A 57,055-nucleotide genomic window follows, 5' to 3' on the forward strand; every position below is an offset into this window, starting at 1 on the left:
GACGCGCGAATGTAATGAACCCGTCACAAGATGCCAGTCAAGCAGGAAAAGGCCCATCGGTTGAGACCCTGCCATGACCGGGCTATGCTGCCTTCGGGTTTGTCCAGAACATCGCCCGCAAGGGCCGGAGGACGGAAATTCATGGATTACAAGGACTACTACCGCATCCTGGCCGTGGACAGGCAGGCCAGTGCCGATGACATCAAGAAGGCCTACCGCAAGCTGGCGCGCAAGTACCACCCCGATGTCAGCAAGGAGGCGGACGCCTCCGAGCGCATGGCCGAAGTCAACGAAGCCAATGCCGTGCTGTCGGACCCCGAAAAGCGCGCAGCCTATGACGCCCTGGCCGATGCGCCGCGCCGCAGCGGGCCCAGCGCCGGCGGCTTCCAGCCACCGCCCGGCTGGGAAGGGCAGGACTTTCACTTTCGCAGCAGCGACGGCGCCATGCCGGAGGGCGACGCGGACTTCAGCGAGTTCTTCTCACAGATGTTCGGCCAGGGCGCGCGTGCCCGCCATGCGGGCGGAGGCGGCCAGCATCGCTCCCCGCCTGACCTGCGCGGGCAGGACCAGCACGCCAGCATCGAGCTGGACCTGCTGGACAGCTACCAGGGCGCGCAGCGCAGCCTGCACCTGCGCACCACGGTGCTGGATGAGGACGGACACCCCGTGGCGCGCGACAAGGAATTGCAGGTCAGCATTCCCAAGGGCGTGCGCGAAGGCCAGATGATCCGCCTGGCCGGCCAGGGCGGCCCGGGCCTGGGCAACGGCCCGGCAGGCGATCTGCTGCTGGAAGTGCACCTGCGCCACGACCCGCGCTGGTGGGCAGAGGGCAAGGATGTCTACCAGCCCGTGTCCCTGGCCCCGTGGGAAGCCGCACTGGGCGGCCCGGTCCGCGTGGCCACCATTGCCGGTGAATTCGAGGTCAGCGTGCCCGCAGGCAGCCGCGCTGGCCGCAAGCTGCGCATCAAGGGCAAGGGCTTGCCCGCCGCCACGCCGGGCGACCTGTACCTGGTGCTGGGCATCGCCCTGCCCGAGCCCCAGACCGACGCCCAGCGCCAGGCCTATGCGGCACTGGCCCAGGCCTTTCCCTCGTTCGATGCCCGCCAGCACGCAGCGGGCCAAGGAGCCACGCGATGAGCACGCCGCTGTACCCCTTCTACGAGCCCGCAGAACTGCTGGACGAAGACGCTCTGGACCTGCAGGATCTGGCCCGCCACTGCCAGCGCAACACCGCCTGGGTGGTGGAGCGTGTGCAGACCGGCGTGCTGTACTGCGAAAACGAGCCGTCCGGCGAAGCGGCCGCGCCGCAGGCACAGTGGCGCTTCAGCAGCCAGACCCTGGTGCGCGCGCGCCGCATAGCCCATCTGGAGCACAGCTTCGATGCCGACCCTCAGCTGGCCGCGCTGACGGCGGACCTGATCGAGGAAGTGCAGATACTGCGCCGCAAGCTCCAGGCACTGCAGCATTGAGAACGCCGCCTTAAAAGCAAAAGCCCTCGTAAGAGGGCTTTTGCTTTCAGAACGTGGCCGCAGCAGGCATGCATGCGGCCCGCCGTGCTCAGCGGTGACGCTTGCCGGGGTTCTTCTTGGTATGGGTGTGGGCGCCACGGGCGCGGCTCACGCGCTGGCCACGGCCGGGCGTCGGCAGGGTGACGCCGTTGGGCAGGGGAGGCTGGGGAGTGAACTTGCGGTCGGCTTCGGTAACGATCTTGTTGCCCATGGCATTTCCTTCTTCAAAAAAATGAGAACGCGCAATTAGGCCATAGACCTGCATGACCGCGCACAAAAAAACACATGGCCTGCTCTGGCATAGGGAAAGTTCCAGCGTTGCGCGGCCCGCACAGCACCGGCGCAGGCAGCGCCGACCTACACTGCGGCCCGGTTTTCTGTCCTAAAGTAGGAGCACGCTGCCAAGCGCGCAAGACCCTGGCATGCACGTCTGCCTGAACACGGAGTTCCGCACCATGTCACCCCGCCACCCCAATACAGAGTCAACTACCCCATCCACTTCCCGCCCCGCCTGGGTGCTGCCCACGGCCGGCCTGGCGGGGCTTGCCGTAGGCGCCGCCGCAGCAGCGTTGCTGTGGAAGGGCCTGCGCAACCCGCCCATCCCCCCTACCGTGGAGCCGGTGCGCGGCTGGGACATCCAGCGCTACATGGGCCGCTGGTATGAAGTGGCCCGCATTGACCACAGTTTCGAAAAAGGCCTGGAGCGCACCCAGGCCGAGTACACACAGCTTCCCGACGGCACGGTGCACGTGCTGAACCGGGGCTACGACGCCCGCCACCGGCGCTGGAAATCCTCCGAGGGCAAGGCCCGCACGGTGCACGGCCCGGACGTTGCGGCGCTCAAGGTCTCGTTCTTCGGCCCGTTCTACGGCGGCTACAACGTGGTGGCTCTTGATGCCGAGTACCGCTGGGCCATGGTGGTGGGATCGGACCTGCGCTATTTCTGGATTCTTTCGCGCACGCCCGAACTGGCCGACGGCGTGGCGGCACGCCTGCTGGCACAGGCCCGGCTGCTGGGCGTGCCCGTGGACAAGGTCCAGTGGATCCTGCAGGACGGAGTCAATCCCACGGGCAGCTGGTAGCGCGGACCGGCAACTGCCTCAGAACCCCTCGGGCATGCCGTCGCCCGAGAAGCCGGCGGCCTCCACCAGCCGCTGCGTGTACGCCTGGCGCGGCGCGCCCAGCACCTGGGCGACGGGGCCGGATTCGACGATGGCGCCATCCTTCATGACCACCACGTCATGGGCCATGGCGCGGATCACGTCCACGTCATGCGTGATCAGCAGATAGGCCAGGCCCCGCTCGCGCTGCAGCCGCTGCAGCAGGCCCAGCACCTGCTGCTGAATGGTCACATCCAGCGCGCTGGTGGGCTCGTCGAGCACCAGCACCTCGGGCTCCAGCACCAGGGCGCGTGCAATGGCGATGCGCTGGCGCTGGCCTCCCGAGAATTCGTGGGGATAGCGGTCAAGCAGGCCGGGAAACTGTTCCTGCGTCAGGCCCACGGCCGACAGCATCTCCACGATGCGGTCGCGTTGCTGCGGCGCCGCCAGCGACGGCGCATGCACGCGCAGGCCCTCGCCAACGATCTGCTCCAGCGTCAGCCGGGGCGACAGCGATGAGTACGGGTCCTGGAACACCACCTGCACCTTGCGCCGCAGCGCACGGTTGGCGGGCGAGTTGCGCGTGGCTGGCTGCTGCCAGGCATGGCCGGCAATGCGCAGCCGGCCTTCATGGGGCAGCAGCCCCAGCACGGCCTGCGCCAGCGTGGATTTGCCAGATCCCGATTCACCGACCACACCCACGGTGCGCCCGGGCAACAGCGCCAGGTCTGCGGACTGCACGGCGACGAAGCGCCCCTGGCCGAACCATCCGCGCATGCCTGCCAGCGGCACCGGATAGCTGACCTTGAGACCCTGTGCCTGCACCAGCGGCTCGCAAGCCGTGGCGTCGGCGCCTGCCTCCACCTCGATCAGATCGCGGCGCGGCACGCTGGCCAGCAGCTTGCGCGTATAGGCATGGCGCGGAGCCGCCATGACCGCCGACACCCCGCCCTGCTCCACCAGTTGCCCGCGCTCCATCACCGCCACGCGGTCGGCAAAGCGCCGCACCAGGTGCAGGTCGTGCGTGATCATCAGCACGGCCATGCCGGTCTGGCGCTGCAGGTCATCGAGCAACTGCAGGATCTGGCCGCGCAGCGTGACATCGAGTGCCGTCGTCGGCTCATCGGCCAGGAGCAGGCGCGGGCTGCTGGCCAGCGCCATGGCGATCATGGCGCGCTGGCGCTGCCCGCCACTGAGCTGGTGGGGAAAGGCCCGGGCGCGGCGCACAGGCTCGGCAATGCCGGTGGTCGCCAGCAATTCGGTGGCCTGGACCAGGGATTGCGCTCGCGTCAGCCCCTGCTTGAGGCGAAGCACCTCGCCCACCTGCTCGCCCACGGTCATCAGCGGGTTGAGCGCCGTCATGGGCTCCTGGAAAATCATGGCCACGTCGCCGCCGCGCACGGCGCGCATCTCGCGCTCGGGCAGGCGCAGCAGGTCGCGGCCGTCGAACAGGGCCTGGCCGCCCAGCTGAGCGTCTCCAGCCAGCCGCAGCAGCGACAGCGCGGTGATGGTCTTGCCCGAGCCGGACTCGCCCACCAGCGCCAGCTTCTCGCCTGCCGCCAGGTCGAAGCTCACGCCGTGCACCACATCCTTGCTGCCGAAGCGCACGCGCAGGTTGCGCACGGACAGCAATGTCCGGCCACGGCCGGGGGGCGAAGGCAGCTCCATTGCCGGCTGCTCTGCGTTCATGCGGCGTCCTTTGCATCGACACCGGGGGCGGCATCGCTGGCAGCGGCCTTGCGCGGGTCCAGCGCATCGCGCAGCGCATCACCCATGAAGGTCAGCAGCAGCAGCGTCACCACCAGCACGGCAAAGGTGGACAGCGAGATCCACCAGGCATCGATGCTGTTCTTGCCCTGGTTCAGCAGCTCACCCAGGCTGGGGGTGTCAGGCGGCACACCCAGCCCCAGGAAGTCCAGCGAGGTCAGGGCCAGGATGGCCGCACTCATGCGAAACGGCAAAAAGGTCACCACGGGCGTCATGCTGTTGGGCAGCAGATGGCGCCAGATCAGCGCGCCATTGCCCACGCCCAGCGCCCGCGCCGACTTCACATAGTCCAGCTGGCGGTTGCGCAGGAACTCGGCACGCACGTAGTCCGACAGGCCCATCCAGCCGAACAGCGACAGCAGCACCAGCAGCAGCGAGACGCTGGGCGCCAGCACCGCGCTGAAGATGATCAGCAGATACAGCTCGGGCATGGAGCCCCAGATCTCGATGAAGCGCTGGAATGCCAGATCGGTCCTGCCGCCGAAAAAACCCTGGACGGCCCCCGTCACCACGCCCAGCACCACGCCTGACGCCGTCAGCGCCAGCGCAAACAGCACGCTGACGCGAAACCCGTAGATCAGCTGGGCCAGCAGATCGCGCCCCCGGTCATCGGTACCCAGCAGGTTGTCGCGCGAGGGCGGCGCCGGATTGGGCGAGGTCGCGAAGTAGTTCAGCGCCTGTGGCCCATAGGGATTGAGTGTATACAGCGCCCAGTTGTCGCCCTGGCTCAGGCGGTCGCGGATAAAGGGGTCCAGGTAGTCGGTGGCCGTCTCGAAGTCGCCGCCGAAAGTCTTCTCGGAATAATCGTTCCACAGCGGCCAGTAGGTCTGGCCCTCATAGCGCACCACCAGGGGCCGGTCGTTGCTGATCAGCTCGGCGCCCAGGCTCAGCACCACCATCACGCAAAAAGCGACCAGGCTCCAATACCCCAGCCGATTGCGCCTGAACCGCATCCATGCCCGCCGAGCCGGCGACACTGCCACCACAGCCAGCGGTACAGGCGCTGCCCCGGGCAGCCCTGCGCCTGGAGCGGCAAGGGAGTGCATCTCAGTTTCCATGTTGCTGCATCACAGTGGCGCGACCGCCCAAAGTCAGGGATACCAGGCAAGGGCCTGCGCCAGCCGCCAATGGCCCGAACGCTCCCCCCGCAAAGCAGGAGGGGGAAGCGGCGCAGCCGTTCAGGGGGCGCTCAATCAAACCGTACACGCGGATCCACCCACACATAACAAAGGTCACTGACCAGCTTGGTCACCAGGCCGATCAGCGTGAACAGATACAGCGTGCCCAGCACCACGGGATAGTCGCGCCGAATCACGCTGTCATAGCTGAGCAGGCCCAGGCCGTCCAGCGAGAACAGTGTCTCTATCAGCAGCGAGCCCGTGAAGAAGGCCCCGATGAAGGCGGCCGGAAATCCGGTGACGATGGGGATCAGCGCGTTGCGCAGCACATGGCGGTAGAGCACCTGCCGCTCGGACAGGCCCTTGGCACGCGCAGTCAGCACGTACTGCTTGCGGATCTCTTCCAGGAAGGCATTCTTGGTCAGCATGGCCGTGATGGCGAAGCTGCCCGCCACCATGGCCGTCACCGGCAGCGCGATATGCCAGAGATAGTCCACGATGCGCGCGCCCCAGGACAGCTCGTCCCAGTTGGAGGAAGTCAGCCCGCGCAGCGGAAACCACTGCAACTGGCCGCCAAAGATCACCAACAGCGCCACGCCCAGCACGAAACCCGGAATCGCATAGCCGACCAGGATCAGCAGCGTGGTGGCGAAGTCGAACCGCGAGCCGGCCCGCACGGCCTTGGCAATGCCCAGCGGCACGGCAACGAGGTAGCTGATGAAAAAGGTCCACAGTCCCAGGCTGGCCGAGACCGGCAGCTTCTCCTTGATCAGTTGCCAGACATCCTTGTTCTGAAAGAAACTGCGCCCCAGGTCGAACCGCGCGAACTGCCCGAGCATCTGGAAGAAGCGCTCATGGGCCGGCTTGTCAAAGCCGTAGAGGGCCTTGATCTGCTCTATGCGCTGCGGGTCCACCCCCTGGTTGCCACGGTAGGCCAGGCCACCGCCTTCGCCGCCACGGCCCACGCTGGCCTTGGCCTCGGCCAGATACTGCTCGACCGGACCACCGGGCACGAACTGCACGACCACGAAGGTCAGCAGCAGTACGCCCAGCAGGGTCGGCACCATCAGCAGCAAGCGTTTGAATATGTAGGCCCACATAAGAAGTCTTGCATTATGTCCATTGCGGGGAGGGGCCCCGGCAAGGGCACGCCCTCATCATGCAACGGATCGCAACGACACAGCCGCAACGCCGGCTCATGGAGGCGGCGCGGTCAGCACCGGCATGCGGGCCCACCAGGTGTCCATGGCCCAGCTCTCGCCCTTCGCATAGGCCGGAACCACGGCCGGTCGCACCAGGCGCCAGGAGTCGTAGACCATGCGGTGCGTGCCCGCGCTCCACTGCGGAATCAGGTAGTGGCCGTGCGTGATGATGCGTTCGAGTGCGTGGCAGGCAGGCAACAGTTGCGCCTCTGTCTTGGCCTCGGTCATGCGGCGGATCATGGCGTCGACCGCCGGGTTCTTCACGCCGGGGAAATTACCGGAACCCTCGGTTGCCGCCGCCTGGCTGCCGAACAGGTCGGCGAATTCCTGGCCCGGATTGTTCGTGCCCTGGTAGGCGATGGAGATGATGTCGTAGTCGAACTTCTCCACGCGCTGCTGGTACAGCGCAAAGTCCGCCGAGCGAAAGCGCAGCCGGATGCCCAGCTTTTCCAGATTGCGTATCCAGGGCGAGACTTGGCGAATGCCCGACTCGCTGCTGTCCAGGTACTCCAGCTCCATGGCCTGGCCCCGCGCGTTGCGCAGCACGCCATCCTGAATGGTCCAGCCGGCATCGGCCAGCAATTGCCGCGCCTGGCGCAGATTTCCGCGCAACGAGCTGTCGCCATCGGTGCGCGGCGGCTCGGCCATGGGGCCGAAGGCCTCCGGCGGAATGCTCTTGCGCAAGGGCTCCATCAGCGCCAGCTCCTCTGGCGAGGGCTCGCCATGGGTCTCGCAGGCCGTGTTGCCGAACAGCCCGCGCACGCGCTGGTAGGAACCGTAGAACATCTGCCGGTTCATCCACTCGTAGTCCATGGCCAGGCCCAGGGCGCGGCGCACCCGGACGTCCTGCAGCACAGGCCGGCGCACGTTGAGCACGTAGCTCTGGAATCCCGATGGCAGCTTGTTGCTGAACTCGCCCTTGACCAGCTCGCCCCGGTCGAAGCGCTTGCCGTACAGGCGCCGCGCCCAGTCACCGGCGCTGTAAAAGCGCATGAGGTCGAACTCCCCGGCCTTCAGCGCCTCCAGCCTCGCCGTGTTGTCGCGGTAGATCTTGACGGAGATGCGATCGAAATTGGCCGTGCCAACGCGCACAGGCAGATCGCGGCCCCAGTAGTCCGGGTCACGCACATAGGTGATGTCCTTGCCGAATCGCACGGGACCTATCTTGTAGGGCCCGCTGCCGATGGGCGTGTCCGTCACCACCTGGTCGAAGGGCTTGGCCTTGCCGTTTTCCACGCCCCAGTCACGGCTGAACACTGGAATGGCCCCCACGGTCAGCGGCAATTCCCGGTTCGGCTGCTTGAAGCGAAAGCGCACGGTGCGCTCGTCCAGCACATCGACGCCCGCCACATCGAAGAACAGCGTTCTGTAGCCGGGCAGTGCATGCGGGCCCACCAGCGTGTCATAGCTGAACTTGACATCGGCGGCCAGCACGGGCTTTCCGTTGTGAAAGCGGGCCTGGGGCCGCAACCGGAATGTGGCGGACAGGCCGTCGGCCGCGGCCTGCACGTCCTCGGCCAGCAATCCGTAGCCGGTGGCGGTCTCGTCCAGCGAGGGCCACAGCAAGGTGTCGAACATCAGCTCCGCCAGATAGGCGGGCGACGACCCCTTGATGGTGAACGGGTTGTATTTGTCAAAGGTGGAGATGCGCAGATTGCTCACCAGGCGCAGCTCGCCGCCCTTGGGGGCCTTGGCGTTGACATAGTCGAAATGGCTGAAGCCCTCGGCATAGCGGGGCTCGCCCCACAGGGCATAGGCATGCGAGCCCCAGGCCGGCACACACGCCGAGGCCAGCAGCAGCGAAGAAATCATCCAATGGCGCATGCGACAATTCTGCACCACGCAGCCAGCCCTTCCGCTGGCAAACGCTGACGCGGGCCCCGGCCGTCGCCGCCAGCTGGTGCGCACTTCCACTCACTTTCTCTGGAGAACAACAATGGGCTTTCTCGCCGGTAAAAAACTGCTGATCACGGGCGTTCTGTCCAACCGCTCCATCGCCTACGGCATCGCCAAGGCCTGCCATGCACAGGGCGCGGAGCTGGCCTTCAGCTATGTGGGCGAGCGCTTCAAGGACCGCATCACCGAGTTCGCCGCCGAATTCGACTCCAAGCTGATCTTTGACTGCGACGTGGCAGACGATGCCCAGATCGACAAGCTGTTCGCCGACCTGGGCGCGACCTGGGGCAAGTTCGACGGCTTCGTGCACAGCATCGGCTTTGCGCCGCGCGAGGCCATCGCCGGCAACTTCCTGGACGGCCTGTCGCGCGAAGGCTTCAAGATCGCGCACGACATCAGCGCCTACAGCTTCCCCGCGATGGCCAAGGCGGCCCTGCCCTACCTCAACGACAAGTCCTCGCTGCTGACCCTGTCGTACCTGGGCGCCCTGCGCTCCATCCCCAACTACAACACCATGGGCCTGGCCAAGGCATCGCTGGAAGCCTCGGTGCGCTACCTGGCCGAGGCCGTGGGCCGCACGGCAGACGGCCGCGCCATCCGCGCCAACGGCATCTCGGCCGGTCCCATCAAGACCCTGGCCGCCTCGGGCATCAAGGACTTCGGCAAGCTGCTGGGCCGCGTGGCCGATGCATCGCCGCTGCGCCGCAACGTGACCATCGAGGACGTGGGCAATGTGGCCGCCTTCCTGCTGTCGGACCTCGCCTCGGGCGTGACGGCCGAGATCACCTACGTGGACGGCGGCTTCAGCCAGACCGCAGGCCTGTCGGCCGACCAGGTCTAAGTCACCGCCAGACTGCGACCCGCCCCGCAGGCATTGCCGCCTGCGGGGCTTTTTTTCGCCTGGAAGCCAGGCATCCGCATCCTGCCGATGCACGAAAGGAAATACACATCGGATTGCATACGGTCATTTTTGCTTTGAATGAGAATGATTCTCATGAATAATACAATTCTCAGATCAATATCAAAGAACCTCTGAAAACCTCGGAGCCAGCAGATATGCAAGCAACCTCTGACCTCAGTCTGCCCTCTCCCGTCCCGGCACCCTCCGAAGCATCCTTGAATCAATGGGAACAGCTGGCGCGCCGCGCCCATGGGCATTTCCATGCAGGCCAGATCGAAAGCGCGCTCGCCATGCAGATGAAGGCCCTGCATGTGGCGCAGCGCCTCATCGCCGGCCCGCTGCTGGCGGAACACGCCGATCACTGCATGGCCGCCTGGGTGGTCTCCCACCACAACCTGGCCGAGTTGCTGGCATTGCGCCAGCAGCCCGCACTGGCCATCGAATACCTGTGCGAGGCGCACCAGGGCCTGCTGGCCCTGGGTGATGCGCGCCACCATGCGGCCGCCGTGTGCAGCGCCGCCTGGCGCCATATGCGCGAAACCCATTCAGCCCTGCTGCAGTGGCAGCGCCAGCACGGCAGCCAGCCCCGCATCGATGCGGCGCTTCAGGCCTCGGCCCGCGTCTTCGACTGCACAGCCACCGCCCTGCCACCCCGGCTGGCGCATTGATTGCCGCCGCACAGACATCGCAACGCACCGATTTTTTCCCCGTAGTCCCTGAAAGAAACCACATGAGCAACTACACCCTGCCTCCCCTGAACTACGCCTACGACGCGCTGGAGCCCCATATCGATGCGCAGACCATGGAGATCCACTACACCAAGCACCATCAGGCCTACGTGAACAACCTGAATGCCGCGCTCGAGGACACGCCGCACGGCAGCCAGCCCGTGGAGCAGTTGATCGCCGACCTGTCCCTGCTGCCCGAAGGCGTTCGCGGTGCCGTGCGCAACAACGGCGGCGGGCACGCCAACCACAGCCTGTTCTGGACCGTGATGGCCCCGGTGGACCAGGGCGGCGGCGGTGCTCCCTCGGGCGAACTGGCACAGGCCATTGACCGTGAACTGGGCGGCTTCGATGCCTTCAAGGCCGCCTTCACCCAGGCCGCGCTCACGCGCTTTGGCAGCGGCTGGGCCTGGCTGGTGGTGGGCAAGGACGGCAAGCTGGCCGTGGAAAGCAGCGGCAACCAGGACAGCCCGCTGATGGCCGGCATCGGCTCCGGCGCCACCCCCATCCTGGGCCTGGACGTGTGGGAACACGCCTACTACCTCAAGTACCAGAACCGCCGCCCTGAATACATCGCGGCGTTCTACAACGTAGTCAACTGGGCCGAAGTGGCCCGCCGCTACGCCGCCGCACGCGGCTGAACGGTCCGCAACGCCAACCTCTGACCTCGACCAGCATGGATCTGCCACAACGCTTCCGCTCCAAGACCAGCGTACGGTCCAACATCCGCCTGTGGATAGGCCTGGCCATCATGATGGCCGGCGCCTGGGCGCTCACCAGCCAGTTCTGGGCCTACGCCCAGAACCATCCGGTGGTCTTCCAGGCCCTGGCCGGAGGCTCGGCCGCCGCGCTGGCGACCGCACTGGGCACCGTGCCCGTGATGCTGTCCCAGCGCCTGTCCGAGCGCACGCAGGACACCCTGTTCGGCTTTGGCGCCGGGGTCATGCTGGCCGCCTGCGCCTTCTCGCTGATCCTGCCGGGACTGGAGGCCGTGCGCACCCAGGAACTGTTCGGTGGCGGCAGCTGGGCGGCTGGCGGGGTCATAGGTTCGGCCATCCTGATGGGCGGTGCCGCCCTCATGCTCATGGACAGGCTCCTGCCCCATGAGCACTTCATCAAGGGCCGCGAAGGCCTGGACCCGCAAGGCGCGCGCAAGCTGCAGCGCACCTGGCTGTTCGTCTTCGCCATCACCCTGCACAACCTGCCCGAAGGCCTGGCCATCGGCGTGGGCTATGCGGGCAACGACGGATTGCGCGCCAATGCGCTGGCCACGGGCATTGCCATACAGGATGTGCCCGAAGGCCTGGTGGTGGCCGTGGCCCTGCTGGCAGCAGGCTACAAGCGCAGCTTTGCCGTGTTGCTGGGCATGGCTTCCGGCCTGGTGGAGCCCGTGGGCGCCGTGCTGGGGGCAGCCATCGTGAGCGGCTCGGCAGCCATGCTGCCCTGGGGACTGGGCTTTGCAGCGGGCGCCATGCTGTTCGTGATCAGCCACGAAATCATTCCCGAGTCGCACCGCAAGGGCCATGAAGCCTTTGCCACGGGCGGCCTCATGCTGGGCTTTGTGCTGATGATGGTGCTGGACACGGCCCTGGGCTGAGCCAGCGCACCGCGCACGCCTGGCTCAGGGCAGCAAAAGCCCCAGTTCCCGCGCCGCCGCCAGCACATGGCGGGCGTGGCGCTCTTCATAGCGGTGGGCTGGCATGGTCAGTGTCAGCGCCGCTGCCAATTCCCCATCGCGCTTGAACACGGGGGCCGAAATCCCGGCGATCTCGCGATGCCTGTCTCCCACCATGGCGCAGTAGCCATCGGCGCGCACACGGGCCAGCTGCGTGCGGCTGCCGCCGCGCGATGCGGCGTACAGCTCGGCATCGAAAGCCGACAGCACGCGCCCGCCTGCACCCTGGCCCAGCGGCAGCAGATCGCCCGTCCGTGCATGGTCGCGCACGGGGTGCGGTGAATCCACGCGGTACAGGCACAGCCGGTCCTGGCCCTGGCGCACGTGGTAGGCCGCACTTTCGCCCGTGGCCTGCACCAGGGTGCGCAGCACGGGCATGACCACGCTGTCCAGCGAGAAATGCCGGGCATAGACGGTGTTCAGCCGCGCCACGGCCGGGCCCACGGCGTAGCGGCCGTCATCCATGCGCAGCACCCAGCCGCCATGCTCCAGCGAGGCCAGCAGCCGCAGCACGGTGCTCTTGTACAGGCGCGTGCGCTCCGACAACTGGGCCAGCGTCAGCCCGTCGTCGCCGTCGCGAAACGCTGCCAGCAGGCTCAAGGCCCTGTCCACGGCCGCCACGCCGCCCGGCGCGGCGTTCTCGTCGGCCACCGATTCCGTCACTGATTTGCGAGGCATAAAAAGGCACCCAAGGGAAAACCCCAGGCACGCAGGCTTGACGATGGCGCGTGCAGCAGGGAATATTTCAATAGAGAGAATATAGTTCTATCTATTAGAACCACACAGAACCCCGATGTCAACAGGTGAATCCGCCACCATCGACACCCACCACCGGATGCAACTGCCCATGTCCTCCCACCGTTTTGACGTACTCATCAGCGAAGTCGGCCCGCGCGATGGCCTGCAGTCCGTGGCCTCCACCATGTCCACGGCGCACAAGCTGGCCTGGATCGCCGCGCTGGCCCATGCAGGCCTGCAGGAGATCGAGGTCGGCTCCTTCGTCTCGCCCAAGCTGCTGCCGCAGATGGCCGACGCGGCCGAGGTGGTCGCCCAGGCCATCACCCTGCCGGGCGTCACCGTAATGGCCCTGGCCCCCAATCTGCGCGGCGCCGAGGCCGCGCTGCGCGCCGGCGCCCACAAGGTCACGCTGCCCGTCTCGGCCAGCCCCGCGCACTCCATGGCCAATGTGCGCAAGACGCCCATGCAGATGGTGGACGAGGTGCGGGCGATTGCCGCGCTGCGCGACGAGATCGCGCCGCAGGCCCTGATCGAGGCGGGCATCTCCACGGCCTTCGGCTGCACGCTGCAGGGGCTGGTGCCCGAGGACGAAGTGATTGCACTGGCCCTGGCCTGCGTGGCGGCGGGCGCCGATGAATCGGGCCTGTCCGACACCACGGGCATGGCCAACCCGGCCCAGGTGCGGCGCCTGTTCACACGGCTGCGCGCCGAGCTGGGCGAACATGCAGGCGCGGCCCACATGCACAATACGCGCGGCCTGGGCCTGGCCAACTGCCTGGCCGCCTACGAGGCAGGCGTGCGCACCTTCGATGCCTCGCTGGCCGGCCTGGGCGGCTGCCCGTATGCGCCCGGCGCCTCGGGCAACGTGGTCACCGAAGACCTGGTCTTCATGTTCGAGGCCATGGGCATCCGCACCGGCGTGGACATCGATCGCCTGATCGCCGCCCGCCAGCCGCTGGCCGCAGGCCTGCCCGGCGAGGAACTGCACGGCATGACGCCGCTGGCCGGACTGCCCAAGGGCTTTGTGCCCCGCATCTACGCACCGGCCTGAGCCGCAGCGACAACCCCCACATTCATTCACCGTTTTTCCATGAGCCAACCCAACTCCCCCGACACGGCCGCAGGCCAGACCGCGCCCCTGCCCTACGCAGGCATACGCGTGGTCGAGTTCACCCACATGGTCATGGGCCCGTCCTGCGGCATGATGCTGGCCGACCTGGGCGCCGAAGTCATCAAGATCGAGCCGGTGGGCCACGGCCGCGACGGCGATGCCACGCGCAAGCTGCTGGGCTCGGGCTCGGGCTTTTTCCCGCTGTTCAACCGCAACAAGAAAAGCCTGACGCTGGACCTGCAGACCGAGGAAGGCAAGCAGGCCGCGCTGCGCCTGATCGCCACGGCCGACGTGGTCTGCGAGAACTTCAAGCCCGGCACCATGCGCAAGCTGGGCCTGGACTACGACAGCCTCAAGGACCGCTTCGAGCGCCTCATCTACGTGAGCCACAAGGGCTTTCTGCCCGGCCCCTACGAGCACCGCACGGCGCTGGACGAAGTGGTGCAGATGATGGGAGGCCTGGCCTACATGACGGGCCGCCCCGGCGACCCGCTGCGCGCAGGCGCCAGCGTCAACGACATCATGGGCGGCATGTTCGGCGCCATGGGCGCGATGGCCGCCCTGGCCCAGCGCGAGAAGACCGGGCGCGGCCAGGAAGTGCAAAGCGCGCTGTTCGAGAACAACATCTTCCTGGTCGCCCAGCACATGATGCAGTTCGCCGTCACCGGCAAGCCGGCCGCGCCCATGCCGGCACGCATCTCGGCCTGGGCCATCTACGACGTGTTCGAAGTCCGGGACGGCGAGCAGATCTTCCTGGCCGTGGTCAGCGATGGCGCCTGGCGCCTGTTCTGCGACGCCTTCGGCCTGGGCGAGCTGCGCGACGATCCGCGCCTTGGCAGCAACAACGACCGCGTGCTGGCGCGCAGCTGGCTGATGCCGCTGCTGCGCGAGAAGATGGCCCCGCACAGCGCCGCCCACATTGCGGAGATCTTCGAGAAGAACGGCCTGCCCTTCGCGCCCATCGCACGCCCGCAGGACCTGCTGGAAGACCCGCACCTGAACGCCACGGGCGCGCTGGCCCCCATCACCCTGCCCGATGGCCGCGAGACCAAGACCGTGCTGCTGCCCTTCACGCTGGACGGCAAGCGCCTGGATGTGCGCCTGTCGCCGCCGCGCCTGGGCGAGCACAGCCTGGAGATCCTCACCGCCCTGGGCTACAGCAGCGAGCAGGCCCTGGCCCTGGCCCGGGGCGACGCCACCGACAGCCACGCCAAGGCTTCCCACTGAAGCCAGGCTGAGCCACTGAAGACGCCGCCGTCCACCCGGCGCGCGGCGCCCCTGCAACCTTGCACCCCATCCACCCCACACCGGACGACGCTTGCCGCGCGCCCGGCGGGGAGGCCTTTTCCCAAAAATTCCCGGAGACAACACCATGCCCGCCATCCACCGCAACCCGGCCGCCCAAAAACAGATACAGACACTGACCCAGACCCGCCCTTGTTCCGCCCCGCGCCGCCAGTTGCTGCTGTGCGCCCTGCCCGCATTGGCTGCCGCCCTGCTCCCGCTGGCGGCCCAGGCCCAGCCCGACCACTGGCCCTCACGCGCCGTGCGCATGGTCGTGCCCTACACGCCGGGCGGCGGCACGGACGCGGTCGCGCGCCAGATCAGCGAGCGCGTGGGCACGCTGAACAAATGGACCGTGGTCGTGGACAACAAGCCCGGCGCGGGCGGCAACATCGGCCTGGATGCAGTGGCCAAGTCCGCGCCGGATGGCTATACCTTCGGCATGGGCCAGACCGCCAACCTCGCCATCAACCCCGCCCTGCTGCCCAGCATGCCCTTCAACCCGCGCACCGACCTGATCCCCGTGGCCCTGGTCGCTGCCCAGCCCACGGTGCTGGTCGTGCCGCAGGACTCGCCATGGAAGACGGTGCAGGACCTGGTCAAGGCCGCCAAGGCCGACCCGGGCGGCATCCGCCAGGGCCTGGCATCGACGGGCACGGTAGGCCACCTGGCCGGCGAGATGCTGGCCTTCAAGGCCGGCATCCAGGTGCTCAACGTGCCCTACAAGGGCGCAGCGCCGGCCGTGACCGACCTGCTGGGCAAGCAGACGCACTACATGTTCGGCACGCCCCAGGCCGTCTATCCGCTGCTCAAGGGCGGCAAGCTGCGCGCCCTGGCCGTGACCTCGGCCAAGCGCCTGCCCATCCTGCCCGAGGTGCCCACCGTGGCCGAATCGGGCTATGCAGGCTTCGAGGCCGTGGACTGGAAGCTCATCGTCGCGCCCAAGGGCACGCCGGCTGCCATCGTGCAGAAGATGAACACCGCCGTGAACGCGGCCCTGCAGCAGCCCGCCGTGCAGCAGCAACTGCAGGCCGAGGGCAGCACGGCCCTGGGCGGCAGCATCCAGGACGCGGCCCAATACCTGCTCAAGGAACAGACGGACTGGGCCGCGCTGATCCGCGACGCAAAGATACGCCTGGAGTGACCACGGAATAACAACGCCGCAGCGGCGCAATGAAAAAGGCGCGGAGCCCCTTTCGGGACCCGCGCCTTTTTGATGGGCCGTCAGCCGGACCGGCGATCAGATCGTGCGGCCGAAGGGACCATCGTCCCCCACCTGCACCATCTTGCGGCCGCGCGCAGGCTTGGCTGCGGTGCCGACTTCAGGCGCGGCGGGCTGCGCCTTGCGCGCTGCGGGGCGCTTGGCAGGCGCCTTGACCCCGGTGACCGCGGCGGCCTTGGCAACCTTGGCGGCCGGCTTGGCTGCCGGTTTCGCGGCTGCCTTGGCAACTGTCTTGGCGGCTGCCTTGGCCGCAGGCTTGGCTGCAGTCTTCACGGCCTTCTTCGCAGCAGGCTTGCCACCTGCCGGCGTCTTGCGGGCCGGCGCGGTCCCGGCCACGCAGTCGGCGTAGTAGCGCACTTCGCCATCTTCGCTTTGCAGTTCCACCAGGCCGTGGATGTCGGTCTCGAAGCCCGGGCACTCCTTGGCGAACTCGCGCGCAAACAGCAGGTAGTCCACGATCTTGCGGTTGAACACTTCGCCGGGAATCAGCAGCGGAATGCCGGGCGGGTACGGCGTGACCAGGCCCACGGTGATGCGGCCTTCCAGGTGGTCGATCTCCACGCGCTCGGTCTTGCGCTGCGCGATGTGGGCGTAGGCATCGGTGGGCTTCATGGCGGGCTGCAGGTCCGACAGGTACATCTCGGTCGTCAGGCGGGCGATGTCGTACTTGGCGTACAGCTGGTGCACGTGCTGGCACAGGTCGCGCAGGCCCATGCGCTCGTAGCGGCGGTGCTGCTGGCAGAACTCGGGCAGGATGCGCGCCAGCGGCTGGTTGCGGTCGTAGTCGTCCTTGAACTGCTGCAGCGCCGTCAGCATGGTGTTCCAGCGGCCCTTGGTGATGCCGATGGTGAACATGATGAAGAACGAGTACAGGCCCGTCTTCTCCACCACCACGCCATGCTCGGCCAGGTACTTGGTCACGATGGAGGCGGGGATGCCCGTGTCCGAGAAATCGCCGTCCAGGTCCAGGCCCGGCGTCACGATGGTGGACTTGATCGGGTCCAGCATGTTGAAGCCGTCGGCCAGCTCGCCGAAGCCGTGCCAGTTGTCGAACTCCTTGCCGTTCTTGGCCTTGGAGCGCTTGGGCGCCGCGTCATGGCCGCGGATGATCCAGTCCTGGGCCGAGCCCACGCCTTCATCGGCCAGCTTCTCGGGACCCCAGACCTCGAACCACCAGTCGTCGTCGCCGAACTCGTCTTCCACCTTGCGCATGGCGCGGCGGAAGTCCAGCGCTTCCAGAATGGACTCTTCCACCAGGGCCGTGCCGCCGGGCGGCTCCATCATCGCGGCGGCCACGTCGCAGCTGGCGATGATGCTGTACTGCGGGCTGGTCGAGGTGTGCATCAGGTACGCCTCGTTGAACAGGTGGTGGTCCAGCTTTTCGGTCTGGCTGTCCTGCACCAGCACATGCGAGGCCTGGCTGATGCCGGCCAGCAGCTTGTGGATGGACTGCGTGGCATACACCACCGAGTGCTTGGGGCGCGCGCGCTTCTTGCCCATGGCGTGGTAGCTGCCATAGAACGGGTGGAAGGCCGCGTGCGGCAGCCAGGCCTCGTCGAAGTGCAGGTTGGCCACATAGCCGTCCAGCATGCTCTTGATGGTCTCGGTGTTGTAGAGCACGCCGTCGTAGGTGGACTGCGTCAGCGTCAGCACGCGCGGCTTGACCGTCTTGGCATCCACGCCCTTGAGCAGCGGATTGGCCGCGATCTTGGCCTGGATGGACTCCACCGAGAACTCGCTTTGCGGGATCGGGCCGATGATGCCGAAGTGGTTGCGCGTGGGCTTGAGGAACACCGGAATCGCACCCGTCATGATGATGGAGTGCAGGATGGACTTGTGGCAGTTGCGGTCCACCACCACCACGTCGCCGGGCGCCACGGCGTGGTGCCACACGATCTTGTTCGACGTGGACGTGCCGTTGGTCACGAAGTAGCAATGGTCGGCATTGAAGATGCGGGCGGCATTGCGCTCGCTCTCGCCGATGGCGCCGTTGTGGTCCAGCAGCTGGCCCAGCTCCTCCACTGCGTTGCACACGTCGGCGCGCAGCATGTTCTCGCCGTAGAACTGGTGGTACATCTGGCCCACGGGGCTTTTCAGGAAGGCCACGCCGCCCGAGTGTCCGGGGCAGTGCCAGCTGTAGGAGCCGTCTTCCGCATAGTCCAGCAGCGCCTTGAAGAACGGCGGCTGCACGCCTTCCAGGTAGCTCTTGGCTTCGCGGATGATGTGCTTGGCCACGAACTCCGGCGTGTCCTCGAACATGTGGATGAAGCCGTGCAGCTCGCGCAGGATGTCGTTGGGCAGGTGGCGGCTGGTCTTGGTCTCGCCGTAGATGTAGATCGGCACATCGGCGTTCTTGCGGCGCACTTCGCCGATGAAGCTGCGCAGGCTGTGGATCACGGGATCGGTTCCGCCATCGCCCAGCGAGAACTCCTCGTCATCGATGGACAGAATGAAGGCACTGGCCCGGCTTTGCTGCTGCGCGAATTGCGACAGGTCGCCGTAGCTGGTCACGCCCAGCACCTCGAAACCTTCCTCCTCGATGGCCTGGGCCAGGGCGCGGATGCCCAGGCCCGAGGTGTTCTCGGAGCGGTAGTCCTCGTCGATGATGACGATGGGAAAGCGAAACTTCATGGGGGCAGCCTCCGTAACCTGAGCGGGCCAAAAAACGAAACAGGCGCGAAGTGTAAGGAATATCCTTATTGCGCCTTTGAAGCGTGCGGATTTTCACCCAGAATGTGCTGCACTAAACACAAGCAACTGTCACAAAGGGAGTCTCACGCATGGAATATTCCACCATCTGGTGGCTAGTCGCCGGCGCCTTGGTCATCGCCGAGCTGCTGACCGGCAGCTTCTATCTGCTGATGCTGGCGCTGGGCGCCATCGTCGGCGCGCTGTGCGCGCATGCGGGCCTGGCGCCCATTGCACAGATCATCATCGCCGCCGCGCTGGGCAGCGCCTTCGTGCTGGCCTGCTACCTGGTGCGCCGCCGCCAGCCCAGCCGCCAGCCGGCATCGAGCAACCGCGATGTCAACCTCGACATAGGCGAGTCCGTCATGGTCGAGCAATGGAATTCCGACGGCACGGCCCAGGTCCGCTACCGTGGCGCCCAATGGACCGTGATCGGCCGCCCGGGCAACCTGCCCTCGGCCGGCATGCACCGCGTGGCCGAGGTGGTCGGCAACCGGCTGCTCGTGGACAAGCTCTGAGCCACCGCTGCACCTCTTGCGCACACCTGGGGATGCAGTCCTCGCGCCCCTTCGCCTCACCCTCTTGTTTCACTGAATGCCCTCCGGGCTTGGAGACACCATGGAAATCGCCATCGTCATCGCCGTCATCGCGGCCATCTTCATCGCACGCTCCGTCAAGGTCGTGCCCCAGCAGCACGCCTGGGTCAAGGAACGCCTTGGCAAGTACGCCGGCACGCTCACGCCGGGCCTGAACTTCCTCGTGCCCTTCGTGGACCGCGTGGCCTACAAGCACAGCCTCAAGGAAATCCCGCTGGATGTGCCCAGCCAGGTCTGCATCACGCGCGACAACACCCAGCTGCAGGTGGACGGCATCCTCTACTTCCAGGTCACCGATCCCATGCGCGCCAGCTACGGCTCGTCCAACTACATCATGGCCGTCACCCAGCTGGCCCAGACCTCGCTGCGCAGCGTGATCGGCAAGCTCGAACTGGACAAGACCTTCGAGGAGCGCGACATGATCAATGCCCAGGTGGTCTCCGCCATCGACGAGGCCGCGCTCAACTGGGGCGTGAAGGTGCTGCGCTATGAAATCAAGGACCTGACGCCGCCCGCCGAAATCCTGCGCTCCATGCAGGCCCAGATCACGGCCGAACGCGAAAAGCGCGCCCTGATCGCCGCCTCCGAAGGCCGCCGCCAGGAACAGATCAACATCGCCACCGGCGAGCGCGAAGCCTTCATCGCACGCTCCGAAGGCGAGAAGCAGGCCGTCATCAACAAGGCCCAGGGCGAGGCCGAATCCATCAAGGCCGTGGCCGACGCCACGGCCCAGGCCATCGAACGCGTGGCCAACGCCATCCGCCAGCCCGGCGGCGAACAGGCCGTGCAGCTCAAGGTGGCCGAAAAGGCCGTCGAGGCCTACAGCCAGGTGGCATCGGACGCCACCACCACCTTGATCGTTCCCAGCAACATGACCGAGGTATCGAGCCTGATCACCTCGGCCATGAAGATGATCCAGACCGGACAGCGCACCAGCTGAGATCCGCCGGAACCCCACGAGGAACGGGCCATCGCGGCCCGTTTTTCATTGCGCGCCGGTCTGCTGCACCAGTGCCATGGCGAAGCGCCCATGGCCCACGGACCAGTCCGAGTAGTCGTTCTCATGCATGAAGATGAACACATCGGCCGGCGCAACCCCGGCCCCCTCGTGCAGGTTGCGCGCAATGGCCGCATACAAGGCCTTCTTCATCGCGTCGCTGCGTCCGCGCCGCATGGTGATCTCGACCACCACCACCGCATCCGAACGCGCCACCCCGTTGAAACTGCGGCTGAACGCGAACTGCCCGGGAGCGTACGGGTGCACCATGTTGAACAGCTCGTCCTCGGGCATGCCGATGCCTTGCACCAGCGCCTGGTGGATGCCTTGCACGACGGCATCGCGCTGGGAAGTGGAGGTGGACTGGGGCAGATAGGTGTGGACGAAGGGCATGGTGCTATGTGCTTTGGGATCGAATGGAGAGGGAGAGTCCGGCCAGAATCCACGCAGGATTGCCGGCCGAAGCGGCAAATCTATCCACCGGCCCATTGCCTGAAAAGCGATGATTTGGCCGGTTCTATGTACCTGGAACTCACATAGCCTCCACCCGCCTGTGACCCGCCTGTGACCCGACTCATGACCCGACTCATGACCCCACCCATGACCCGCCGCCTGCCCCCGCTGGCCGCCCTGCGCGCCTTTGAAGCTGCCGCACGCCTGGGCCGCATGACGGCGGCGGCAGACGAGCTGTGCGTCTCGCCCGGCGCCGTCAGCCGCCAGGTACGGCAGCTGGAGCAGCACCTGGGCCTGGCGCTGTTCGCGGGCACCAAGGCCCGCCCCACGCTCACCGCAGCGGCGCGCACCCTGCAGCCCGCGCTCACCCAGGCCTTCGAGCAGATCCATGAGGCGGTGCGCAGCCTGGGCGACGCCCACGAAGGCCCGCTGGACGTGGCCTGCTTCAGCACCTTCACCGTCAAATGGCTGATCCCCCGGCTGTTCGACTTCCACGCGCACCACCCCGGCATCGAGGTGCGCCTGCGCACCACGGACACCGGCACCGACGCTGCACGCGAAGGCTGCGACCTGCTCATCACGGCCATCCCCACCGACAGCAGCGGCAACAGCGGCCAGGCCATTGCAGACGACGAGATGGCCCTGCCGCTTTTCGACGAATACCTGGGCCCCGTGATGTCCCCCGCAATGGCCGGGCCTGTCGTGCGGCCCCAGGACCTGGCCAGCCTCCCCTTGCTGCACACGCGCGGCCGGCGCGATGCCTGGGACCTGTGGGCCGCCTCCATGGGCATGGCCCCACCCGCAGCGGCCGGCCCCGTCTACGAGCACTACTACTTCACGCTGGAAGCGGCGCTGCGCGGCCTGGGTGCAGCCGTTGCTCCCTGGCACCTGGTGATGGACGACGTGCAGGCCGGCCGCCTGCTGGCACCCTTCGGCTTCACGGCCTCCGGCTACCGCTACCTGGCACTGCGCCGCAGCACCGCCGCGCCTGCCCGGCTCGACACCCTGTGCACGTGGCTGCAGGCGCAGGTGCGGGCCATGCCGCAAGTGCCAGCCGTCCAAGGCATGCCGATCACGCAGGCAGGCAACTTCGCCGTCGCCCCCAAAAATCGATGCTAGAATCGCGGTCTTCGGAGAGGTGGATGAGCGGTTTAAGTCGCACGCCTGGAAAGCGTGTGTGGGCTAATCCCCACCGCGGGTTCGAATCCCGCCCTCTCCGCCAAAATGATCTAAGCCCTTGATTGATTCAATCAAGGGCTTTTTTCTTTGTGCAGCGTGTGACCGCACGACAGGAATCGGGCGAACCCGTTCCTGATCGCAGCGGGTTCGATTCAGGCCTGCCGCCCGGGCTACCTGAGCCGTGGCTGCACGATGATCTTCACCGCCGATTCGTTGTTGTGAATCAGCGTGTCAAAGCCCTGCGCCACCAGGTCATCGAGCTGGATGCGCTGGGTGATGAAGGGCTCGAGGTTGATCTTGCCCTCCTCGACCAGCTTGATGGTTTCCTGGTGGTCGTTGCAGTAGGCAATGGTGCCGCGCACGTCCAGCTCCTTCATGACCACGCTGTGCACGTTGATGGTGGCCGGATGGCTCCAGATGGACACGATCACCACCACGCCCGTGGCCTTCGTCACGGCCACCAGCGTGTCCAGCACCTTGTTCACGCTGGAGCATTCGAACGACACATCCACGCCCTTGCCGCCGGTGAGCTTCATCACCTCGGCCACCACATCCACTTCGGAGGGGTCGAGGATGTGATCGGCCACGCCCGATTCACGCGCCTTCTGCTTGCGCTTGGCGCTCAGTTCGGTGATGACCACCGTCAGGCCCTTGGCCTTCAGGATGGCGGACAGCAGCAGGCCGATGGGGCCTGCGCCGCCGACCAGCGCCACATCACCCGCTTTCGCTCCGCTGCGGGTATAGGCATGGTGGCCCACGGACAGCGGCTCGATCAGCGCGGCCTGGTCCAGTGGAATGGCATTGGAGATCGGGTGCACCCAGCGGCGCTTGACCGCAATCCGCTCGGACAGCCCGCCGCCGCGCCCGCCCAGGCCGATGAAATTCATGTCCTTGGACAGGTGGTAGTGGTCGCCCGGCCCCGTGGGCACGTCGTCGGCCACGATGTAGGGCTCCACCACGACGTGCTGACCGACCTTGATATCGTCGACGCCCGCGCCCACGGCGTACACCACGCCGGAGAACTCGTGCCCCATGGTGATGGGTGCGGACTCGCCCGAGATGGGGTGCGGATGGCCGCAGGGCGGAATGAAGATCGGCCCTTCCATGAACTCATGCAAATCCGTGCCGCAGATGCCGCACCAGGCCACCTCGATGCCCACGGTGCCGGGCTCCACCACGGGTTCGGGGATGTCTTCGATGCGGATGTCGCCCCGGTCGTAGAAACGTGCTGCTTTCATGATTGAACTTTCTGTTTTGCAAGGCTGGGTTGGCGGGCGGCACAGCCGCCCCATGGCGATTATTCGGCCTTACCGCAGGTGATGAACTTGCTGCAGGTCATAGACACGCACTGGCAGGCCTTCCTGCCGCGCCTTGAGCTGCAGCGCCAGGTACAGCGAGTAGTGGCGCGACTGGTGCAGGTTGCCGCCGTGGAACCACAGCGCCTCTTGCTGCGTGGGCTTCCACATGTTGCGCTGCTCGCCCTCCCACGGTCCCGGATCCTTGGTGGTGTCCGAGCCCAGGCCCCAGACCTTGCCCACCTTGTCTGCCACCTCCTGGCTGATCAGGTCGGCGACCCAGCCGTTCATGGAGCCATAGCCGGTCGCGTAGACCACCAGGTCCGCCGGCAGCTCGGTGCCATCGGCCAGCACCACCGCGTTTTCCGACAGGTGGCTGATCTGCTTGCCCGCCTGCAGCTTGATGCTGCCGTCGATCACCAGATCGCAGGCCCCCACGTCGATGTAGTAGCCCGAGGCGCGGCGCAGGTACTTCATGAAAAGGCCGGAGTCGTCATCACCGAAGTCCAGCATGAAGCCGGTCGCCTCCAGCTGGCGGTAGAACTGAGCGTCGCGCTCGCGGATGCGGTCGTACACCGGCACCTGGAAGTCGGCCATGATGCGGTAGGGCAGCGAGGCGAAGATCAGGTCCGCCTTCCTGGTCGTCACGCCGCTGGCCACGGCGCGCTCCGAATACAGGTCGCCCAGGCCGATGTCCATCAGCGAATCGGAGCGCACGATGTGCGTGGACGAGCGCTGCACCATGGTCACATCGGCGCCGTGCTCCCACAGGGCCGCGCAGATGTCATGCGCCGAATTGTTGGCACCGATCACCACCACCTTCTTGCCCGCGTAGGCGTCCGGGCCATGGTGCTGGGACGAGTGCTGCTGCTCGCCCTTGAAGACGTCCTGGCCCTTGATCTTGGGCACATTCGCCTTGCCCGACATGCCGGTGGCGAACACCACATGCCTGGGGCGCAGCACCTGCGTCTCGCCGTTGCGCTCCACGGTGACTTCCCATTCCTGCCTGTCCTCATCGAAGCGGGCGTTCAGGCAATCGGTGGAGGGCCAGTAGTTGACCTCCATCACCTTGGTGTACATCTCCAGCCAGTCGCCGATCTTGTCCTTGGGCGCGAACACGGGCCAGTTGTCCGGGAACGGCATGTACGGCAGGTGGTCGTACCAGACCGGGTCGTGCAGGCACAGCGATTTATAGCGGTTGCGCCACTGGTCGCCGGGGCGCGCCTGGCGGTCGATGACGATGTGCGATACCCCCAGCTGGCGCAGCCGTGCGCCCAGCGCAATGCCGCCCTGGCCGCCGCCGATGACGAGCACGAAAGGCTGCTTGTCACGGCCCAGCTCCTGGGCCTCCTGCTGGCGGCGCTCCAGCCAGGTCTGGCGGCCACGCCGGATGCCGTGCTCGGCTCCCATCGGGCGGCGCGTGCCCATGGGTTCCTCATGGCCCTTGAGCTCCTGGGCGGCCGTCAGCAGCGTCCAGATGCGCCCGTCCCTGATGCGGACATGGCCGCCGCCGCGCGCATGGAGCGTGTCGATCACGATCCAGGCGGACACCACGCCATCGGCCTCCTCCACCGCCTCGCGCTCGTCCAGCGAAAAGCGCACGGGCGCCGCGGCGTCCAGCTGCGCAGCCAGCATGTCGGCGATCTGGCTGCGCCCTTCCATGGTCTTGATGTTCCAGGTCAGCAGCACCAGGTCGCGCCAGTAGCATTCATCGGCGAACAGGCGGCTGGCGGCCGCGAAGTCGCGGTCTCCCAGGGCATGGTTGAGTTGGTCAAGCAGCGCCTTGGCGCGGGCGTTGGGCGTCGTATCGGTCATGGTTGTCTCCTTGATGCGGTCATGCCCGCTGGTTTTTCTTCGGGCATGCACTCTTACGCAATCACCATGCCAGACAGGCCCGGCGGCAGGATGCGCCAGGCAAATCAAGGGGTTGCCTGCGCGCCTCCGGTACAAACCCTGCGCCTTGCACCCCGCTGCCCGGCGTTGCCGCCCGCGACAGGTGGGGCAGCCCTGCGACACCTGTCGCACCAGGCGTGCTGCAGCGCAGCAGGGGCAGTGGGTAAGTCTTGATTGGCGCTGCACCGTGCAGGGCACAGAATCGTCTGCGGCACGTTCAAAGCCCGCATCGACTCCACGCCATGCCCCTGCAGTCCTACGCCTCGCACATCCAGGAAATCGAAGCCTTCGGCCTGGGCTACTCCAACCGCGGCCAAGAGCGCGACCGCGCCGTGCTGCGCAGCTGGCGCCGCTGCATCGACTCCCACCGGCTCGACCCGGCGCATACCAGCGAAGCCCACATCGTGACCGACGGCCAGCTGCGCGCGCACCGCGAGGAATCCGAGCCGCTGATCCACATCGCCCGCCATGCGCTGGAGCGGCTGTACCAGCAGCTCAAGGGCCTGGACTACGTGCTGCTGCTGGCGGACCGGCACGGCGTGGCCGTGGACTTCCTCGGGCACGAGGCCGACGCTGGCGACCTGCGCCGCGCGGGCCTGTACCTGGGCGCGCAGTGGCGCGAGGACCACTCGGGCACCTCGGCCGTGGGCGCCTGCCTGGAAACGGGCGAGGCGCTGACCGTGCACCAGAGCGACCATTTCGACTTCACCCACACCGGCCTGTCCTGCACGGCCGCACCCATCTACGACATGCACGGCGAACTCGCAGCGGTGCTGGACCTGTCGCTGCTGCGCTCGCCTGCCGAGCGGGCCAGCCAGAACCTGGCGCTCAACCTCGTCGTGGCCGCCGCGCGTCGCGTGGAGCAGGCCAACCTGATGGCGCAGTCCGGCCAGGACTGGGTGGTGCGCCTGGCGCAATCGCCCGATTTCCTCGACGTCGATCCCGACGCCTCCATCAGCGTGGACGCACGGGGCCGCATCCGCGCCATGACCCACGCAGGCGCCCGCCTGCTGGTGGCCGCAGCGCAGCTGGACTGGCGCCAGCGCCACAAGCTCATCGGCCAGCCGCTGGAGCGCTTCTTCGACGTGGACCTGCGCCACCTGCCCGAGCTGCGCCGTCATCGCCCGGCGCAGGAGCGCATCATCCGCGCCCGCGACGGCAGCATCCTCTTCGCCCATGCCATGGAGCCGCAGCGCCCGACACGCCGCCTGCGCGCGCAGGCCATGCCGGCGCAGCCCCCGCTGCCGGCAGCGCTGCAGGCGCTGGACACGGGCGATGCCAAGCTGCAGACGCTGCTGCGCAAGGCCGCACGGCTCGCGCCGCAAACGCTGCCCATCCTGGTGCAGGGGGAGACCGGCGCAGGCAAGGAATACCTGGCCCGCGCGCTGCATGCCAGCAGCGGCCGCAGCGGCGCCTTCGTCGCCATCAACTGCGCGGCCATTCCCGAGGCGCTGCTGGAAAGCGAGCTGTTCGGCTACCTGCCCGGCACCTGGACCGGCGGCGCCAGCAAGGGCCGCGAGGGCCTGATCGCCGCGGCGCACGAAGGCACGCTGTTCCTCGACGAGATCGGCGATATGCCACTGGCCCTGCAAGCCAAGCTGCTGCGTGTCCTGTCCGAATCCGAAATCACCCCGCTGGGCGCCCGCGCGCCACGGGCCGTGTCCGTTCGCGTCATCTCGGCCTCACACCGCCCGCTGGCCGAACTGGTGCGGCGCGGCAGCTTCCGCGAAGACCTGCTTTACCGCCTCAATGCCGCCGAGTTGCAACTGCCCGCGCTGCGCCAGCGCAGCGACCTGCAGGCCATTGCCGACCAGATGCTGGCCACGCTGGGCAGCCATCTGCACCTGGGCGACGCGGCCCGCGCGCTGCTGGCCGCGCACGCCTGGCCCGGCAACCTGCGCGAACTGCACAACGCGCTGCGCTACGCCGCAGCCCTGTGCGGGAACGATGGCGACGGCAGCATCGAGCCCGACCACCTGCCCGACGCACTGCACGGCACCCCACCCTGCACCGTCGCCCTGGCCAGCAACACCAGCGAGCCCGCCGCACAGGCGCTGGAGCAACTGCTTGCCCAATGCCAGGGCAACGTCTCCGAGGCGGCGCGCCAGCTCGGCGTCAGCCGCTCCACCATCCACCGCCGCATCCAGCAGCTGCAGCTTGGCGTGCGGCATGCCCAATGGCGCGGGCCATAGGGCCGAGCGGCAACCGATAACCGGCAACCGGCAACCGGCAATCCCGAAGCGTCGCTGACACGGTGTTACAGGAGCTGCGGCGTTCACCAGTAGATTGGCGCGTTTCGTCCATTGCAGCCCCAAAAAAAGATGAAACCCAAGATCAACTTCATTGAACGCGAGCGCCTGTTCCGGCGGGAACTGAAACGGCGAAAGGTCAGGTTCCTGCCCATGCAGGTATTGCGCCGGCTGTTCGAGAAGGCAGGTGTCTGAGCCCTCCCCCACGGCTGCAAACAACTGGAGCAGGTCCGGCTGCGCATGCAGCCTGGCCAAACCCGCCGCATTCAGCGCTACACTGCCCGGCTCGCTGCCCATGGGCGAAGCAATGAATACGGCCGGGTGACTTGGCATGCATGGGCAGCTTTGGCTTTGGATTGCCCGAGAAAACCAGATCAAGATGACTGCCATCAACACTGCGCTCACGTTGGCGTGGATGCTTTCCTTGATCGTCATACCCGTTCTTGTTTTTCTAAAAACAAGGATGCCGCGGAGTACCTCCGCACAGCAAGTCATCAGTGACTACGACGCGCAATTGGCGTCGATTGAAGCCCACCTGCAGGCCAATCGCGCCATTGTTTCCACCCTGCCATCTTGATGTGATGGCTTGCGAAAACGCTTCGCAGGCCATCTCCATGGGTGCTCACGCCCTCATCAACTGATGCAGCAACTGGCTCAGATCCTCCTGCGAATACGGCTTGGCCAGCCGCGTCATTCCAGGCGGCAGCGCCGGGATGTCTGCAAAGCCGCTGGCCAGGATGAAATTCAAGCCTGGATACCGCTGCGCAATGTGTTCGGCCAGCTCGACGCCGTTCATGCCGGGCATGGCGTAGTCGGAGATGACCACGTCAAAGCGTGCCTGGCGCGCCAGCAGGTCGATGGCCTCCTGCCCGGCGCCGAGGGCCGTGACACGGTGGCCCAGGTCCTCCAGCAGGGCCGAGGCGTTGGCCAGCACCAGCGGGTCGTCGTCCACCAGCAGCACGTCCATGGGTCCCACGTCCTGCGTGCGCTGGGCACCCAGGTGGCAGGCCGTGCTCTCGTCATTGGAGATGGGCATCCACATCTCCACCGTGGTGCCGTTGCCCGGTGTGCTGTGCAGCACGAGCTTGCCGCCGGATTGGGCCACCAGCCCGTCCACCATGGCCAGGCCCAGGCCGGTGCCCTTGCCCACGCCCTTGGTGGTGAAGAAGGGCTCGACCACGCGGGACAGCGTCTGCTCGTCCATGCCCTCGCCGGTGTCCTCCACGCGCACGCAGACATAAGAGCCTGCCGCAAGGCCTGCAAGCTGGCGCGGCAGCATCGTTTCCACGGCCGCCGCGATCTTGATGACGCCGCCGCCCGGCATGGCGTCGCGCGAGTTGGCAACGAGGTTGAGCATGCTGCTCTCGAACTGACTGGGGTCGGTGAGGATGCGCGGCAGATTGGCGGCCAGGGCCATCTTGAGAAAGATATGCGGGCCGGCCGCCTGCTGCAGCAGGCCTTGCAGGCCCGACAGCAGCACCGCAACGTCCACGGCCTCCGTCTTCAATTCCTGCTGCCGCGCAAAGGCCATCATGCGCTGGGTCAGCGAGGCGCCACGCTGGGCGCCGCGCGTGGCGGTCTCCACCAGCGCGCGCAGCCGCTCGTCGGGCGGCATGCGCTTGCGCAGCAGCTCCAGGCTGCTGAGCACGGCCATCAGCAGGTTGTTGAAGTCATGGGCCACGCCGCCCGTGAAGCGGCCGATGGCCTCCATCTTCAAGGCCTGGCGCAGCTGGGATTCGGCGGCCTTGCGCTCGGTCACATCGCGGGTGACCTTGGCAAAGCCGATCAGCCGGCCGTCATCGTAGATGGCATCGATGACCACCGAGGCCCAAAAGCGCGAGCCATCCTTGCGCACACGCAGGCCTTCGGCCTCCATGCGGCCCGTGCTGACCGCCGTGCGCAGCCCCGCCTGCGGCAGCCCGGCCTGCTGGTCTTCGGGCGTGTAAAAGCGCGAGAAATGGGTGTTGAGGACCTCCTCCTCCTCATAGCCCTTGATGCGCTTGGCGCCCAGGTTCCAGCTCACGATGCGGCCTTCGGGGTCGAGCATGTAGATCGCATAGTCGGTCACGCTTTGCACCAGCAAGGCAAAGCTGCGCTCGGCGCTGGAAAGTGGGCTGGACAGAGGCGGCGGCGCTGCAGGCGGGTGCGCATCGGCCTCGCGCACGCACAGCAGCAACGCCGGGCTGCCGTCCGGCAGCCGTATGCGCGATGTGCTCGATGCCACGGGCCGCTCGCGCCCTGAACAGGTCAGCAGCGGCCAGCAGCTGGACTGCCGGGGCTGTGCGGCCTGGGCAGGAGGCTCCCATTGGCGGCTTGCCCAGCCTGAACGCGCAGCCTGGGCGACGAAACGCTCTTCGAAAACGCTGCCCTCCAGCGCATCTCCGGAGTGGTCCAGCAGGCTGCGGGCCTGGCGGTTGCAGTGGGCCAGACGGCCGTCGAGCCCGACGACAAAGACGGCGTCGGGAAACGCATCCAGAACGGCGTGGCCCGGGTCAAGGGGCAAGAGAGCGTCGGAGCCTGGAGAGGCCGACGCCAGACCATTCGAGGTCAGCATGTGAGCGACTCCGTAGGCAAATGGGTTGAATGCGCCGCGAAAATTGTAAGCAGCACGGATTCATCGCAAGCGGTTGCATCACAGGATCAGGGACGCGCTTCCGGTTCGTGCTCGGAAGCCGCCGGGGCAGGCACGGCATCCAGGTCGGGCTCGGAATGCAAGGCCTCGCTGAGCTGGTCCACCACCAGCGCCCAGGTCGCATCGGCATGCCACTGCTGCGAGAACAGGGCGCGTTGCGCATCGGTCCAGAACGGCGCGTCCACCAGCAGCGTGTTTTTCTCGAGGCGGTGCGAAAGAATGAACTGACGGATGCCCTCCGGGCTGGAGTCCAGTCCCAGCTGATCGAAGAGGTTGGTCATGGTGGGTTCGGCTGTGATCATGGTGTGTCCTTCTTGGGTGTTGGCGGGGGTTGGTCCAAGGCTAGAAGCTCGGCCGGCTGCCCCATGTCGGACACCGAAGCAAGCTACCGTCGGAAGCCCTTCTGCGCTTGGGCCGCAGTGCCCGCGCACAGCACAGCCCTGCTCCTACAAGGCGGCACCAGCGCACTGGCGCACCATGCAGCCACCTCATCACCGGACACCTGTTCCATGAAAAAACTGCTGCTTGCCACCGCCATTTCCCTTGCGTTCGCCGCAGGCCTGTCGCCCGCCCACGCCCAGGTGGGCAAGGCCGCCTCCGAGGCCGCCGACGCCGCAGACCACAAGGTGAAGGAAAAGCAGGCCGACGCCAAGGCCAAGGACAGCGGGCCGGTAGGCAAGGCAGTGAACAACGTCAAGTCGGACTACCACAAGAAGCGCTCCAAGCAGTCGGCAGACAACGCCAAGGACTCGCTGAAGAAGGCGACCGAGTAAACGGCACTGCCCAAATGGACAAAGGCCCACTTGCGTGGGCCTTTGTCTTTTGCAGAGGCCGGCGCTGCCGGCGCGGCCTCAGAAGCTGTGCCGCAGCGTCACCATCACATTGCGCGGCGCACCGGGCAGGTTCAGGTTGGGGCTGGTGCCGTGGGCCGAGACGATGTAGCGGCGGTCGAACAGGTTGCGCAGGTTCAGCTGCACCGTGGTGGCACGGCCGATGCGGTACTGGGCCATGGCATCCACCACCGTGTAGGCGGGCAGCGTGACGGTGTTGCCGGGGTTGGCAAAGCGGTCGCCCACGTAGTTGAGGCCGCCGCCCACGGTCCAGGCATCGCCCAGGCGCTGGGTGAGCCAGACAGACAGGGAGTTCCTGGGCGTGATGGTGGCGCGCTTGCCCTGCACGGGCTGGCCAGCGTCCACGGTGGTGGATTCGGTGACCACGGCATCCAGGTAGGCGTAGCTGAAGGTGGCCTGGGTGCCGGGGCGCAGTTCGCCGGACAGCGACAGCTCCAGGCCGCGCGTGCGCTGCGTGCCGATGGGGATCAGCTGGGTGGGCTGGGCCGGGTTGGTGGTCTTGATGTCGGTGCGTTCCAGCTGGAACAGCGATGCCGTCGCCATGGCCTTGCCGTCCATCAGGTCCCATTTGCCGCCCACTTCATAGTTGGTGGTGCTTTCCGGCTTGATGGCGGCATTGGTGGCCGACAGCGCAAACATCTCGGCCGAAGGCTGGTAGGAGCGGCTGACCGACAGGTAATAGGACTGCACGGCATCGGGCTGCCACACCAGGCCGGCGCGCGGGCTCCAGGTGGAGTCCGTGCGGCTGAAGTCGCTCTGGCCGGCCAGGCGGTTGTCGGTTTCCTGGCCGAAGCGGTCATAGCGCAGGCCCACCAGCAGCTTCCACTGCGGCGACAGCGTGACCTGGTCCTGCAGGTACAGGGCCCGCGTGAGGTAGCGGTTGAGCGTGCTGCCGCTCAGGGTGCCGCCGCCGTTGAGCGGGGCCACGGGCAGCACGGGGTTCCAGAGGTTCACGTTGGCCAGGGTGCCGCCGCTGTAGGACAGTGCATCCTTGTTCTGCTGGCCCAACTCCAGGCCGTAGAGCACTTCATGCTGCACGCTGCCGGTGCTGAAATTCTGGATCAGCTCGGTCTGGTTGAAGATGCCGTGCTCGTTGCGGTCCACGCCCGAGCGGGTCAGCGCCACGGTGCCGGCCGGCTCGTTGGTGGTGCCGGCCGGCAAGGTGTTCTGGCGGTCCAGCTCGTAGTGGTAGTAGCGCAGCGCGTTGCGCACGCGCAGCGTGTCCGAGAAGCGGTGGTTGAAGGTGGCGGTGAAGGAGCCCACGGTGGATTCGGAGGTGTCCGCATCGCGCGCATTGGCCGAGCCGTAGTAGGTGCCGGGCGCCACATCCACGGGGCGGCCGCGGTAGGCGGGAATGCCGAAGTCGGTGACGCGCTTGTCGCGCAGCAGCTCGGCCTGCAGCGTCAGCGAGGTATTGCCGTCCGGCTTCCACATGACGGAGGGGGCGATGGTCTCGCGCTTGAGGAACTGCTGGCTGCGGTAGCTGTTGGCGTCTTCGGCGGCGCCGGTGACGCGCCAGGACCAGTCGCTGCCCTCGGGCGCGCGGCCCACATCGAATTCGGCACGCTTGTCGGCCCAGCTTCCCACGCTGATGGCCACGTCGGAGACATTGACGCCCGGCTTCTTGGTCACGCGGTTGACCAGGCCGCCCGAGGAGCCGCGGCCATAGAGCACGGCGGCCGGGCCCTTGACGACTTCCACGCGCTCGATGTTGGAGAGGTCGCGGAAATACAGCGCATCGTCGCGGAAGCCATCCACGAACTGGTCGCCGATGCTGGTGAAGCCGCGGATGCTGACCTGGTCGCGCTGGCCGTCGCCGTGCGACAGGCCGATGCCGGCCACGTTGCGCAGCGTGTCCTGCAGCGAGGTGGCGGCCTGGTCGCGCATGACCTGCTGGGGGATCACATTGATGGTCTGGGGCACGTCGCGCAGCGGCGCCTCGGTCTTGGTGCCGCTGGCGGCCGAGGGGGCGTAGTAGGCCGTGTCCTCCGCGCGCGAGGCCAGCACGCGCACTTCTGCCATGACGGCGCCTGCCGCGCCGGAGCTGGCAGCCGGGCCGCCGCTGCGCTCCACGGTGAAGGTGCGCTCATCCTGCGCACGCACCTGCAGGCCGCTGCCGGCCAGCAGGCGCTGCAGGGCCTCGCGCACTTCCAGCGTGCCGCGCAGCGCGGGCGCCTGCAGGCCCTGGGCCACATCGGTGAGGAAGATGATCTGGGCGCCGCTTTGGCGCGCCAGCGCGTTCAGCGACTGGGCCAGCGGCTGCGCAGGCAGGTCCACGGCCAGGGGCTGGGCATGGGCCAGGCCGGCAATGCACAGTGCGGCGGCCAGGGCCGCGATGCGAAGGCGCGGCAGGCCGGTGACGGTAGGGGAAGGGTTCATGGCGACATCTCTCCTGAGGCGTTGGGTACGGAATACGGGGTACGGCGGTGGCGGCAGGCCCCTCCAGGGCCTTATCGGGCCCGGGCGCGATGCCGGTCTGCCTGTAAGCCGCTGCAGCGCGCAGGTTTGTACACATGGCCACGGAAAATTTCTGGATCAGGGCAGCGGCTGCAGGGACAACTGCCGGGCGGCCTACCTGCGCCTACCTGCGCCTACCTGCGCCTACCTGTGGCGCGTGGAGATCAGCACGCGGCCGTCGTCCTCATGCCGCACCTGCACGGGGGCAAGGCGGGGCAGCAGGTCCAGCAGCTGGTCGATGCGGTCCAGGTCGAACTGCCCCGAGATGCGCAACTGCGCCGCATGCCGGTCGGCCAGCAAGATGGGTGCGCTGCGGTAGCGCTGCATCTGCGCCACGGCCTCGGACAGCGGCGTGCCGTCCAGCACCAGGCGGCCCTCCCGCCAGGCCAGGGCGGCCAGGGCAGCGGCGCCGTCGCCCGCCTCTGCAGGCACGAGCTGCGGCAGCGGCCGGCCGGCGCGCGTGCGCAGTTGCTGGCCGGTGGACAGCTCCACGGGTGCGCCGCCACCCTCCATGGAATGCACGCGCACCCTGCCCTGCAGCACGGTGATGTCGGCGCCATCCTCATGGCGGTGCACGCCGAACACGGTGCCGATGTCCTGCACCACCACGCCGCCGGCCTGCACGGTGAAGGGCCGCTGCAGCCAGGGCACCCAGCCGTGCCAGAAGGCATGGGATACCTCGAAGGACGCCTCCCCCTGGTCCAGCACCAGGCGGCGCGAGCGCAGGTGCTGCGCCACTTGCACGCGCGAGCCAGTGTTCAGCCGCACCTCGCTGCCATCGGCCAGTTGCCAGCTCTGGCGCTGGCCCACGGCCGTCGCCAGGGTCTGGCGCTGCAGCGCGGGGTCGGCCCAGAGCAGCAGCGCCAGCGCCGCCAGGGCCGCAGCCGTGCCTGCGCGCAGCGCCCTGCGCTGGCGCAGCTTCTGGCGCTGGGCGGCGGCCTGCTCGATTTCCTCGGGCGTGGGCAGGTGCCGGCGCAGCATGTCGGCAAAGGGGGCCAGGGCGTCATCGACGGGCAGATGGGCGCTGCGCCCCGAAGACTGCGCAGAAGCACCCTGGCGCGCGCTGCGCGTGCCGCCTGTGCTGCGCGTGATCTCAGGCGGCATGGTCGGCCGTGAGCACGGGCTGCACATCGCGCAGTGCACGCGCCAGATGGCGGGCCACCATGCCGCGCGAGATGCCCATGCGCTGTGCGGCCTCTTCCTGCGGCATGCCGTAGAGCTTGGTGAGGATGAAGGCCTCGCGGCTGGCCTGGGGCAGCTGCTCTATCGCCACCAGCAGCGCGCGCTGGCGCTGGGCGGCGGCCACGGCCAGCTCGGGCGGGGACAGCGGCATGACTGCGGCGGGGGCAAGGCGCTCTTCCAGCTCGGCGCCATCGAAGGGCGTTTCGGGCCGGCGCGCCTGGGCCCGGTGGCGGTCTATGGCCAGGTCGCGCGCCAGATGCCGCAGAAAGGCCAGCGGGTTGGCAATGCCCTGGGGAACGGGCCGCTCCATCAACCGCAGGCACAGCTCGTTGACGATTTCGCGGGGCTGGCATTCGTCGCCGAAGCGGTGGCGCAGGAAACCGACCAGTTCGTCATAGTGCTGCACCAGCTGGGCCAGCAGGGGCTCGGCGGGCGGTTGTAGCGTGGAGGGGGACGGCATGGAGGAAAAGCCAATCGCGAAGAAGATCGCAAATGATTCTTATTATCCTATGCAGTTGCCATGCTTACCGTTGGCAAACCGGGCGGTGACGCGCCGCCGCAACAGCGGCGGGCGAACGGCTCAGGGCAGCGGCGCGCGCATTCCCGTGAGTCCCGGCATGACCTCCCGCATGGCCGCGATGAAGGCACGCAGGCGCGCCGGCTGGTGGCGTGCCGGCGGATACACCAGGTGCACGGGTAGCGGCGCGGCCTGCCAGTCCGGGGCCAGGTGCACCAGGCGGCCCGCCTCCAGATCGTCGCGCACGATCCAGGCCGAGGCCAGGGCTGCACCCAGCCCGCCCAGGGCGGCGTTGCGCAGCGCATAAAGGCTGTCGGTGCTGAGCCGGGGCTCGAACTGCAGGCGCCAGGATTTGCACACCCGCTCATCGCCCACGCGGTGCAGTTCCAGCTCGCGCTGGTAGAAAGTGCGCAGCGCAATCCAGGGCAGCCCCTGCAGCTCGCGCGGGTGCTGGGGCACGCTGCCCTGCCCCAGCAAGGCAGGCGCGGCCACGGCAATGCGCGGCACCTCGGCCACGCGCAGCGCGACCACCGATGGATCGACCACGGCGCCCACCTGCACGGCGCAGTCGATGCCCTCGGCAATGAAGTCCGGCTGGCGGTCATGCAGCAGCCACTCGACCTTGACGGCCGGATGGCGGCCCAGGAACTGCAGCAGCGGTGCCATGAGCTGATCCTGGCCGAAGGCGTGGGGCGCGACCACGCGCAGCAGGCCGCGCGGCGTGTCCTGGGCGCCGCGCAGGTCGGACTCCAGCGCCCGCCATGTATCGAGCAGTTCGCGCGCATGGGCCAGGCAGCGCTCTCCGTCGTCGGTCAGCGCCATGGCGTGGGTGGAGCGCCGCAGCAGGCGCAGGCCCAGCGCGCGCTCCAGCGTCTGCAGGCGCCGGCTGACCGTGGGCTGGGTGGTGGACATCTGCTGCGCGGCGGCCGAGAGGCTGCCGCTTTCGACGATGCGCACAAAGGTCTGCAGCAGTTCGATGCGGTCTGCGCCCGAAGGCAGGGAGAGGTCGGCTATGGTCATACGCCAAGCGTATATCGATTCTGCGGACGCAGCCACTACCGTGGGTTGCTGCATCGCACCACACTACGGCCATCGTTTCTCAAACACGCCGTATCGGCGGATCAACATGTCTTGCATTCAATCTACGCATAACCAAGCGGCCACCAGCGAAAAGGCGTCCGGCGTGCCCCGGTCGCTGGTGCTGCTGATGGCGACCACGGCGGGCGTGGGCGTGGCCTCGCTCTACTACAGCCAGCCCATGCTGGGCGTGCTCGGCCCCGACCTGGGCGCGGGCGAGCGCGCCGTGGGCTTTGTGCCCACGCTGACCCAGCTGGGCTATGCGCTGGGCATTTTGCTGCTGGCCCCGCTGGGCGACCGCATGGACCGCCGGCGCATCATCCTGGCCAAGACCGCCGCGCTGATGCTGGCCCTGCTGGCCAGCGGCCTGGCCCCGGGCCTGGCGCCGCTGCTGGCCGCCAGCCTGGCCGTGGGCCTGGCCGCCACCCTGGCGCAGGATGTGGTGCCGGCCGCCGCCACGCTGGCGCCCGAGCACCAGCGTGGCAAGGTGGTGGGCACGGTGATGACGGGGCTGCTGCTGGGCATTTTGCTGTCGCGCGTGGTCAGCGGGCTGCTGGCCGAGCATGGCGGCTGGCGCAGCGTCTACCTGCTGGCCGCCGCTGCCATGGCACTGCTGGGGGTGGCCCTGTGGCGCGGACTGCCCAGTTTCAGGCCGACCACGCAACTGGGCTATGGCGCGCTGCTGGGCTCCATGGTGCAGCTGTGGCGCGGCCAGCCCGCGCTGCGCCGTGCGGCCCTGGCCCAGGGCCTGCTGTCGGTGGCCTTCAGTGCCTTCTGGTCCACGCTGGCCGTGATGCTGCACCAGCAGTTCCACATGGGCAGCGCCGCAGCCGGTGCCCTGGGCCTGGCAGGCGCCGCCGGTGCGCTGGCCGCGCCGCTGGCAGGCCGGCTGGCCGACCGCAGCGGCCCGCAGCGCGTGACCTGCCTGGGTGCGGGCCTGGCCCTGGCGTCGTTTGCCGTGCTGGCACTGTCGCCCTGGCTGCCAGCCGGCGCACAGCTGCCGCTGCTGGTGGCCAGCGCCATCGGTTTCGACTTCGGCATCCAGGCGACGCTGGTGGCGCACCAGACCCTGGTGTATGGCCTGGACCCCGCTGCACGCAGCCGGCTCAATGCGCTGCTGTTCACGGGCGTGTTCATCGGCATGGCCTCGGGCTCGGCGCTGGGCGCACTGGCCCTGGCGCAGTGGGGCTGGGGCGGGGTGGTGGCCCTGGCCTGCGCGGCATCGGCGGCGGCCTTGGCCGTGCGGCTGGCGGGCCGCAACCGCTGAACTTCTGCAGGCTGCCGGCAGGCTTATGCCCCGCCCTGCAGCCGTGCCGCGCGCTGGGCCAGCCGCTGCTGCTCCGAGGCGCGCAGGGCAGCGATCTGCGCCAGGATCTGCTGCTGCTTTTCCATCAGGCGCTGCGTGTGCACGCCATGCGCATCCCCCGCCAGGCCCTGGGCAATGCAGGCCAGCGCGCGCGCCGGGTCGCCGCGCTGCTGCCAGGTGTAGGCCAGGTTGAGCTGGGTGCGCGCATCGCGCGGGTCTATGCCTTCGGCCTGCAGGTAGGCCTCATGCGCGGCCGCGAACTGCTCCTGGCAGAACAGGCAGTCGCCCAGCACATTCCACAGCCAGGTACTGAGCCAGGGATTGAGGTCCAGCGCGCTGCGCGCCAGCTCGATGCCGGCGGCAAAGTCCCGCAGCTGCAGGCCCACGAATTCCGCCACCTCGCCCAGCAGCCGCCAGTCACGCGGGCTGCGGGTGATGGCCTGGCGGTAGCTTTCCAGGGCGGCGTCCTGGCGGCCCGACTCCAGGTGCGCGCGGGCCTCCTGGGCCGGGGCCTCGAAGAACTGCTGCGCGTCGGCGCTGAAGCGGTTGAGAAAGGCGGCCGCCGTGCGCTCGCATCCCTCGCCGATCAGCAGCCGCGCATGGATGGCCCTTTGCGCATCGCCCGAAGGCGCCAGCACCTGCCAGCCCTCGCGCCCGAACAATTGCGCCAGCAGCGGAAAGTTCAGGCCGATGGCGCTGGTACGGCCAAAGCGCTGGGAGGCGCCCGATTGGGCCGCCGCCTCGGGCGTGCAGGCGCCGTAGTCGTTGATGAGCACCAGCCCCTTGGGCGCCAGCCGCTGCTGCAGCGTCTGCAGCGCGCCAAAGGCGCCGTGGTTGACCAGCAGGCGCGGTGCCGCCTCGCTGACGGACAAGGCGGCATCCACCCAGGGCGACAGCGCTGCCTGGTCGCAGTCGAAGAAGCCCACCTCCTGCTCGAACAGGCCCACCAGGGGCAGCAGGCGCGCACGCTGGGCCGCATCCGCATGGTCCACCAGGGCACGGATCTCGCCCGGCGACAGCGCGGTGTACTGGCGCACGAGCTGGGCGTCATCGGTGAGGCGGGTGCGTATGCGCAATTCCTGCACCGGCCCGTCGCCCTGCCGCCGCACGACGGTGGCAGGCAGCACGTCCAGCACGTAGTTGCAGAACACGGCGTGCAGCGGCGGCAGGGGCACCGTGCTGCCGTCCGGCAGCTGCACGGCCTCGGGCCGCATGGCGTCGCAGCAGCCGGCCACGACCTGGCCGCCGAACTCGGCAAACAGGGCGCGCTCCTGCCATTGCGCGACCGTGCGGGAAGAGCCGTCGGTGACGTAGTAGACCAGCCGCTGGTCGAAATCACGCCCTTCCTGCTGGCACAGGTGCCGGAAGGCCTGCAGGAACATGCGCGCAAACAGGCCGCAGCCGGCGCCCAATTCCAGCACGGCAATGGCGCCTTGCGGCGCGGTGTCCGCGCAGTGGTGGAACAGCAGGGCCGCAGCATCTTCCGAGAGGCGGCCGCTGTTGTTGACCACGTAGGGCACTTCGTTCTCGGCAAAGGTCAGCAGGCCGGCCTGCGCCCAGTGCAGGTGGCCCAGCTCCCACTCGATGCTTTCGGTGATGGGGCGAAAGTCCTGCAGCAGCTGCGAGGCAACGCGCACGCCCGAAAGAACGTCCTGCGGGGCGCGGATGGCAGGCCGCCCGCCCGGCGCTGCGTCAGCGTCCATGGCGGGAAGGGCCGCCGAAAGGGACGCGGACAGGGACACAGGCAGGGGCAGCGAAAGGGACAGTGGCGCGCGCAGGGCGGCCTCGCCCGTCGAAGGGTCGATTCTCAAGATGCTCTCTCCGGAAGGTGCGATGGGAGTGACGCCTGCCTGCACGGCAGGCGTCCGGTCAGGCTCAGGGCACGGGCGCCCACTTGGACCAGTTCAGGTCGGCCTGCTCGAAATCGGCCTTGAGCATGCGGCGCATGGCGTCCACCTCGTCCTGGGTGATCTGCGCTTCCTTGACCTGCTTGCCGGTGGCCGCCGTGCGGGCCTTGGCAAGATCGGCCTTGGTCACGGAGGCTGTTCCGGCCCAGATGGACTTGGCGGACCCCACATTCACCCAATGCTTGCCCTGGGACTGCAGGTCGGCTTGGTAGGCGGATTTCCAGCCCATGTTGTTCTGCGACACGGCGTTGAGCAGCTTGGCCAGCGAGCGCTGGTTGCTCACCCCCTGCTGGGCGAATGCCTGCAGGTGAACGCGCTCGAACTTCAACGGCAGCAGGCCCTGCTTGGCCGCCAGGCTGTCGCGCTCATTCCACCAGCGCGATGCATCGGCGGACTTGACGGCCTCCAGCTGGTTGAGCCAGTCGGCGTCGGTGACGATGCTGCCGTCGCCCTTGACCCACTGGAAGCGCTTGAAGCCGATGTCGGCCGCGCGGCCGAAGTTGTGGTTGCTCTCGCCCGGGCCGGCCTTGGTCTGGGTCTCGGCGGCCTGCTGGGCAAAGGTGCGCCGGCGCCCCGTGGGCGTGATCCACAGCGCGATCTTGTGCGTGTCATACATCTGCTGCACCAGACTGGCCAGCTTGGCGCGGAAGGTGGGCTCGTACTCCGCATCGTTGGCAATGGCGGCCTTGCTGGTGGCCACGTCCTGGGCCTTGGCCTCCAGGTACACCGTCTTGGAGTTCTGCGCGGCGCGCATGCCCTGGTGCGAGGCCGGCAGCATGCCGCTGAGCTTGGCCACCGTGGCCCCTCCGGCTGCCGCCAGGCCCAGCGCCTCCTTGGCCCCCCCAGCCTGCGGCTGGCCCGGCGCGGCCTTGGCGGCGGCCAGCTTGTGGTCGTTCTGGAAACGCTCCAGCGCGGCGCGCGTCTGCGCGCCGTAGCTGCCGTCGTAGTCCACGCCCAGATACGGCGCGTTCTTGGCGTCCTTGACCACGCGCAGCATGGCCTGCAGCAGGGCCACGTCATGCACCTGGTTGCTGCCGCCCTCGCCTACGCTGTCCTTGATGTCAGGCATGCTTCTCCCCTCGTTGTGGTTGTCGATATGGCCCGCAGCAACGGCTCAGCGGGCGGGCTCGGGTTTGTCGCCGGGTTTGTTGCCGGGTTTGTTGCCGGGTTTGTTGCCGGTTTTTTTGCCGGGCTTCAGGCCGGCATCCGGCAGCAGGTGCACCAATGGCACGGTGCGCGGCTGCAGGCTGGCCGAGCAGGCACGCAGCCGCAGCGATTCGGCATGTGCCTGCGCCATGTCCGCCGCCACCTGCACCAGGGCGTGATGGGGTGCGGCGCCTGCGGGGCGTGTGCGCACGACGGAATAGGCGCCTAGGCATTCGGCCTGCTGCGCGCGTGCGGCACGCGCTGCCGCCACGCTGGCATAGCGCGCCGCCACCACGGCCTGCACGGCGGCCGGTGGTGCCGAGGCCTGCTCGGCAAACGCCTGCCGGTCCTTGTTCCAGCGCAGGCTGCGGGTCTCGATCTGGTCGGGTGCATCGTCCTGCGGTGATGCATAGCGCACCAGCAGCACCGGAATCCGGCCCGTGGGTGCCAGCACCCAGCTTTGGTAGTTGCCCTGGGGCTCGTCGTACTGCCAGGCCAGGTGCGGGCCCTGGGCGGTGGCGACATACAGCGCATGGCGGCGCTTGGGATGCTCAAAGCCCCCCATCTGCGTGACCAGCAGCGCACGCGAGCCGCCCTGCACGCCGGGCAGGCGCAAGCTGCGCACGGCAGCGGTGACGGTGTCTTCTTCCTCTCCAGTCGTCCACACGCGCTCGAGGTGCTGGAGCCCTGTTGTCGCGGACAGCGGATCACCCACGCCGTACAGCGGATCGGGCTGCGCCAATTGCGCCGGCCCCCTGGACGCCGGCCAGGACAGCGCCGCTGGCTGGCCCTGCTGCACGCCGGCACGCACCAGCCTCAGCTCAAAGGGACAAGGCGCCGCCGTGCAGGCGGGCAGCGACAACTCATAGGCAGGCGCCCCCTTGGCCGTGCCGGACGGCAGGCTTTCCAGCACCTGCCGCTGCGTCCCGGCAGCGAGCGCCGCCCCGGCACCCAGCACCGCCACAAGGGCCAAGGCCAGTGCCCGCCATGGCAGCGCCCCGCCACAGTAAAAATCGGAGCGCATTGAATGGTGAGCCATGGTGATAGCGGGTTTCTATGATTGGCCTGGGCTGTCGATACGCCGCAATACAGGAGGAATCTGCCGCAATGGGCTTGAAACAGGCATTTCAAGGCCCGGCGCCGCAGGCATTGTCTACAAGCTGGCATGCGGCGTCTGTTGCAAAATGCATCCGGCGTTTGAGAATTGCATTCAACATTTGCAATTCATCCAGGATGCATTCTGGAACCTTTCAAACCAGAAAAATTTCATTTGAACAAAAATCAACAACATCAATGACTTACATGAAATTCACCCCAATTTCACAAAGCAAAGAAAATACCTTCTTGTATACATGACAGCTTCCGACATCTGCCTCCATCGAGTGCAAGGGCTGAGGAAAACCTGAATCAATGCGGATACGCCATGGGTTGCCAACTGCAAATAGTGCGCACCGAAGATTCCCTTGATGAACCCGCATCAAAAGTTCGCCGGATTTCACGATACTGCAACCATTCACCATCTCAAATGGCTTGCGGCTGAACGACCGGGGCTGCCTTGCCGGTTGTACCTGCAAGGTGCACCGGGGCGCACGCGCATCGCTGCCGGTTCCAGCTTCTTACCGTGACCACCCGAAATCACTGCTACAATCGCTGGCTTCGGAGAGGTGGATGAGCGGTTTAAGTCGCACGCCTGGAAAGCGTGTGTGGGCTAATCCCCACCGCGGGTTCGAATCCCGCCCTCTCCGCCATACACCCAGCAAAACGGGCCCCTACACGGGGCCCGTTTTCGTTTCCGGGCCGGCTTGTGGCAAGGTTCATGCCCAGGTTTGCGCCCGCCGCGCCCGCCCCTGCCTCGGCCCCGCGCACCGGCCGCACATCAGGGAAAGCGACAGCACGGACACCCCCTCCAAGCCTTGCGCAGACGCGCCCCAGGGCTTGCAATAGGCAGCAGCTGGCAGCAATAGGCAAGCGTCTGACAAGCACATCCTTGTTTCGGTGATGTACTAGCTGCAACAAAGCCCCCAGGCGCGCAGCTTTGTGCAACAGCACCCCTGGCGCGAACGTGCATCCAGCCCCATGGCGCGCATGGCTTGCGGCGCTTGAGATTCGACGGAGGTTCCCCAATGGAAAGCAAGGTCATCAAGCTCCCTCAAGTCCTCTTAACTTCCGTCAATTTCTCTCAATTGACGATAGTTTTCAATCGAACCGGAGCAATCGATCGAAAATTCCAAAAACCCGCCGTATATTCCACACCGCTTTGCAGCCTGCCCGGCCCGTCTTCGGGCTGAGACGGGTCCTGCCCCTGCCGGGTACAGCGCAGCACAAGAACGCACAAGCGAAGAGCACAGGAAAACGCAAAAGGGGTTGGCATGAAGATTCTTTCGTTTTTCGGGACCCGTCCCGAGGCCATCAAGATGGCGCCACTGGTCACGGCCCTGTCGCAGACGCGGGGCATCGAGAGCGTGGTGTGCGTCACCGGCCAGCACCGGCAGATGCTGGACCAGGTGATGGATCTGTTCGGCCTGCAGGCGCAGCACGATCTCGCCGTCATGCAACCGAACCAGACGCTCAATGGCCTGTTCTCCCGCGTGGTGGCAGGTGCCGATGGCGTGCTGGAGCAGGAAAAGCCCGACTACGTGCTGGTGCACGGCGACACCAGCACGGCCACCGCCTGCGCGCTGGCGGCGTTTCACCGCCGCATTCCGGTGGGCCACGTGGAAGCCGGCCTGCGCACCGGCGATCTGGCCCAGCCCTTTCCCGAAGAGATGAACCGCCGCGTGGTCGATGTGGTCAGCCAGTGGATGTTTGCGCCCACGCCCACGTCGCGCGCCAACCTGCTGGGCGAGAACCTGCAGGGCCGCATCGCCGTGACGGGCAACACCGTCATCGATGCGCTGGCCACGCTGTGCGACCGGCTCGATGCCCAGCCCGAGCTGGCCCGTGCCATTGCCCAGCGCCATCCCTGGGTGGATGCGCAGCGCCCGCTGCTGCTGGTCACGGGACACCGGCGCGAGAATTTCGGCGAAGGCTTCCAGAACATCTGCGCTGCGCTGGCCGAGCTGGCGCAGCGCCATCCGGACCTGCTCATCGTCTACCCCGTGCACTTCAACCCCGCCGTGCGCGAAGTGGTCATGCGCACGCTGGGCGGCATGGACAACATCCGCCTCATCGATCCGCTGGACTATGTGGACTTCGTCTGGTTCATGCAGCGCGCCCACATCATCCTGACCGACTCCGGCGGCGTGCAGGAAGAGGCGCCCTACCTGGGCAAGCCCGTGCTGGTGATGCGCGATGTGACCGAGCGGCCCGAGGCCGTATCGGCCGGCACCGTGCTGCTGGTGGGCACGCAGCGCGCGCGCATCGTGGCCGAGGTCAACCGGCTGCTGGCCGACGAGGGGCACCACGCCTCGTTTGCGCGCCGCATCAATCCCTATGGCGATGGCCAAGCCTCGCAGCGCATCGTGCGTGCCCTGCTGGGACAGCCCTTCGACGAGTTTGCCGCCGGACACACGGGCGGCGCGGCCGTCCCCGGCATCGCGGCCGCCGTGACCAAGGGCATGGCGCCGGCCTGAAGCACGCACGCACCACACCGCGCACCACGTCCACGAAGCGCATTACGAATCGAGCACCGAAGTGAGAAAAGAGGCCCCCATGCAACCGACCATCCGCCAATCGCTTTCCCGCACCGGGGCCCGCTGGGCGCTGGGTTCGCTGCTGGGCCTGGGCGCCCTGTTCGCGCAGACGGCCTCGGCCTCGGCGCTGGGTGACGCCATACGCCAGCTGGGCGCCAGCGACGGGCTGCAGCGCAGCGTCACGCTCAAGGAGCTGGGCATCGTCGATCCCGTGGTGCTGGCCGGCACGGCCACCCAGGACTTCTACCTGCCCGTGCCGCGCGGCCTGCCGCTGGGCGATGCCAGCATTGCCTTCGACAGCCGCTACCTCAAGGGCGAGCCCGGCGTCTCGACCGTGGTGATCTCGCTCAACGGCACGCCCGCCGTGTCGCAGACCGTGCCCGACGGTGACGGCACGCTGCAGCGCACGCTGCCCGTCGCCCAGCAGGCCCGCGCCAGCGATTTCGTGCGGCTGGGCGTGAACTGGCGCAGCCGCAACGGCCAGGTGCGATGCGATGACAACCATTCCCTGGCCAACTCCCTGACCATCTCGCCGCAGACACGGCTGAGCTACCGCGTGGACCCGCGCGATGTGCGCAGCATCGAAGATGTCTGGAACACCCTGCCCGTGCGCACCACCGTGCTGGTGGCGGGCAGGCAGCTGGAGCAGGCCTCGTTCGACAGTGCCTGGCGCATCGGCGCCAGCCTGCAGCGCAACAACAGGCGCATGACGGTGAACGCATTGCCCGCCGTGGGGGAGACGCTGGACCTGCGCGGCCTGGAGGTTCCCGCCGCCCTGGCCGGCGTGCCCGCCTTTGCCGCACTGCGCGGCGCCGAGCCCCAGCACAAGCTGGCCAGTGACGCCGAACTGGGCGCGCTGCTCATGCTGGGGGCCGCCCAGGTCAGCGGAGACATCGTGGTGGCCGACAAGGCACTGCAGCAGCGCCTGACCGCCGCCTTCGCGGCCCTGCAGGCCCAGCTGGCGGCCGACCCCGATGCGGGCCAGGCCCTGCAGCAATGGCGCGCCCGGCGCGCGCCGCTGGCCAACGAGGCGCTGGCCTCGCAGCAGTTGCGCGCCCTGCCCATGGGCCGCCAGATGGTGCTGGCCGTGGCCGCCGACGCGGGTGCGCGCGTGGCCGGCCTGCAGGAGGCCGCCCTGCAGCGCCTGCTGGTCAGCGACAACGTGACCGTGGCCGCGGCCCAGCCCCCGCAGTGGGACGAGGCCAAGGGCATACGCCTGTCCAGCCTGGGCGGCAGTCCCGACAGCTTCGACGTGCTGTCGCGCGGCGACTGGACGATGAACTTCCCGCTGAGCGCCGTGGCCTCGCAGGGCCAGATGCCGGGCGAGATCACGCTGTACGTGGCCGCCGCCCCCGGCGCCTCGGCCACGCGCCCCGTGGCCACGCTGTTCTGGAACGGCATGCTGCTGTCGGCCCGCCAGCTGGAGGCCAACGGCCAGCCCGAACGCCTGCGCGCCCGTGTGCCCGGCTATGCGCTGGGCATCAACAACACCTTGCGGGTGTCCGTGCAGCGCCAGCCCTACTCGGCCGACTGCAACGAGATTCCCCAGCCCTACCCCGCCAGCGTGCTGCCGGCCATCAGCTACGTGACGCCCGGCAAGGCCGAGGCCAACGGCAGCTTCATCGGCCTGCTGCCGCTGCTGGGAGCCAAGTCGCAGTTCCTGGTGCCCGCCAGCTATCTGTCGGCGGCGCCGGCCGCGCTGGAGCGCATGGCCAACCTGGCGGCCGCCAGCGGCCTGTCGGCTTCGCAGGCCGAGCTGGTCGTGGCCCAGGCCGATGCAACGGCCAAGCCCTCCATGCCCTTTGTCGCCATGGAAGTGCCGGTGGACGGCGCCAAGCCCCTGGTGACGGTGACGGACCGGCAGCAGCTGCGCATCCGCGGCAAGTCGGCGGACTGGCTGGACATCAAGGGACTCAAGCAACTGTCCTCGGCCGAAGTGGTTACGGCAGGCGGCCAGCAGGGCGTGCTGTGGCATGCCATCGGCGAGTGGACGGGCGGCCTGGGCGAGCCCTTCCTGCTCAATCGCGGCAACATCGCCGTGATCGGTGGCGACGGCCCGCTGGCCTGGGTGGACAGCAGCAATCCCGAAACCGGCATTCCGTCGGGCCCGCACGAAAGCGCCTTCCACGAATGGCGCAACTTCCTGTCCTGGAGCGTGCCGGGCATCGCCATCGCGCTGTTCGTGGTGCTGCTGCTGGTGGTGCTGGCCTGGGCGGTGGCGCGCAGCAAGCAGTCCAAGCACTGAGCCCGGCCCGGGCAACGATGACGACGGCATGAGGCGATCGCCATGATCTCTTCCCTCTACTGGCCCTACCTGGTAGCCGACTACTACCACGCGCTGGAGATCGTCAGCGCCGTGGTGGCCGTCGTCATCCTGCTGTCCAGCATCGACGACCTGTTCATCGACGCCTGGTACTGGGTGCGCGAGGCCTGGCGCGCGCTGACCGTCAAGCGCCGCTACCAGCCGCTCAAGGCACAGCAGTTGCAGGAGGTCGAGGAAAAGCCGCTGGCCATCATGGTGCCGGCCTGGCTGGAGTACGACGTGATCGCGCCCATGCTGGAGAGCATGGTGGGCACGCTGGACTACAAGAACTACATGATCTTCGTGGGCACCTACCGCAATGACGAGCGCACCAAGAACGAGGTCGAGCGCATGCGCCGGCGCTACCGCCAGCTGGTCCGCGTGGAGGTGCCCCATGACGGCCCCACCTGCAAGGCCGACTGCCTCAACTGGATCGTGCAGGCCATCTTCCAGCAGAACACGCTGCAGCCCGAGCCCTTTGCCGGCGTGATCCTGCACGACAGCGAGGACGTGCTGCACCCGCTGGAGCTCAAGTACTACAACTACCTGCTGCCGCGCATGGACTTCATCCAGCTGCCCGTGACCTCCCTGGAGCGCGAGTGGTACGAGCTGGTGGCCGGCACCTACATGGACGAATTCGCCGAATGGCACACCAAGGACCTGGTGGTGCGCGAGAGCATGTCGCACATGGTGCCCTCGGCCGGCGTGGGTACCTGCTTTTCGCGCAAGGCGATGGAGGAGCTGGCGGCCGAGACCCACAACCAGCCCTTCAACACCGACACCCTGACCGAGGACTACGACATCGGCGCTCGGCTGGCGCGCCGGGGCATGAAGCAGATCTTCGGCAAGTTCCCCGTGGACTACGTGATACGGCGCAAGCCGCTGTTCGGCCTGGGCAAGGAAAAGGTGTCCACGCTGACCATGCCGCTGGGCATCCGCGAGTTCTTTCCCAACACCTTCAAGACCGCCTACCGGCAAAAGGCGCGCTGGACACTGGGCATCGGCCTGCAGGGCTGGAGCCAGGTCGGCTGGGCCGGGCCGCTGTCCACCAAGTACCTGCTGTTCCGTGACCGCAAGGGGCTGGTGACCTCCTTCGTGGCCATCCTGGCCTATCTGCTGCTGCTGAACTTCCTGCTCTTCCTGCTGGCCGATCACATGGGCTGGTGGACGGTGTACTACCCGTCCCTGTTCGCTCCCAACGGCTGGCTGGTGACGCTGATGAGCGTCAACGTCATCGCCCTGCTGCTGCGCGTGGTGCAGCGCGCATGGTTCGTCTCGCGCCTGTACGGCTGGGAGCACGCCATGCTGTCCATTCCGCGCATGGTGATCGGCAACTTCATCAATGCCATGGCAGCGGCGCGCGCCTGGAAGCTGTTCATCGTCCACCTGGTCACGGGCAAGCGCCTGGCCTGGGACAAGACCATGCACGACTTCCCGTCCACCGACCAGTTGAGCCACCAGCGCCAGCGCCTGGGCGAGCTGCTGCTGTCATGGCAGGCCATCGACGAAACCCGGCTGGCCACCGCGCTGGAGATACAGCAGCGCGAACGCCGTCCGCTGGGCGCCATCCTCATGGAGCAGGGCTGGCTCGACGAGGCCACGCTGCGCGAGGCCATCAGCTTCCAGCAGGGGGAGCCCACCGACCCCACGGTGCATCCCGACATTCCCGCACAAGGCATTCCAAGCACCCCAAGGGCCGGCATATGAAGCATCTCGCTCCCCTCGTTCGCCCTCTCACGCTGGCCGCGCTGCTGGGCGCCGGCTGGAACACGCCGCCGGCTTGGCCGCAGGCCGTGGCGGCCGTCAAGGCGGAGGCGCCGCTGAGGGGCCGCGCGTGGCAACTGGCCAACCAGGCCTATGCCCACTACCAGGCCGGCCGCTTTGCACGGGCCGCGACCGCCGCCGCATCGGCCGTACAGCTGCGCCCCGACCTGCTGCGCCTGCGCATGCTGCTGATCTACTCGCTGCAAAAGCAGGGCAAGAACGAGGAGGCGCTCAAGGCCATCGCCTCGGCCCGCGCCGCCGGGCTGGACGAGGCCACGCTGCAGCAGGCCGAAACAAATGTGCGGGCCGCAGCGGCAGGTGGGGCAGCGGGCGGGCCTGCGGGGGCCACGGCTTCCGAGGCCTACAACAAGGCCTTTCCCATCGCCACGCAGGCCTACACCGACTACAACGCCAAGAACTACGCGGACAGCGCGCGCAGGGCCGAGCAGGCCTTTCGCCTGGACCCCAGCCAGGGCCAGTGGGCGCTGCTGTGGATAGGCGCGCTGGAGGCGCAGGAACAGCTGGGCGCCGCCATCGAGGCCGCAGATGCCGCCCTGGCCCTGGACCCTCCCAACAAAAGCGACCTGGTGGCCAAGCGCCAGACCCTGCGCCGCAGCCAGGCCGTGCTGCCGGCGCAAAAGGCCTACCAGGCACTGATCGCCAACAACCCGGCGCAGGCTGTGCCCTTTGCGCGCGAAGCAGTGGCGCTGGCGCCGGGAACGGCATCGCACCGCCTGCTGCTGATCACCTCGCTGCTGCTGGCCGAGCAGTTGCCCGATGCGGAAAAAGCCGCAGACGAGGCGCTGGCGCAGGACAACGAAGACACAGCGGCGCTGGGCATGCGCGGCTACATCCGCCAGCGCCAGGGCAAGACCGCACAGGCCAACGAGGACTTCGATGCCGTGCTCAAGCAGCACTGGCTGGACGAAAAGCAGTCCGCCAACCTGCGCCTGATCGCGGCCGACGCGGCCCTGGCCGCTGGCGACGCGGCACGCGCCCGCGCGCTGCTGGCGCCCATGCCGGCACAGGATGAATCCGTGGCCCGCCGCCTCAAGCAAGCCGATGACCTGCGCCCCGGCCGCGACACGCCCATGGTGGCCGATACGCGCGGCGCCTCGCAGACCCTGGCCATGGCCGACTATCCGCCGCCCCTGCAGGACTGCCGCGACACGCCCTATGGCACGGTCTGCGAGCTGCAGCCTTCCGATGCCCAGGGCACGGGCGGCCCCAGCGCCCAGGCCTATGCGGCCTACGCACGCCAGGACTACAAGGCCGCCATCGACCACGCGCGCACGGCCGTGGAGCAGGACCCCGACAACCCGCAACTGCAAAAGCTGCTGACCACCACGCTGGCCGCAGGCAACCGCGACCAGCAGGGCCAGGCCCTGCTGCGGCTGGACAAGTCCCTGTCCCTCACCCCCAACGACCCCCAGCTGCTGATGCAGCGCGGCTACCTGTACTCGCGCCAGGAAGAGCCGGCCAAGGCGCTGCAGGACTTTCGCGCGGCGCGCGCCACGGGCGAGGCGCCAGCGGGCGCCATGCTGGACGAAGGCTATGCGCTGGCCGGCACCGGCGACAACCGGGGCGCCGTGCGCACCTTCAAGGAAGCCATCGACCTGGACGACGCCGGCACCGCCAAGCTCACGCCCGGCCAGCGCGAAAACGCACGCAGCGCTGTCTCCGGCTACGCACGCGAATGGGGCGCCATCGTCTCCATGGGCTACCGGGGTGCGCGGCCTGCGGGGCGTGCGTTCTCGGACGGCATCCTCACCCAGGCCGGCGATGCGGTCTTCGGCACGGCCGAGGCCTACTGGCGCCCGTCCAACTTCCTGAACTCGTCCACCCGCATCTTCGATGTCTACGGGCGGCTGGGCAGCACCTTGCACGACGGCGGCGGCACCACGCTGGGCCAAAGCGCCATCGACCCCTGCACGGGCCTGCCGATCAATGTGCAGGCAGGCGACAACCGCGGCATCTCGGGCCTGCCCACCACCACGGGCTCGCTGGGCATGCGCTTCACGCCGTCCACCAAGTACGCGCTGACCTTTGGCATAGAGCGCCAGTTCAACATCGGCTCCGCCACGCGCTCGGGCTTCATCACGCCTGAATCGCCCCAGCTGCGCTGCCTGATGAGCGGGCGCGATCCGCTCAACCCCACGGGCCCCGCGCTGGGCAATCCGATATCGGCCAAGTACAGCGCGGGCGCGGGCCAGGGCGGCTGGCTGGCCTATGTCACCCACGGCTTCTACGAGGGCACGGGCCGGCGCACGGACCGCTCCAGCTGGTTCACCATGGAAGGCTACAGCCAGGCCGGCTATGCCAACCAGAGCATGGCCTCGCGCTTCACGCTGACCGACCAGACCAACGGCGCCCTGGTGGGCGATGGCTCGGGCCGCTACAAGCGCGAGCAATGGTTCTTCTCCACCGAGGCCCGCTTCGGCCGCAGCTTCCGTGCCGACGGCATCAACCAGGGGCTGGTGATCTTTCCGTTCGGCGTGGTCGCGGCCGACTGGATCAAGCAGAGGAACCGCGTTGATGTGCGCTCCCTGCAGGCCGCCCCGGGCGCCACGCCCACCGCAGCCCAGTTGGCCGCCCAGCAGGGGCAGACGCTGGCCCTGCAAGGCAATGGCAGCAGCTGGTCCGCCAGCGCCGGCGTGGGCGTCAGCCTGCGCCAATGGTTCCGCGAAAGCCACTACAGCACGGCCCAGTCCTATCTGGACTGGTCCATGCAGTACCGCTTCAACATCGGCGGCGGCCAGGCCGACCGCGCCAAGGGCCTGTTCATGACGCTGACGCTGTCCTATTGAAAGCCCTGCCCCGCCGCCGCCACCACCACACAGACAAGAGAAAAGGAGAAAGCTCCCATGGATTCGACCAAACAAGCACCCCGCCCCGCCCTGCACGGACTGCGCTCGGGCATGGCACGCACCGCACGCGGGCTGGCCGGCTGCGCACTGGTGCTGGGCGCGCTGGCAGCGCAGGGTACGGCACAGGCCCAGGCACAGGACAGCTCCTCCATCGTTCTCAGGGGCAAGGACGGCTGGCTGTTTCCGGGTTGGGGCAGCCTGACCCAGGTGGACCGCGCCGGCATCACCGAATCCACCCGGCTGATCACCGAGGCGCGCAACCTGCTGGCCGCGCGCGGCGTGAAGCTGCAGGTGCTGCTGCTGCCCGACAAGGTGCGCTTCTATGCCGACAAGATGCCCGACGGCAAGGCCATGAGCGCCGATGTCCAGGGCCGCTACAAGCAGGTGCTGCAGGCGCTGCAGGCCGCCGGCATTCCCAGCTTTGACGACGAGGCCGTGCTGCGCACCGTGCGCGACAGCGGCAAGGACGTGTTCTACCGCACCGACCAGCACTGGACCCAGGCGGCAGCCGACGCCACGGCCGAGGCCACCGCCCGCATGGTCCAGGGCGAGGTGCCCCAGCTGGCCGGCAGCGCTGGCAGCGGCCTGGCCCTGGGCGACACCGTCACCGAGCGCCGCTATGGCGACCTGGCCGAGCTGTTCCTCACCGCCGAGGAGCGCAAGCAGATCGGCCGCGAGGTCTATACCGTGCGCCGCCAGGCTCCGGCCAAGGGCCTGCTCGACGATGAGCCCGCCCCCGTCCATGTCACCGGCCACAGCATGGTCCAGCCCTACTTCGGCTTTCCGCAAAAGCTCTCCAACCTGCTGGACCGCCCGGTCTCGCTGAACTGGAAGCCCGGCAACGTGGGCCAGTGGACCATGCTGCTGGAGTACCTGGAGTCGCCGGCCTTCAAGTCCCACAAGCCCCAGGTGCTGGTGTGGCAGATGTTCGAGCCCACCTACAGCTACGGCCCCAACGCGGCCGGCCAGTGGGACAACGCCTCGCTCATGCCCAACGCCACCTGGCTGGAGCGGCTGCGGGCCGCGCTCAAGGGCTGACACCGTGGACCCCACCGCGCAAGAACTGCAAACCGACAAAGGACACCGGCGCAACGCCTGGATCTGGGGCGCCCTGCTGCTGTCGGGCCTGGCCTGGGGCGGCTGGACGCTGGCCAGCGGGGGACCGAAGGCCGGCGAGCTGCAACTGGCCGCCTGGCTGGATGGCCGCGCGGGCGCGGCGCTGAACAAGGGCCTGCGCCTGCCTGCGCAGTCCTCGCTGGAAACCGGCCAGGCCGCGCTGCGCTACCGCCTGCTGGGCGATTCGGGAGCGCAGGTGGCCCTGGGCTGCCCGCAGTGGATGTTCTACCGCGACGGCCTGCGGCCCCAGCCCGGCACGGGCGCCGCGCCCTTCGAGGCGCGCCAGCGCCTGCTGCGCCACTGGACCCGGCAGTTGCAGGACAAAGGCATTGCCACCCTGGTGGTGGCCGTGCCCGACAAGTCGCGCATCGAGGCCGCCCATCTGTGCGGCCTGCCCGTGGCACCCGTGATGCTGCAGCGCCTGGACCTGTGGCAGCAACGCCTGCAGGCCGACGGCATTGCCTTCGCCGATCTGCGCCCTGCCCTGCAGACACAGGAGCAGGCGCAACCCGTTTTCTTTCGCACCGACGTACACATGAATGCCGAGGGCGCACACGCCGCCGCCCTGGCCGTCGCCCAGTCCGCGCTGCCGCTGCTGGGCGGGCAGCGCGGCGCCCAGGACTTCGAGGAATCCGCGCCCGGGCCGCTGCAGCCGCTGCCCGGCGACCTGCTGGCCCTGGCCGGCCTGGCCGATGCCCCGGCCGGCTGGCGCCCACGGCGCGACCAGGTGCGCCCGCAGACCATTGCCCCCGTGCGCGGCGGCGGCCTGCTGGACGAGACGCCTCCCGTGCAGGTGCTGCTGGCCGGCAGCTCCAACGGGCTGCGCAGCAATTTCGCGCCGCAGCTCGGCCGCGCGCTGGGCCAGGAAGTCTGGAACCTCAGCATGGACGGCGGCCAGTTCAGCGGCGCCATGGTGGCCGCGCTCAAGCGCCGCGCCTCCTGGCCGGCCAGCCTGCGGCTGGTGATCTGGGAGTTCTCGGAAAACACCTTGTCCCTGCCCCTGACGGACGATGAAAAAGCGGCGCTCAAGGAGATGGACGCCGCCTCCCCGCCTGCGTGACCCCGCCCGCTACATGCTGTTCAATTCCTATCTTTTCCTGCTGCTGTTCCTGCCCATCGCGCTGGCGGGCCACTACCTGGCCGGGGCCATCAGCCTGCGGCTGGCCGCGTTCTGGCTGTGCCTGACGTCCTTTGTCTTCTACGGCTGGTGGAACCCGCAGTTCGTCGCCCTGCTGGCGCTGTCCATCGCCTTCAACTACGTGGTGAGCCTGCTGATCCTGCGCTTTGCGGGCCGCGCGCGGCTGCAGGGGCTGGTCACCGCCCTGGGCGTGGGCGCCGACCTGGCGGCGCTGTTCCACTACAAGTACTTCGCCACGCTGTTCAACTTCCTGGGCGAATGGGGGCTGACGCAGGGCGGGATGCACGAGCTGATCCTGCCCCTGGGCATCTCGTTCTTCACCTTCACCCAGATCGGCTACCTGCTGGACTGCCGCTCGGGCATCGTCAAGGAACGCAGCCTGCTCAGCTACGTGCTGTTCGTGACCTTCTTCCCGCACCTGATCGCGGGGCCCATCCTGCACCACAAGGAAATGATGCCGCAGTTCGCGCAGCCGGATAACTACCGGTTCCGCGCGGACAACCTGTCCATCGGCGGCACGCTGTTCGTGATCGGCCTGGCCAAGAAGGTGCTGCTGGCCGACGAGATCGCGCCCTATGCAGACGCGGGATTCGCCGCGCCCGGGGACCTGCAGTTCTGGGCCGCCTGGGGCGCCAGCCTCAGCTACGCGCTGCAGCTGTACTTCGACTTCTCGGGCTATTCGGACATGGCGCTGGGCCTGGCGCGCATGTTCGGCATCCGTTTCCCGCTGAACTTCAACTCGCCCTACAAGGCGGGCAGCATCATCGACTTCTGGGCACGCTGGCACATGACGCTGACGCGCTACCTCACGGCCTACCTGTACTACCCCGTGGCCATGGCCATCTCGCGCGCACGCGAAAAGCGCGGCCTGTCCGTGGGATCGAGCGCCGCGCGCACGCCCGGCGGCTTTGCGGCCACCATCGTCGTGCCCACGCTGTTCACCATGGGGCTGGCGGGCATCTGGCACGGCGCCGGCCTGCAGTACGTGATCTTCGGCCTGCTGCATGCCTTCTACCTGTCGGTCAACCATGCCTGGCGCATCTTCGTGGTCAGCCGCAAGCCGGCCGCCGCACGCAAGTCGGGCCGGGGCGTGCAGGCGCTGTGCGTTGTCATCACCTTCATTGCCGTGCTCATCGCCCAGACTTTCTTCCGCGCCCATGGCGTGGGCGACGCCATGCTGCTGCTCAAGGGCATGGCCGGCCTGCGCGGCGTGGAGGCGCTGGAGTCGCTGTCCCACGTCCAGGGCCTGGCACTGGGCGATGCCATCCGCCTGGCCATAGGCCACCACATGCAGCTGGCCCTGGTCCTGCTGCTGCTGGCCATTGCCTGGTTCACGCCCAATGCCCACCAGATCCTGGGCCGCTTCTCGCCCGCCATGTTCAAGGTGCAGGAAGCGCCCCGCGCCTGGATGCGCTGGCGCCCCAGCGCGGGCTGGACGGCCGTGACCCTGGTCCTGCTCTTCCTGTGCCTGGTCAACCTGCACAAGGAAACCCGCTTCCTGTATTTCCAGTTCTGAAACACCTGTTGGAGAGAAACCATGTCCCTGAATGACATCGAAACCAAGATTGCCCAGATCATCGGCGCCATCATCCTGACCTCGGTCGAGCCCGATACGCTGCTGCTCGAATCGGGCCTGGTGGACTCGCTGTCCGCCGTGGACGTGGCACTGGCCATCGAAAAGGAATTCGGCGTCAAGATACCGCCATCGGAGATCGACCTGCACCTGGAATCCGTGCACACGCTGGCGCAGTACGTGGCCGAGCAGCGCAAGGCCTGATGCAGCGCCTGCACGCCGCCGCCCTGTCCCTTTGTCCCTGCGCAACAAGGAGCCCGCATGCGATTCAGTTTTGACCGCTTCGACTTCACCGAGCCCGGCGCCGACACCGCGCGGCCCGCCGTGATCGATGCCGCCGGCACGCTGGACTGGCAGCAACTGGCCCAGGCCGTGGCGCAATGGGAGCAGCAGGCGCTGGCGCGCGGCGCGCGGCGCGACGAGCCGCTGCTGATCACGGGGCACAAGGAGACCGCGTTCCTCGTGGCCATCCTCGGCTGCCTGCGCCTGGGCGTGCCCTTCGTGCCGGTGGACGTGATCAACCCGCCCGAGCGCATGGCGCGCATCGCCACGCTGGTGCAGGCCGGCCTGCACTACGACGCGCAGGCCCGCAGCTTCCTGGACACCGGCATCGCCACGCAGCCGCTGCAGGAAAAATCGCTGGCCTACATCATGTTCACCTCGGGCAGCACGGGCGATCCCAAGGGCGTGCAGATCGGGCGCGAGAGCCTGGGCCTGTTCGCCGGCTGGATACGCGACTGCCTGGCCCTGGGCGAGGCGCCGGTCTTCATGGACCAGATGCTGTTCAGCTTCGACTTTTCGCTGTTCAACTGGATGGGAGCCCTGGTCACGGGCGGCGCCTGCGTGCTGTGCGCGCGCGAGACCATTGCCGACCGCCAGGCCTTTGCCGCCTACCTGGCGGGCACCCATGTGAACGTCTGGGCGTCCACGCCCTCCTTCGTGCGCCAGCAGCTGCTGGATGCCGACTTCGACCAGCAGCACCTGCCCGACCTGCGCGTCTTCGTCTTCGGCGCCGAATCGCTCACGCCCACCGTGGCCGAGGCGCTGTGGAGCCGCTTTCCCCAGGCGCGCATCATCAACTCCTACGGCCCCACCGAGGCCACCTGCTCCACCACCTGGGTGGAGATCGACCCCGCGCTGCGCCAGCGCGCGCCGCTGCCCTTTCCCATCGGCCGGGCCAAGCCCTATGCCGATGTGTTCCTGGACGAAGGCGAGATCTGCGTGGCCGGCGACCACGTGATGCGCGGCTACCTCAACCGCCCCGACCTGCACGCCACACGCATGTTCATGCGCAACGGCAAGCGCGGCTACCGCACGGGCGACCTGGGCGAGATCGACGGCGAGGGCCTGGTCACCTTCCACGGCCGGCGCGACGACCAGATCAAGATGCACGGCTACCGCATCGAGCTGGCCGAGGTCGATGCCGTGCTGGCCACCCTGCCCGGCGTGCGCGCAGGCGCGGCGGTGGCGCTGAAGCGGCCCGATGGCTTCATCGTGCGCATGATCGGCTTCGTGGACCTGGACCGCAGCGGCCCGCCCGGCATGCAGCCCCTGCCCGAAGACCTGGCCGGATGGCGCGAACTGCTGGCCCAGCGCGTGCCGCCCTACATGATTCCGTCGGAACTGCTGGCCTGCCACGGCTTCCCGCTGACGCAGACTGACAAGGCCGACCGCAAGCAACTGGAGCGCATGTACCTTGATGCACGCATGCGCCCCGCCAAGGAAACCAAGGACCCGCAGGCATGACCTCCGCTTTTCCCCCCGTGATGCGTACCGTCGCGCTCGCCCTGGCCGGCCTGGCCGGGCTCTCCTGCCTGCCCGCCGCGCATGCCGAAGGCACGCTGGCCCAGCTCTATGCGGCGCGCCCGCCCGCAGGCTCGTCCTTCGTGCGCGTGGTCCACCCCGACGCGGGCAGCCTGCGCGTGAAGATAGGCGACGGCCCCGAGCAGACGCTGTCCGGCAGCAAGCCGGCCAGCAGCTACGCCATCGTC

Annotated in this window: 48 protein-coding genes and 2 tRNA genes (1 of these 50 cut by a window edge); 31 read left to right on the forward strand and 19 right to left on the reverse strand. The window is 67.9% G+C overall.

Translation table 11 applies throughout. The annotated features are described in order from the left end of the window. Window positions 1–141 precede the first annotated feature (141 nt). On the forward strand, window positions 142–1,137 hold the full coding sequence (locus tag INR38_RS17310) for a J domain-containing protein (RefSeq protein ID WP_207443055.1): 996 nt from the start codon (window positions 142–144) through the stop codon (window positions 1,135–1,137). Then, the gene (locus tag INR38_RS17315) at window positions 1,134–1,469 is read left to right on the forward strand and encodes a MerR family transcriptional regulator (protein WP_207443056.1); all 336 of its coding nucleotides are present in this window, start codon (window positions 1,134–1,136) and stop codon (window positions 1,467–1,469) included. The genes INR38_RS17310 and INR38_RS17315 overlap by 4 nt, the downstream gene beginning before the upstream one ends. Window positions 1,470–1,557: 88 nt before the next feature. On the opposite strand, the gene INR38_RS17320 is transcribed toward INR38_RS17315, so the two are convergent. Then, complete coding sequence (locus INR38_RS17320; protein WP_012204826.1) at window positions 1,558–1,719, reverse strand: hypothetical protein; 162 nt, start codon at window positions 1,717–1,719, stop codon at window positions 1,558–1,560. Window positions 1,720–1,963: 244 nt separating this feature from the next. Here INR38_RS17320 and INR38_RS17325 point away from each other — a divergent pair, with 244 nt between their 5' ends. Beyond that, on the forward strand, window positions 1,964–2,590 hold the full coding sequence (locus tag INR38_RS17325) for a lipocalin family protein (protein ID WP_034398350.1): 627 nt from the start codon (window positions 1,964–1,966) through the stop codon (window positions 2,588–2,590). 18 nt (window positions 2,591–2,608) lie between these two features. On the opposite strand, the gene INR38_RS17330 is transcribed toward INR38_RS17325, so the two are convergent. From INR38_RS17330 to INR38_RS17345, 4 genes are all read right to left on the reverse strand, one after another. Continuing rightward, complete coding sequence (locus INR38_RS17330; RefSeq protein WP_207443057.1) at window positions 2,609–4,297, reverse strand: dipeptide ABC transporter ATP-binding protein; 1,689 nt, start codon at window positions 4,295–4,297, stop codon at window positions 2,609–2,611. Next, the gene (locus INR38_RS17335) at window positions 4,294–5,421 is read right to left on the reverse strand and encodes an ABC transporter permease (protein ID WP_085929073.1); all 1,128 of its coding nucleotides are present in this window, start codon (window positions 5,419–5,421) and stop codon (window positions 4,294–4,296) included. The genes INR38_RS17330 and INR38_RS17335 overlap by 4 nt, the downstream gene beginning before the upstream one ends. Before the next feature lie 143 nt (window positions 5,422–5,564). Next, complete coding sequence (locus INR38_RS17340) at window positions 5,565–6,593, reverse strand: ABC transporter permease subunit (protein WP_013803046.1); 1,029 nt, start codon at window positions 6,591–6,593, stop codon at window positions 5,565–5,567. A 96-nt stretch (window positions 6,594–6,689) separates the two neighbouring features. Continuing rightward, window positions 6,690–8,507: an extracellular solute-binding protein gene (locus tag INR38_RS17345; RefSeq protein WP_082848181.1), complete on the reverse strand. Its 1,818-nt coding sequence runs from the start codon at window positions 8,505–8,507 to the stop codon at window positions 6,690–6,692. A 124-nt stretch (window positions 8,508–8,631) separates the two neighbouring features. Between INR38_RS17345 and fabI the strand changes: the two genes are divergently transcribed. The 4 genes from fabI (at window position 8,632) to INR38_RS17365 (ending at window position 11,814) form a co-directional block, all read left to right on the forward strand. After that, window positions 8,632–9,432 (forward strand): enoyl-ACP reductase FabI, encoded by an 801-nt coding sequence (gene fabI / locus INR38_RS17350; protein ID WP_012204820.1) that lies wholly within the window; start codon window positions 8,632–8,634, stop codon window positions 9,430–9,432. 275 nt (window positions 9,433–9,707) lie between these two features. Next, complete coding sequence (locus INR38_RS17355; protein WP_225614194.1) at window positions 9,708–10,160, forward strand: hypothetical protein; 453 nt, start codon at window positions 9,708–9,710, stop codon at window positions 10,158–10,160. 62 nt (window positions 10,161–10,222) lie between these two features. Next, window positions 10,223–10,858 (forward strand): superoxide dismutase, encoded by a 636-nt coding sequence (locus INR38_RS17360; protein WP_207443058.1) that lies wholly within the window; start codon window positions 10,223–10,225, stop codon window positions 10,856–10,858. A 35-nt stretch (window positions 10,859–10,893) separates the two neighbouring features. Next, entirely contained in the window at window positions 10,894–11,814 is a 921-nt protein-coding gene (locus INR38_RS17365; protein WP_012204817.1) for a ZIP family metal transporter, read from the forward strand. 24 nt (window positions 11,815–11,838) lie between these two features. Here INR38_RS17365 and INR38_RS17370 read toward each other — a convergent pair whose 3' ends face one another. Beyond that, window positions 11,839–12,570, reverse strand: coding sequence for an IclR family transcriptional regulator (locus INR38_RS17370; RefSeq protein ID WP_012204816.1), 732 nt, complete (start codon window positions 12,568–12,570; stop codon window positions 11,839–11,841). Window positions 12,571–12,727: 157 nt separating this feature from the next. Between INR38_RS17370 and INR38_RS17375 the strand changes: the two genes are divergently transcribed. From INR38_RS17375 to INR38_RS17385, 3 genes are all read left to right on the forward strand, one after another. Then, on the forward strand, window positions 12,728–13,681 hold the full coding sequence (locus INR38_RS17375) for a hydroxymethylglutaryl-CoA lyase (RefSeq protein WP_043781550.1): 954 nt from the start codon (window positions 12,728–12,730) through the stop codon (window positions 13,679–13,681). A gap of 39 nt (window positions 13,682–13,720) precedes the next feature. Next, window positions 13,721–14,968 carry a CaiB/BaiF CoA-transferase family protein gene (locus INR38_RS17380; protein ID WP_197943053.1) on the forward strand — a complete coding sequence of 416 codons (1,248 nt, stop codon included), beginning with the start codon at window positions 13,721–13,723 and terminating at the stop codon, window positions 14,966–14,968. Window positions 14,969–15,113: 145 nt separating this feature from the next. Continuing rightward, window positions 15,114–16,169 (forward strand): tripartite tricarboxylate transporter substrate binding protein, encoded by a 1,056-nt coding sequence (locus INR38_RS17385; RefSeq protein WP_207443059.1) that lies wholly within the window; start codon window positions 15,114–15,116, stop codon window positions 16,167–16,169. Window positions 16,170–16,265: 96 nt separating this feature from the next. On the opposite strand, the gene INR38_RS17390 is transcribed toward INR38_RS17385, so the two are convergent. Then, on the reverse strand, window positions 16,266–18,878 hold the full coding sequence (locus INR38_RS17390; protein WP_207443060.1) for an arginine/lysine/ornithine decarboxylase: 2,613 nt from the start codon (window positions 18,876–18,878) through the stop codon (window positions 16,266–16,268). Between the two features lie 149 nt (window positions 18,879–19,027). On the opposite strand from INR38_RS17390, the gene INR38_RS17395 reads away from it, so the two are divergent. Then, window positions 19,028–19,453 (forward strand): NfeD family protein, encoded by a 426-nt coding sequence (locus INR38_RS17395; protein WP_012204811.1) that lies wholly within the window; start codon window positions 19,028–19,030, stop codon window positions 19,451–19,453. 100 nt (window positions 19,454–19,553) lie between these two features. After that, window positions 19,554–20,471: a stomatin-like protein gene (locus INR38_RS17400; protein ID WP_012204810.1), complete on the forward strand. Its 918-nt coding sequence runs from the start codon at window positions 19,554–19,556 to the stop codon at window positions 20,469–20,471. A 45-nt stretch (window positions 20,472–20,516) separates the two neighbouring features. Here INR38_RS17400 and INR38_RS17405 read toward each other — a convergent pair whose 3' ends face one another. Further along, entirely contained in the window at window positions 20,517–20,921 is a 405-nt protein-coding gene (locus INR38_RS17405) for a tautomerase family protein (protein ID WP_012204809.1), read from the reverse strand. Between the two features lie 207 nt (window positions 20,922–21,128). Between INR38_RS17405 and INR38_RS17410 the strand changes: the two genes are divergently transcribed. Both INR38_RS17410 and INR38_RS17415 read left to right on the forward strand, forming a co-directional pair. Then, window positions 21,129–22,100 (forward strand): LysR substrate-binding domain-containing protein, encoded by a 972-nt coding sequence (locus INR38_RS17410; protein WP_207443061.1) that lies wholly within the window; start codon window positions 21,129–21,131, stop codon window positions 22,098–22,100. Window positions 22,101–22,113: 13 nt separating this feature from the next. Next, a tRNA-Ser gene (locus tag INR38_RS17415) sits at window positions 22,114–22,203 on the forward strand. Between the two features lie 127 nt (window positions 22,204–22,330). Here INR38_RS17415 and INR38_RS17420 read toward each other — a convergent pair. Both INR38_RS17420 and INR38_RS17425 read right to left on the reverse strand, forming a co-directional pair. Continuing rightward, the gene (locus INR38_RS17420; RefSeq protein ID WP_013803056.1) at window positions 22,331–23,398 is read right to left on the reverse strand and encodes a 2,3-butanediol dehydrogenase; all 1,068 of its coding nucleotides are present in this window, start codon (window positions 23,396–23,398) and stop codon (window positions 22,331–22,333) included. A gap of 69 nt (window positions 23,399–23,467) precedes the next feature. Continuing rightward, window positions 23,468–25,270, reverse strand: coding sequence for an NAD(P)/FAD-dependent oxidoreductase (locus tag INR38_RS17425; protein WP_207443062.1), 1,803 nt, complete (start codon window positions 25,268–25,270; stop codon window positions 23,468–23,470). Between the two features lie 320 nt (window positions 25,271–25,590). Between INR38_RS17425 and INR38_RS17430 the strand changes: the two genes are divergently transcribed. From INR38_RS17430 to INR38_RS17435, 3 genes are all read left to right on the forward strand, one after another. Further along, window positions 25,591–27,540 carry a sigma-54-dependent Fis family transcriptional regulator gene (locus INR38_RS17430; RefSeq protein ID WP_207443063.1) on the forward strand — a complete coding sequence of 650 codons (1,950 nt, stop codon included), beginning with the start codon at window positions 25,591–25,593 and terminating at the stop codon, window positions 27,538–27,540. A gap of 129 nt (window positions 27,541–27,669) precedes the next feature. Next, window positions 27,670–27,792: a hypothetical protein gene (locus tag INR38_RS28890; protein ID WP_013803059.1), complete on the forward strand. Its 123-nt coding sequence runs from the start codon at window positions 27,670–27,672 to the stop codon at window positions 27,790–27,792. 184 nt (window positions 27,793–27,976) lie between these two features. Then, complete coding sequence (locus INR38_RS17435) at window positions 27,977–28,174, forward strand: hypothetical protein (RefSeq protein ID WP_233626277.1); 198 nt, start codon at window positions 27,977–27,979, stop codon at window positions 28,172–28,174. A gap of 45 nt (window positions 28,175–28,219) precedes the next feature. Here INR38_RS17435 and INR38_RS17440 read toward each other — a convergent pair whose 3' ends face one another. Beyond that, the gene (locus INR38_RS17440) at window positions 28,220–30,151 is read right to left on the reverse strand and encodes a PAS domain-containing sensor histidine kinase (protein ID WP_207443064.1); all 1,932 of its coding nucleotides are present in this window, start codon (window positions 30,149–30,151) and stop codon (window positions 28,220–28,222) included. Window positions 30,152–30,237: 86 nt separating this feature from the next. Beyond that, a complete protein-coding gene (locus INR38_RS17445; protein WP_096915903.1) occupies window positions 30,238–30,531 on the reverse strand; it encodes a DUF2789 domain-containing protein in 294 nt (97 codons plus the stop codon). 207 nt (window positions 30,532–30,738) lie between these two features. Here INR38_RS17445 and INR38_RS17450 point away from each other — a divergent pair, with 207 nt between their 5' ends. Further along, a complete protein-coding gene (locus tag INR38_RS17450; protein ID WP_013803063.1) occupies window positions 30,739–31,002 on the forward strand; it encodes a hypothetical protein in 264 nt (87 codons plus the stop codon). 78 nt (window positions 31,003–31,080) lie between these two features. On the opposite strand, the gene INR38_RS17455 is transcribed toward INR38_RS17450, so the two are convergent. From INR38_RS17455 to INR38_RS17470, 4 genes are all read right to left on the reverse strand, one after another. Then, window positions 31,081–33,459: a TonB-dependent siderophore receptor gene (locus tag INR38_RS17455; RefSeq protein WP_207443065.1), complete on the reverse strand. Its 2,379-nt coding sequence runs from the start codon at window positions 33,457–33,459 to the stop codon at window positions 31,081–31,083. A gap of 222 nt (window positions 33,460–33,681) precedes the next feature. Beyond that, entirely contained in the window at window positions 33,682–34,641 is a 960-nt protein-coding gene (locus INR38_RS17460) for a FecR domain-containing protein (protein WP_207443066.1), read from the reverse strand. Continuing rightward, window positions 34,631–35,179: a sigma-70 family RNA polymerase sigma factor gene (locus INR38_RS17465; RefSeq protein WP_207443067.1), complete on the reverse strand. Its 549-nt coding sequence runs from the start codon at window positions 35,177–35,179 to the stop codon at window positions 34,631–34,633. Before INR38_RS17465 ends, INR38_RS17460 begins: the two co-directional genes overlap by 11 nt. Window positions 35,180–35,299: 120 nt before the next feature. Next, window positions 35,300–36,256 (reverse strand): LysR family transcriptional regulator, encoded by a 957-nt coding sequence (locus INR38_RS17470; RefSeq protein WP_013803067.1) that lies wholly within the window; start codon window positions 36,254–36,256, stop codon window positions 35,300–35,302. Between the two features lie 106 nt (window positions 36,257–36,362). Between INR38_RS17470 and INR38_RS17475 the strand changes: the two genes are divergently transcribed. Then, window positions 36,363–37,580: an MFS transporter gene (locus INR38_RS17475; protein WP_202759003.1), complete on the forward strand. Its 1,218-nt coding sequence runs from the start codon at window positions 36,363–36,365 to the stop codon at window positions 37,578–37,580. 23 nt (window positions 37,581–37,603) lie between these two features. Here the strand turns inward: INR38_RS17475 and INR38_RS17480 are convergent, their stop codons facing one another. The 3 genes from INR38_RS17480 to INR38_RS17490 form a co-directional block, all read right to left on the reverse strand. Further along, the gene (locus INR38_RS17480; protein ID WP_207443068.1) at window positions 37,604–39,430 is read right to left on the reverse strand and encodes a tetratricopeptide repeat protein; all 1,827 of its coding nucleotides are present in this window, start codon (window positions 39,428–39,430) and stop codon (window positions 37,604–37,606) included. Window positions 39,431–39,494: 64 nt separating this feature from the next. Then, window positions 39,495–40,595, reverse strand: a complete 1,101-nt coding sequence (locus INR38_RS17485) for a peptidoglycan-binding protein (RefSeq protein WP_063326544.1) — start codon at window positions 40,593–40,595, stop codon at window positions 39,495–39,497. 45 nt (window positions 40,596–40,640) lie between these two features. Then, window positions 40,641–41,696 (reverse strand): hypothetical protein, encoded by a 1,056-nt coding sequence (locus INR38_RS17490; RefSeq protein ID WP_207443069.1) that lies wholly within the window; start codon window positions 41,694–41,696, stop codon window positions 40,641–40,643. 13 nt (window positions 41,697–41,709) lie between these two features. Here INR38_RS17490 and INR38_RS17495 point away from each other — a divergent pair, with 13 nt between their 5' ends. The 12 genes from INR38_RS17495 to INR38_RS17550 form a co-directional block, all read left to right on the forward strand. Continuing rightward, complete coding sequence (locus INR38_RS17495; protein WP_207475981.1) at window positions 41,710–41,946, forward strand: hypothetical protein; 237 nt, start codon at window positions 41,710–41,712, stop codon at window positions 41,944–41,946. A gap of 384 nt (window positions 41,947–42,330) precedes the next feature. Then, window positions 42,331–42,420, forward strand: a tRNA-Ser gene (locus INR38_RS17500). Between the two features lie 621 nt (window positions 42,421–43,041). Further along, window positions 43,042–44,244, forward strand: coding sequence for a UDP-N-acetylglucosamine 2-epimerase (non-hydrolyzing) (gene wecB / locus INR38_RS17505; protein ID WP_207443070.1), 1,203 nt, complete (start codon window positions 43,042–43,044; stop codon window positions 44,242–44,244). A gap of 79 nt (window positions 44,245–44,323) precedes the next feature. Next, on the forward strand, window positions 44,324–46,549 hold the full coding sequence (locus INR38_RS17510; RefSeq protein ID WP_207443071.1) for a hypothetical protein: 2,226 nt from the start codon (window positions 44,324–44,326) through the stop codon (window positions 46,547–46,549). Between the two features lie 42 nt (window positions 46,550–46,591). Continuing rightward, window positions 46,592–48,313, forward strand: a complete 1,722-nt coding sequence (locus tag INR38_RS17515; protein WP_012204791.1) for a glycosyl transferase family protein — start codon at window positions 46,592–46,594, stop codon at window positions 48,311–48,313. Continuing rightward, on the forward strand, window positions 48,310–51,177 hold the full coding sequence (locus INR38_RS17520) for a tetratricopeptide repeat protein (RefSeq protein WP_207443072.1): 2,868 nt from the start codon (window positions 48,310–48,312) through the stop codon (window positions 51,175–51,177). Before INR38_RS17515 ends, INR38_RS17520 begins: the two co-directional genes overlap by 4 nt. Window positions 51,178–51,234: 57 nt before the next feature. Beyond that, window positions 51,235–52,275: a twin-arginine translocation pathway signal gene (locus INR38_RS17525; protein WP_207443073.1), complete on the forward strand. Its 1,041-nt coding sequence runs from the start codon at window positions 51,235–51,237 to the stop codon at window positions 52,273–52,275. Window positions 52,276–52,279: 4 nt separating this feature from the next. After that, window positions 52,280–53,413 (forward strand): cell division protein FtsQ, encoded by a 1,134-nt coding sequence (locus INR38_RS17530; protein WP_207443074.1) that lies wholly within the window; start codon window positions 52,280–52,282, stop codon window positions 53,411–53,413. Between the two features lie 13 nt (window positions 53,414–53,426). Further along, window positions 53,427–55,007, forward strand: a complete 1,581-nt coding sequence (locus tag INR38_RS17535) for an MBOAT family O-acyltransferase (protein WP_063326551.1) — start codon at window positions 53,427–53,429, stop codon at window positions 55,005–55,007. Between the two features lie 21 nt (window positions 55,008–55,028). Then, window positions 55,029–55,268 (forward strand): acyl carrier protein, encoded by a 240-nt coding sequence (locus INR38_RS17540; RefSeq protein WP_012204786.1) that lies wholly within the window; start codon window positions 55,029–55,031, stop codon window positions 55,266–55,268. 57 nt (window positions 55,269–55,325) lie between these two features. Next, window positions 55,326–56,810 (forward strand): AMP-binding protein, encoded by a 1,485-nt coding sequence (locus tag INR38_RS17545; protein ID WP_207443075.1) that lies wholly within the window; start codon window positions 55,326–55,328, stop codon window positions 56,808–56,810. Further along, window positions 56,807–57,055, forward strand: partial view of an alginate O-acetyltransferase AlgF gene (locus INR38_RS17550; protein ID WP_207443076.1) — the start only. 453 nt of this gene lie beyond the right edge of the window; 249 of the gene's 702 nt are visible here — the first part of the coding sequence; it begins with the start codon at window positions 56,807–56,809; its stop codon lies off the right edge, out of view. The genes INR38_RS17545 and INR38_RS17550 overlap by 4 nt, the downstream gene beginning before the upstream one ends.

The organism is Delftia sp. SD018, assembly GCF_017355445.1.
Lineage (GTDB): Bacteria > Pseudomonadota > Gammaproteobacteria > Burkholderiales > Burkholderiaceae_C > Comamonas > Comamonas acidovorans.

Bases quoted from the DNA above. Each gene is read 5' to 3' on its own strand.
- INR38_RS17310 (WP_207443055.1), top strand. From the start codon at position 142: ATGGATTACAAGGACTACTACCGCATCCTGGCCGTGGACAGGCAGGCC.
- INR38_RS17315 (WP_207443056.1), top strand. From the start codon at position 1,134: ATGAGCACGCCGCTGTACCCCTTCTACGAGCCCGCAGAACTGCTGGAC.
- INR38_RS17320 (WP_012204826.1), bottom strand. From the start codon at position 1,719: ATGGGCAACAAGATCGTTACCGAAGCCGACCGCAAGTTCACTCCCCAG.
- INR38_RS17325 (WP_034398350.1), top strand. From the start codon at position 1,964: ATGTCACCCCGCCACCCCAATACAGAGTCAACTACCCCATCCACTTCC.
- INR38_RS17330 (WP_207443057.1), bottom strand. From the start codon at position 4,297: ATGAACGCAGAGCAGCCGGCAATGGAGCTGCCTTCGCCCCCCGGCCGT.
- INR38_RS17335 (WP_085929073.1), bottom strand. From the start codon at position 5,421: ATGCACTCCCTTGCCGCTCCAGGCGCAGGGCTGCCCGGGGCAGCGCCT.
- INR38_RS17340 (WP_013803046.1), bottom strand. From the start codon at position 6,593: ATGTGGGCCTACATATTCAAACGCTTGCTGCTGATGGTGCCGACCCTG.
- INR38_RS17345 (WP_082848181.1), bottom strand. From the start codon at position 8,507: ATGATTTCTTCGCTGCTGCTGGCCTCGGCGTGTGTGCCGGCCTGGGGC.
- fabI (WP_012204820.1), top strand. From the start codon at position 8,632: ATGGGCTTTCTCGCCGGTAAAAAACTGCTGATCACGGGCGTTCTGTCC.
- INR38_RS17360 (WP_207443058.1), top strand. From the start codon at position 10,223: ATGAGCAACTACACCCTGCCTCCCCTGAACTACGCCTACGACGCGCTG.
- INR38_RS17365 (WP_012204817.1), top strand. From the start codon at position 10,894: ATGGATCTGCCACAACGCTTCCGCTCCAAGACCAGCGTACGGTCCAAC.
- INR38_RS17370 (WP_012204816.1), bottom strand. From the start codon at position 12,570: ATGCCTCGCAAATCAGTGACGGAATCGGTGGCCGACGAGAACGCCGCG.
- INR38_RS17375 (WP_043781550.1), top strand. From the start codon at position 12,728: ATGCAACTGCCCATGTCCTCCCACCGTTTTGACGTACTCATCAGCGAA.
- INR38_RS17380 (WP_197943053.1), top strand. From the start codon at position 13,721: ATGAGCCAACCCAACTCCCCCGACACGGCCGCAGGCCAGACCGCGCCC.
- INR38_RS17385 (WP_207443059.1), top strand. From the start codon at position 15,114: ATGCCCGCCATCCACCGCAACCCGGCCGCCCAAAAACAGATACAGACA.
- INR38_RS17390 (WP_207443060.1), bottom strand. From the start codon at position 18,878: ATGAAGTTTCGCTTTCCCATCGTCATCATCGACGAGGACTACCGCTCC.
- INR38_RS17395 (WP_012204811.1), top strand. From the start codon at position 19,028: ATGGAATATTCCACCATCTGGTGGCTAGTCGCCGGCGCCTTGGTCATC.
- INR38_RS17400 (WP_012204810.1), top strand. From the start codon at position 19,554: ATGGAAATCGCCATCGTCATCGCCGTCATCGCGGCCATCTTCATCGCA.
- INR38_RS17405 (WP_012204809.1), bottom strand. From the start codon at position 20,921: ATGCCCTTCGTCCACACCTATCTGCCCCAGTCCACCTCCACTTCCCAG.
- INR38_RS17410 (WP_207443061.1), top strand. From the start codon at position 21,129: ATGACCCGCCGCCTGCCCCCGCTGGCCGCCCTGCGCGCCTTTGAAGCT.
- INR38_RS17420 (WP_013803056.1), bottom strand. From the start codon at position 23,398: ATGAAAGCAGCACGTTTCTACGACCGGGGCGACATCCGCATCGAAGAC.
- INR38_RS17425 (WP_207443062.1), bottom strand. From the start codon at position 25,270: ATGACCGATACGACGCCCAACGCCCGCGCCAAGGCGCTGCTTGACCAA.
- INR38_RS17430 (WP_207443063.1), top strand. From the start codon at position 25,591: ATGCCCCTGCAGTCCTACGCCTCGCACATCCAGGAAATCGAAGCCTTC.
- INR38_RS28890 (WP_013803059.1), top strand. From the start codon at position 27,670: ATGAAACCCAAGATCAACTTCATTGAACGCGAGCGCCTGTTCCGGCGG.
- INR38_RS17435 (WP_233626277.1), top strand. From the start codon at position 27,977: ATGACTGCCATCAACACTGCGCTCACGTTGGCGTGGATGCTTTCCTTG.
- INR38_RS17440 (WP_207443064.1), bottom strand. From the start codon at position 30,151: ATGCTGACCTCGAATGGTCTGGCGTCGGCCTCTCCAGGCTCCGACGCT.
- INR38_RS17445 (WP_096915903.1), bottom strand. From the start codon at position 30,531: ATGATCACAGCCGAACCCACCATGACCAACCTCTTCGATCAGCTGGGA.
- INR38_RS17450 (WP_013803063.1), top strand. From the start codon at position 30,739: ATGAAAAAACTGCTGCTTGCCACCGCCATTTCCCTTGCGTTCGCCGCA.
- INR38_RS17455 (WP_207443065.1), bottom strand. From the start codon at position 33,459: ATGAACCCTTCCCCTACCGTCACCGGCCTGCCGCGCCTTCGCATCGCG.
- INR38_RS17460 (WP_207443066.1), bottom strand. From the start codon at position 34,641: ATGCCGCCTGAGATCACGCGCAGCACAGGCGGCACGCGCAGCGCGCGC.
- INR38_RS17465 (WP_207443067.1), bottom strand. From the start codon at position 35,179: ATGCCGTCCCCCTCCACGCTACAACCGCCCGCCGAGCCCCTGCTGGCC.
- INR38_RS17470 (WP_013803067.1), bottom strand. From the start codon at position 36,256: ATGACCATAGCCGACCTCTCCCTGCCTTCGGGCGCAGACCGCATCGAA.
- INR38_RS17475 (WP_202759003.1), top strand. From the start codon at position 36,363: ATGTCTTGCATTCAATCTACGCATAACCAAGCGGCCACCAGCGAAAAG.
- INR38_RS17485 (WP_063326544.1), bottom strand. From the start codon at position 40,595: ATGCCTGACATCAAGGACAGCGTAGGCGAGGGCGGCAGCAACCAGGTG.
- INR38_RS17490 (WP_207443069.1), bottom strand. From the start codon at position 41,696: ATGCGCTCCGATTTTTACTGTGGCGGGGCGCTGCCATGGCGGGCACTG.
- INR38_RS17495 (WP_207475981.1), top strand. From the start codon at position 41,710: ATGGTGATAGCGGGTTTCTATGATTGGCCTGGGCTGTCGATACGCCGC.
- wecB (WP_207443070.1), top strand. From the start codon at position 43,042: ATGAAGATTCTTTCGTTTTTCGGGACCCGTCCCGAGGCCATCAAGATG.
- INR38_RS17510 (WP_207443071.1), top strand. From the start codon at position 44,324: ATGCAACCGACCATCCGCCAATCGCTTTCCCGCACCGGGGCCCGCTGG.
- INR38_RS17515 (WP_012204791.1), top strand. From the start codon at position 46,592: ATGATCTCTTCCCTCTACTGGCCCTACCTGGTAGCCGACTACTACCAC.
- INR38_RS17520 (WP_207443072.1), top strand. From the start codon at position 48,310: ATGAAGCATCTCGCTCCCCTCGTTCGCCCTCTCACGCTGGCCGCGCTG.
- INR38_RS17525 (WP_207443073.1), top strand. From the start codon at position 51,235: ATGGATTCGACCAAACAAGCACCCCGCCCCGCCCTGCACGGACTGCGC.
- INR38_RS17535 (WP_063326551.1), top strand. From the start codon at position 53,427: ATGCTGTTCAATTCCTATCTTTTCCTGCTGCTGTTCCTGCCCATCGCG.
- INR38_RS17540 (WP_012204786.1), top strand. From the start codon at position 55,029: ATGTCCCTGAATGACATCGAAACCAAGATTGCCCAGATCATCGGCGCC.
- INR38_RS17545 (WP_207443075.1), top strand. From the start codon at position 55,326: ATGCGATTCAGTTTTGACCGCTTCGACTTCACCGAGCCCGGCGCCGAC.